Genomic DNA, 49,888 nt, shown 5'->3' on the forward strand with positions numbered 1-49,888 from the left:
GGCAGCACTTCTACCGCACCGCCCAGGTGCTCAAGAGGGCGCTCGCGGACGCGCGGGCCGAGGCCTACCGCGCCGCCGTCGACGAGCAGGGATTCACCATCACCGGGCTGACCACGTACGCGGGGAACTCCCGACAACATGTCAGCCGCATGGTCGCCAAGGGCCGGGAGGCACTGGAAGCGCTGGAGGCCCACACGGAATGACGTCGGCCCTCCTGCCCCGCCGGGCAGGAGGGCCGATCCGTGGGTGCGTCAGCCGGCCACCGCGGCGCCGGCGAAGGCGGCCTTGGCCGCGTCGGCGGGGAGACCGGTGAACAGCGGCGGGCGCATCGCGCCCGGGGTCAGCCGGTCGAGCACCCAGCCGCCGCGGTTCACGGTCGACGAGTCCAGGTTGTAGGCGCTCGCCAGACCGGCGTACAGCTCACCCTTGTCCTCGAAGGGCAGGAAGACGCGGACGCCGTGCTCCGAGCTGTCGCCGAACCCGTTCAGCGTCTCCGCGACGGCCGGCTGGTTCGGGTCGTCCATCCGCCACACGTCGCCGCCACCGAGCGTGGCCTTCAGGGAGGGGCCGACGACGTTCTGCAGCAGCTGCTCGGTCGTGCTCGTGAAGCCGATGTCGGTCTTGGTGAACGGAGCCGAGGGGCTGATCAGGCCCGTCTCGTCGAAGGTCGCCATGTAGAGCTTGTTCTGGAAGACGGTGAAGGTCCAGGCGTAGGCGTTGCCCGGGTTGCCGTTGAAGCCGGACGGGCCGAACTTGGGAGTCTGGCCCAGCAGGTTGGGCTTGTTGCCCCAGGTCTTGGTGGTCGGGTCGTAGACCGGCAGCGTCTTCTCGCCGTAGAGCAGGGTCGTCGTCTGCTGCGCGGTGCCCGGGGCGTGGATCCGGAAGATCGTGACGGCGCGGTTGGCACCGGTCATGTCGCGCATCTTGGCGACGTCACCGCTGGGCTGGCCGTAGGTCTTCCACAGCGTCTCGACGGCGCCCAGCGCGGCCGGGTTGTAGCTGCCGACGTAGAGGTCGCCGTTCCACTCCTGGATGCCGCCGAAGTCGATGCCCTTGGCAACGGCCGGGTCCGGGTCGTACTGGTCCCAGGAGAAGATCGAGTTCCAGGAGCCCGCGTCGGCCGTGGTGAGACCCGTGGACGGGATCGCCGGGCTCATCCAGATCTTGGACGGGCCGCCGACGACGGCGCCGTTCTGACCGGCCGGCTGGGTGCCCCAGCCGGAGACCACCAGGTGGTTGCCGAACGTGGCCAGGTAGCCGGCGTCGTTGGGCAGGGTGCCGACCGTGTCGAACTGGAACGGGTTGGTCTTGTTGCCGGTCCACTTGAGCACCTCGCCGCCGAGCCCGCCGGCCTGGCGCGCCGCGACGTAGAGGTTGCCGTCGGAGGCGACCACGCCGTTGCGGGCGCTCACGATGTTCGAGAAGGCGTGCGAGCCCAGGAACTTCCCGGTGCTGCCCTCGAAGGCGAACGCGGCCAGCCCGCTGTTGAGGTTCTGGCTGGTGTCACCGACCAGCTGGCCGAAGAAGAGCACCACGTCGTTGTTGGACGCGGCGGCGCGCAGGCCGAGGGTGCGCTGGAGGATCGGGTCGCCGGTCGGGGTGATGTCCTCGACCTTCTGCGTGTCCGCGTTGACCCGCAGGACGCGGGGAATCCGGGTGTCGCCGTACTCGGCGCCCAGGGTCGAGGCGGCCGGGCCCTTGCCGAACTCGCAGACCTGCGCGCCCGGGACCGTCTCCGGCGTCGTGTCGCCGTCCCAGAAGGAGGCGCCGCAGGTGAGGTTGGAGAGCGTGCCGTAGTAGCCGTAGTCACCGGAGCGGGCAGCGCTCCAGACGTAGTTTCCGTCGATCTTCGGCTGGTACCCGGTCGGGCAGGTGCCGTTGGCGGACGGCACGGGGTGAGCGCCGCCGATCGAGGCGAAGCAGTCGTCGACCGGAGCCTGGGCGACCTTCTGCACGTTCAGGATGGGCCCGGGGGCACTGGAGCCCGAGGCCGGAGTGGCGGCGACAGAGGCCGTGGCGGCAGGACCGATCAGGGCTGCGGCCGAGGCCACTCCTGCGGCGATCCACGCGTTGCGGCGGGCGCGGCTCTTCCTGGCGGTGGTTCGGACGTTCATGGGATCTGCACCCTTCAGGTCGGATCCCGCCCTTGCGGCGGGGTGAGCCAGATCCTGAAGGCGCACGGGGGAGGTGCGGCAAGTGCTGTTGCGGAAACTTTTGATGGTCGGCATCAGGCGCTTGACAGTGGGCCTAAAGCACTAGAAAGTGAAGCAGCGCTAACCTGCGCCGTGGCCCTTTTCAAGAAGGTGTGCTGAACCGTGCCCATCGACCCTGCCGTCATCGGCAGCCGCTCGCCGCAGCACAGCCAGGAGGTCGAGCGCGGACGCCTGCGCTTCTTCGCCCACGCGACCGGCCAAGCCGACCCCGTCCACACGGACCTGGAGGCCGCGAAGGCCGCCGGGCACCGGGACCTGCCGGTGCCGCCGACGTTCCTGTTCTGCCTCGACATGGACAACCCGCGCCGTGGCGACTTCCTGGCCGGCCTGGGCGTCGACGTCCGCACGGTGCTGCACGGCGGCCAGAAGTTCGAGTACCACGCCCAGGCGTACGCCGGGGACACCCTCACCTTCGCCACCGAGGTCGTCGACGTCTACGCCAAGAGGGGCGGCGCGCTGGAGTTCATCGTCCGCGCCACCGAGGTGACCCGCGACGGCGAGCTGATCGCCACCCTGACCGGCACCATCGTGGTGCGCGACCCGAAGGCGGCAGCGTGATGAAGACAGGCGACACGCTCACCCTCGACGCCCCCGAGATCACCCGCACCGTGCTCGCCCTCTACGCGGGCGCGTCCGGGGACCACAACCCGGTGCACATCGACAGCGACGCCTGCCGCGAGGTCGGCATCCCGGACGTCTTCGCGCACGGGATGCTCTCGATGGCCTACCTGGGCCGCCTGCTGACGGACTGGGTGCCCCAGCGACGCATCCGCTCCTACGAGGTGCGCTTCTCCGCCATCACGCCCGTGCACGCCAAGCCTCGCTGCACCGGAACCGTCAGCCGCGTCGAGGACGGATTGGCCCACCTCGACCTCACCATCTCCCTCCCCGACGGCACCGTGACCCTCGTCGGGTCCGCCGTCGTGCTCGCCAACTGACATATCAGACAAGGACACCACGCAATGGGCACTCTCGACGGCAAGGTCGCCATCGTCTCCGGCTCCGGTCGCGGCATCGGCCGTGAGGTCGCGCTCAAGCTCGCCTCCGAGGGCGCGGCGGTCGTCATCAACGACCTCGACAAGGACCCGGCCGAGGAGACCGTCGCCGACATCGTCGCCACCGGCGGCCGTGCGGTGGCCTGCGTCGGCTCCGTGGTCGACGAGGACTTCGCCGAGCGCTTCGTGAACACCGCGATCGAGTCCTTCGGCGGCCTGGACATCATCGTCAACAGCGCCGGCTACACCTGGGACACCGTCATCCAGAAGATGACCGACGAGCAGTGGGACGCCATCCTCGACGTCCACCTCAAGGCCCCCTTCCGGATCCTGCGCGCCGCGCAGCCGTACATCAAGGCCAACCCGACCGACTACCACCGCAAGGTCGTCAACGTCTCCTCGGTCTCCGGCCTCTTCGGCAACGCGGGCCAGGCCAACTACTCCTCCGCCAAGGCGGGCGTCATCGGCCTGACCAAGACCATGGCCAAGGAGTGGGGCCGATACAAGGTCAACGTCAACGCCGTCGCCTTCGGCTGGATCCTCACCCGGATGACCGAGGCCACCGCCGACGACGACTCCTTCATCGAGATCGAGGGCCGCAAGATCAAGGCCGGTCTCAACGCCGACCTGGCCAAGCACGCGGCCGCCCGCATCCCGCTGGGCCGCCCGGGCACCCCGGCCGAGGCCGCCGGCGCGATCTACCTGCTCTGCACCCAGGAGGCGAACTACGTGTCCGGCCAGTGCCTGACCGTGGACGCCGCAGGACGCTAACCCCCACAACACCGACCACAGGGACCAGAGATGAAGCGCACCCTCTACGACGAGGAGCACGAGGCCTTCCGGGCGATGATCCGGGACTTCATCGCCAAGGAGGTGAAGCCCCACTTCGAGCAGTGGGAGCAGGAGAACCTCGTCGACCGCGAGCTGTTCCGCAAGCTCGGCGAGCTCGGCGTGATGGGCTTCGGCATCCCCGAGGAGTTCGGCGGCGCCGGCGAGACCAGCTACAAGTACCAGACGGTGATAGCCGAGGAGGTGGCCAGGCAGGCCGTCTCCTTCGGCCACTACACCGTCTCCACCGGCATCGTCCTGCCCTATCTGCTCAATCTCGCCACCACCGAGCAGAAGCAGCGCTGGTTCCCGGGCATCGCCTCCGGCGACACCATGCTCTGCATCGCGATGACCGAGCCCGGCACCGGCTCCGACCTGGCCGGCATCCGCACCACCGCCATGCTCTCCGAGGACGGCACGCACTACGTCCTCAACGGCGCCAAGACCTTCATCACCGGTGCCCGCAACTCCGAGCTGTGCGTCGTCGTCGCCCGCACCTCCGCGCCGACGCCGGAGAACCGCCGTCACGGGCTCAGCCTGCTGGTCGTCCCGACCGACAGCGAGGGCTTCGCCTACGGCCGCAAGCTGGACAAGATCGGGCTCAAGTCCTCCGACACCTCCGAGCTGTCCTTCACCGACGTCCGCGTGCCGGTCGAGAATCTCCTCGGCACCCAGGACCAGGGCTTCTCCTACCTGGGCCAGAACCTCGCCCGCGAGCGCCTGTCGATCGGCGTCGGCGCCGTGGCGTCCGCCACTGCCGCGATCGGCTTCGCCCGCGACTACACCCTGGAGCGCCAGGTCTTCGGCAAGCCGGTGGCCGCGTTCCAGAACACCAAGTTCGTGCTGGCCGAGTGCGCCGCCGAGGTCGAGGCGCTGCAGGCCATGGTGGACAAGGGCATCGAGCTGGACGACGCGCACGAGCTGAGCCCGGCGGACGCGGCGAAGATCAAGCTCTTCGGCACCGAGGTCGCCGCCCGCGTCATCGACAAGTGCCTGCAACTGCACGGCGGCTACGGCTACATGCTCGAGTACCCGATCGCCCGCCTCTACGCCGACACTCGCGTCTCCCGCATCTACGGCGGGACCAGCGAGGTCATGAAGACCATCATCGCGAAGGATCTCGGCCTGTAGGCCGATGTTCCTCCGTCGGGGCCGGCTCAGTGGTGGGGACCGCAGCCGGCCCCGACGGCCATTCCGCACACCGAAGCAATCGCCAGGGAAGGCAGCACAGTTGTGAGCACGGACCGCACCACGTCCCGCACCGGGCCCTTGGCCGGGCTGCGGGTGGTCGAGCTCGGTGGCATCGGCCCCGGCCCCTTCGCCGGGATGCTGCTGGCCGACCAGGGCGCCGACGTCATCCGGATCGACCGACCTGCGGAGGCGGGTCGGGCCTCCGCCCACCCGATCCTGCACCGGGGCCGGCGCTCGGTCACCCTCGACCTCAAGGACCCGGCGAGCGTCGAGGCCGTACTGCGGATCATCGACACCGCCGACGCGCTGATCGAGGGTTTCCGGCCCGGCGTCACCGAGCGCCTGGGCCTCGGGCCCGAGGCCTGCCTCGCCCGCAACCCCAGGCTCGTCTACGGCCGGATGACCGGCTGGGGCCAGGACGGCCCGCTCGCGCAGGCCCCCGGCCACGACATCAACTACATCGCCGTCGCCGGCGCGCTGGGGGCGATGGGCGCGGGCGACGAGAACCCGCCCGTCCCGCTGAACCTGGTCGGTGACATGGGCGGTGGCGGCATGCTGCTCGCACTCGGCATCACCACCGCGTTGGTGCACGCTCAGCGCACCGGCGAGGGCCAGGTCGTGGACGCGGCGATGACCGACGGTACGGCCGTCCAACTCGCGCTGATCCATGGCCTGCTGGCGACCGGCCGGTGGACCGACGAGCGCGGCGTGAACCTCTTCGACGGTGGGGCGCCCTTCTACCGCACCTACCGCACCTCCGACGGCGGCTTCATGGCCGTGGGCAGCGTCGAGTCGCAGTTCTACGCCGTGCTGCTGGGGGTGCTGGGCCTGACCGACGAGGCGCTCTTCGCCAAGCAGCACGACCGCGACGCCTGGCCGGCGATGGCGCGGCGGCTGGCCGAGGTCTTCGCCTCCCGGACCCGCGCCGAGTGGACGGCGGCCTTCGACGGCACGGAGTCCTGCGTCACCCCGGTCCACGGACTGACCGAGGCCGCCACCGACCCGCACAACCTCGCCCGCGGCACGTACTACACCGAGGGCGACGTGCTCCAGCCCGCCCCGGCCCCGCGCTACCAGGGCACCCCGGCCGCCACCCCGCAGCCCGCCCCGCTCACGGGAGCCCACACGCGTGAGGTGCTGGTCGAGATCGGCCTCGACGCGGACGTGGTGGACGCCCTGGCGCCGCAGCTCTGAGACGCCGTCATGCCGAAGGCCCGATCCCTGTGGGATCGGGCCTTCGGCATATCGGGCCTGGCGTCAGGGCGTCGCCGCCCGCAACTGCCGCAGCACCGACTCCTGCACCACGCTGGCCACCAACTGGCCCTCACCGGACCAGACGTCGGCGAAGGCGAGGGAGCGGCCGTCGGCGGCGGTGGGGCTGCGCTGGGCGAAGAGCAGCCAGTCGTCGGCGCGGAAGGGTCGGTGGTACCAGACCGCGTGGTCCAGCGAGGTGACGTACACCGAGGAGGGCTCGGTCCGCAGCGCGCGGGGGCGCTCCACGTCCAGGGCGCCGGTGGGGGCGAGGAAGAGGTCCGAGGCGTAGGCCAGGGCGCAGGCGTGCAGCATGGGATCGTCGGGCAGCGTGCCGGCGGCCCGGATCCAGAGCTTCTGCTCGGTCAGGCCGGGGGTGCCCTGCCCCGGCGGCACCTCGATATGACGCAGCTCCAGGGCCTCGGCGTAGCAGACCTGTTGCAGGTCGCCCGGGGCCGAATCCGACCAGAGCCCGAAGAGGTCGGGCAGCTCCTCGGGGCCGGACGCGGTCGGCATCGCGATCTGACGGTCCCAGCCGTCCTCGGCCGCCTTGAAGGAGGCCGAGAGCGTGAAGACGATCTGCCCGTCCTGCGAGGCGGAGACCTGGCGGGCGAGGTAGGAGCCGCCGTCGCGCACCCGCTGCACGGCGTAGTCGAGCGGGCGGCGCGTGTCGCCCGCCCGGAGGAAGTAGCCGTGCAGGGAGTGCACGGTGCGTCCCTCCGGCACGGTGCGCCCGGCCGCCGTCAGCGCCTGGGCGGCGACCTGGCCGCCGAAGGCCCGCAACGGCAGGCCGGCGTGGCACCAGCCACGGAAGAGGTCGTCCCCGAGCTCCTCCAGGCTGAGGAACCCGAGCAGGCCGGAGGCACGACCGGGGACGGTGTCCAGCACGGCTTCCCCCGGGGTCACAGGAGTTCGAGAACGGTCGCGTTGGCCATGCCGCCGCCCTCGCACATGGACTGCAGGCCGTAGCGGATGCCGTTGTCGCGCATGTGGTGGACCAGCGTGGTCATCAGGCGGGCGCCGGAGCCGCCGATGGGGTGGCCGATGGCCATCGCGCCACCGAGCGGGTTCATCCGGGCGTAGTCGGCTCCGGTCTCGCGCAGCCAGGCCAGCGAGACCGACGCGAAGGCCTCGTTGATCTCGAAGGCGCCGATGTCGTCGACGGACAGGCCGGACTTCGCCAACGCCTTTGCCGTGGCCGGGATCGGGCCCTTGAGCATGGTGACCGGGTCGGTGCCCGTGACGACGGCGGTGTGGATCCGGGCCATCGGGGTCCAGCCCTGGGACCGGGCGAACTCGCTGGTGGTGACGAGCAGCGCGCCGGTGCCGTCGGAGACCTGGGAGGCGTTGCCCGCGGTGATCGAGCCGTCCTCGCGGAAGGCGGGCTTGAGTCCGCCCAGGGTCTCCAGGGTGGAGCCGCGGCGGATGCCCTCGTCGGTGTCGAAGACGCGCGTCGTGCCGTCCTCGTCGGTGACGGTGATCGGCGCAATCTGGCCCTTGAACCGGCCCTCGTCGACCGCGCGGGCGGCGCGGGCGTGGGAGTCCAGGCCGTGCTGGTCCATCTCGGTGCGGGTGATGCCGTACTGGTCGGCGATCAACTGCGCGCCCATGCCCTGGTGGAATCGGACCCCGCCGTAGCGGGCCCAGACGTCCGGGCCGAAGGGCTCGCCGAAGCGGCCGTCGCCGCGGGTGCTGCCCAGCGGCACGGTGCTCATGATCTCCACGCCACCGGCGACGGCGACGGCGTACTGGCCGGAGATGACGCCGGCCGCCGCCTGGTGCACGGCCTGCTGCGAGGAGCCGCACTGGCGGTCCACGGTGACGGCGGGCACGGACTCGGGCCAGCCCGCGGCGAGCACGGCGGCGCGGCCGACGCAGCCGGCCTGCATGCCGACGGCGCCGGCGCAGCCCCAGATCACGTCGTCGACCAGGGCCGGGTCCAGGCCGGTGCGCTCGACCAGCGCGTTGAGCACGTGGGCCGAGAGCGAGGCCGAGTGCAGCTTCGACAGCGAGCCGTTGCGCTTGCCGACGGCGGTGCGCACGGCGTCGACGATGACTGCGTCACGCATGGGGTGTCTCCTGAAGGCAGTGGGAGGAAAGGGAGCCGGCTCGTCAGAGACCGAGATCCTTGGCGATGATGGTCTTCATGACCTCGCTGGTGCCCGCGTAGATGCGGGAGACGCGGGTGTCCGCGTAGAGGCGGGCGATGGGGTACTCCAGCATGTAGCCGTAGCCGCCGTGCAGTTGCAGGCACGTGTCGATGACCCGGCCCGCGAGCTCGGTGCAGAAGAGCTTCGCCTTGGCGGCGTCGGCCGCCGTCAGTTCGCCCGCGGCGTGCAGGACGAGGGCCTTGTCGACCATGGCCTGCGCGGCCTCCACCTCGGCCGCGCACGCGGCGAGCGCGAACTTGGTGTTCTGGAAGGCGGCCACGGGCTTGCCGAACACCTGCCGCTCCCGCACGTAGTCCCTGGCGAAGCCGATCGCGGCGGCGGCGGTGGCGTAGCCGCTGATCGCCGCGCCGAGCCGCTCGACGACCAGGTTGTGGGTCAGGTAGGAGAAGGCCGCGCCCTCCTCCCCCAGCAGGTTCGCGACGGGGACGCGGACGTCGGTGAAGGAGAGCTCGGCGGTGTCCTGCGCACGCAGGCCGATCTTGTCCAGCTTGCGGCCCACCGCGAATCCCTCGGAGGTGGTGTCGACGCAGAGGATGGACAGCCCGGCGCGGCGGTTCTGCGGGTCGTAGGGGGCGGTGCGGCAGATGACCAGAATGAGGTCCGCCTCGGCGCCTCCCGTGATGAAGGTCTTGGCGCCGTTGAGGACGTAGTGCGTGCCGTCCTCGGACAGTCGGGCGCTGGTGCGGATGCCGGCCAGGTCGGAGCCGGTGCCCGGCTCGGTCATCGCGATCGCGGTCATCGTCTCGCCGGAGAGGAACGGCGGCTGCCAGCGGCGCTTCTGCTCCTCGCTGCCGAACTCCAGCAGGTACGGCAGCACCAGGCAGGTGTGCACGACATCGGCGCCGAAGGTCACCCCGGCGCGTGCGGTCTCCTCGCGGAGCACGGCCAGGTAGGTGAGGTCGGTGACGCCCGCGCCGCCGAACTCCTCCGGGACCTGGATGCCGAACACCCCGAGCTCGCCGAGCCGTCGGTACAGCGCGCGCGGCACCTGGCCGTCCCGCTCCCAGTCGGCGTAGGACGGCACGACCTCCTTGGCGATGAATTCACGGATGGTCGACCGGAAGGTCTCGTGGTCCTCGGTGAACACGCTGCGCCGCACGGTGGGCCTCTCTCGCAGGTCAGCAGACTCGTCGAACGGCCTAAAGTTAATCTCTGATAACCACTGTGTCCATAGCCTGCTCGCCACACCCCTTTCAAAACCAACGGAGATCCGCGAAAGTGAAGCGTCCGTAACTCACGATCGGTGCCTCTATGAATCTCACGCAGCAACTCCACCGCGCGCTGCAACTGGCTCCCGACCAGCCGTTGACCATCTGCGGGGACCGGGTCCGCAGCGCTCGGGAGTCCGCCGACCGGGTGGCCCGGCTGGCGGGCGCGCTGCGGTCGCTGGGCGTGGAGTCCGGCGACCGGGTCGCCCTGCTGGCGACGAACTCCGACCGCTACCACGAGGCCTTCTTCGCCACCTGGTGGATCGGCGCCGTCGTCGCCCCGCTGAACATCCGCTGGAGCCTGGCCGAGATCGGCCTCGCCCTGCGGGACGCGGGCCCCCGGGTCCTGCTCGTCGACGACGCCTTCGCGGCGCACGTCCCGCGCCTGCGCCAGGAGTGCCCGGCCGTGGCGGAGTTCGTCCACTGCGGGGACGGCACGGCACCCGACGGCACGACCGGGTACGAGGAGCTGATTGCCGGGTCCGAACCAGTCGAGGACCTCCGCGTCGGCGGCGACGAGCTGGCCGCGCTGCTCTACACCGGTGGGACGACCGGCGCGCCCAAGGGCGTGATGGTCAGCCACCAGGCGTTGACGTTCTCGACTCTGGGCACCCAGGTCGCCGGCCACTCCAGCATCCCCGGCGGGCTGCTGTTGACCTGCGCGCCGATGTTCCACATCGCCTCGATCGTCAGCTGGCTGGGTCAGCTCACGGTCGGCGGGACGATCGTCTTCCTGCCCGGCTTCGGGGCGGCGCAGGTGCTCGACGCCGTCGCCCGACACCGGATCACCACACTCAGCCTGGTGCCCACGATGATCCAGATGCTGCTGGACCACCCCGAGGCGAGCGCCCACGACCTGAGCAGCGTGCGCAGCCTGCGCTACGGCGCCTCGACCATGCCGGCGGCCCTGCTGGAGCGGGCCATGGCGGCCTTTCCGCAGGCGGGCTTCACCCAGGGCTACGGCATGACCGAGACGGCCATGGTCACCCAGCTCGGCGCCGAGGAGCACCGCGCCGGCGGCCACCTGCTGCGCTCGGCCGGGCGGGCCACGCCGCACTGCGAGATCCGGATCCTCGGCCCGGACGGGACGGAGCTGCCGCGCGGCGAGGTCGGGGAACTGGTCGTCCGGGGTGCGAGCCTGATGCTCGGCTACTGGAACCGCCCCGAGGAGACCGCCGCCGTCCTGCGCGACGGCTGGATGCACACCGGGGACGGCGCCTCGATGGACCAGGACGGCTACGTCTTCGTCGCCGACCGGATCAAGGACATGATCATCTCGGGCGGCGAGAACGTGTACTCGGCCGAGGTGGAGAACGCCCTCGCGCTTCATCCGGCGGTGGCCGCGTGCGCAGTGGTCGGCCTGCCGGACGCCCGGTGGGGCGAGCGGGTGCACGCCGTGGTCGTCCTGCGGCCGGGGGCGACGGCGGGCGAGGACGACCTGCGGGCGCACACCCGCGAGCTGATCGCGGGCTACAAGGTGCCGCGCAGCGTGGAGTTCACCGACGCGCTGCCCCTGTCCGGAGCGGGAAAGGTGCTCAAGCGGGAGCTCAGAGCAGCGCGCCTCGCGCAGCGGTGAGTCAGGACCGCGCGTACGGCATCAGCGCCGGCTCGCCGTCCACCGTGTAGTCGCCGTCGACGAGGGCGGTCGCCGCGTCCGCAGGGGCGCGGACGCCCTCGGCGTAGGCCGCCTCCGCCGCGGTGACGCCCGGGGCGTACAGGCCCAGGCACGCGCCGAACGGCAACCGGCTCGGGTTCGCCGGACCGCTGTGGGACAGGGCGTCGAGCACGAGTTGGTAGACCACGGAGTCGTAGAGGAATCCGAGGTGGGTGACCACCCGGCCGGGGCAGACGTCCTGGATGGCGATGTTCGTCGCCCCGTTCGTGATCGCGGTCGTGGCGGGCACGATGGCGGGGTCGGTGAGGCTGTAGACGGAGGTGTAGGCGACGGGACCCGGGGTCTCGTCCCCGGAGTTCAGCGCGGCGAGGAAGTGCGAGCCGCCACTGAACTGCGCGGCGGCCGGCGTGCACGGCAGGACACACACCAGATTGCCGCCCACGATGCCGTGCTCCGGGGCGGCGAGGTCGACGACGTCCGCGACCTCGCTCTGCAGGTGCGGCCACCACTTCAGCGCCCAGTGCGCCTCGAGGTTGCCCTCGCTGTGCGCGACGACGCCCACGCTCCGGCCGGTGGCCGCGTGGATGGCGTCGATGGCGTGGACGACGTACTCCGTGGAGAGCTGGATGTCGCCCAGCGCGTGTTCGGGCAGGTCGATCCCGCACACGTCGAAGCCGGCGCCGCGCAGGGCCGGGGCCATGCCCCAGGCCCAGGAGTCCTCGTAGGAGCTGGCGAACCCGTGCACGAGCAGCACCGGCTCGTGGTTCGGATGCGTGAACGCGGACGGGCAGCGCAGCGCGGCGTCGAGCGTGGCCGTGGGCGTGGTCAACGCCGGCTCGGTGGACGCGAACGCCCGGCCACCGAGGAACGTGGCACCGAGCAGGGCGGTGACCGTCGCCAGGACGGCGAGCACCGCCCGCAGGCGTCCGTCTCGGGCGTATGGCAGCAGTCGGCTCACTGGAGTTCCTTTCCCTGGCTGCGCACGACGGGTGGGGTGCGCGATCGGGAGCATGCGACCGACCGACCGTCATGGTCCATAGTCGGCGGCCCGCACTGGGCAATCGTGTGCGGCACGACAGCAGGACGCCCGCCGGGGTGTGCAGTCGGACATCCCGATGTACATGAAGGTTGCCCGCACTGATCCGTGTTTCCAAAGAGTTACCGCGTGAAGCATGGCAACGTTAGAACAAGACGTGAATAATCACTAACCATCTGATGCCCAGCGGAGGCACCCATGCAGAGTCTCAGTGCCCGGCTGGCGAGAGGCGACCGGGCTCCCCTTCGCGCACTGCCACCGGTGTGGTGGTACCCGCTCGTCACCGACCCGGCCGACGACGGCCTCGACGACCCGCGCGCACGCGAGCTCCTCGGGCACGCGGCCGGCCTGCTGACGGATCGGCTGGCGGAGATGACCGCCCGAGCCCTCTCCGTGGTCCGCACCAAAGTCCCCCACTACGCGGACCCGCTCCTGTGCCCGGCGGATCTCGACGCCACCGCGCACGCGCTGCTGGAGGCCGCGCTGGTGTCGCTGCGCTCGCCGGAGCGGCGCGGGGAACTGCACGCCTACGCCTGGCAGCTGGGGGCCCGTCGTGGCACCGAGGGCGTCCCCCTGCTCGCCGTGGTCCAGGCCCAGCGGGTCGGGGCGGCCGTCGCCTGGCGGGCGCTCGTGGACACCGTGCTGCGGGAACTGCCGGACCGGGCCGGGCTGATGGCCCACGCGGCCACCGACTTCTGGCGTCAGGTGAGCCGGGACGCCGCCCTGCTCATCGACGCGCACCGCCGCAGCTCCGGCGCGGCGGACTCCCACGCCGGCCGCAGCCTCGACCCGCTGCTCAAGGTGCTGCTCCGGGGCGGGCTCGACCCGGCGGCAGCCTCGGGGGTCGCGGTGGCAGTGGGACTCCCGATGCGGGCCCGGTACGCGGTCGTGCTGCTCTCGGGCCCGCAGGCCGCGACCGTCGTCGAGCGCGAGCCGCTCGGGGAGTTCCAGATCCACTGGTGCCTCCAACGCGACGGGGTGGCCGGCATCGTCCTCATGGGCGAGGGCACCCCCGCCGATCTCGCCGACCGGCTGGCCCCGTTGCCGGAGCTCGGCCTCCAGGTGCGCGGGGGCGTCAGCCCCGTGGTCGGCGGACTGGCGGAGCTCGGCCGGGCCAGGGAGCTGGCCGGGCTCGCCCTCGGCACCTGCCGTCACGACGGCGAACTCGCCCTCGCCGAACAGCGTCTGGGCACCGCGCTCGCGGTCTCCCGGCCCGATCTGGCCGCCGAGCTGCGCACCCGGGTACTCGGCCCGGTCCTGGCCCTGGAGCCGCAGGAACGCGCTCTGCTGCTGGAGACCCTCGGCGCCTGGCTCGACTGCCAGGGCTCGGCCACCAGGGCAGGCCACCGGCTGTACTGCCACCGGAACACCGTGCTGAACCGGCTGCGCCGGCTGGAACGCCTGACCGGGCGCTCGCTGAACCGACCGCGCGACATCACCGACCTCACCCTGGCCCTCGACGCCCAGCGGCTGGGCCTGGAGTGATGCCGGCCGCGGCGCACGCGCCGCGGCCGACACCACGGGAGCGTCAGTGCTTGCCGGCGAGGTAGTCGGCGACCAGCGGGGAGGTGGCGCCGTCCTGGACGGTGGTGAGACCGCCCGGGACTCCGGCCGCCGGCTGGAGGATGTAGGTGCGCTCGTCGGTGGCCCTGGCCGGGTCGGCGAAGTCGTCGGGGCCGATGATGCCGTCGTCGAAGGTGGTCAGCGTGCGCAGCCCGGCGGTGATCCCCTGGCGGCTGAGGTCCTTGGCCGTGCAGGCCGCCTTCAGTGCGTCGACCAGGATGTCCGCGCTGTAGGCGCCGAGCTCGACGGTGGCGCTCTGCTGCTCGGCCGGGTACTTCGCCTTGTAGGCCGCGACCAGCTTGGTCAGCGCGGGCGCGCTGCCGTTGAGGGCGGGGACGCCGGAGGCGACGTAGAGCATCTTCTCCAGCGCCGGGGCCGCCGGGGTCGCCAGCAGCTGCGGGACATAGGCGGGCTGGTCGGCGATGACCGGGACCCGCAGGCCGGTGGCGGCCGCCACGCCCACCAGGGACGCCGTCTGCGCCGGGGTCCCGGCGAAGGAGACCGCCTTGACCCCGGCCGCCTTCAGCGCGGTGACCTGGGCGGTCATGTCGGTGGCGGTCGGCGCGATCTGCTGCTCGACCAGCGTCCAGCCGTTCTTCTGCGCCACGAACCTGGCGGCGGCCAGCACGTCCGCGCCGTACTCACCCGGCTGGTACACCACGCCGACCTTGTCGCCGGAAGCGAGCTTCGCGGCCTTCGCCAGGAAGTCCAGCCCGTTGACCATGGTGATGTCGTAGGTGGCGCCCACGACCTGGACGTGCGGGTGGCCGAGCAGGGCGGAGGCGGGGCCCGGCGGCAGGGTGAGCAGCTGGTCCCGCTCGATCTGGTCGACCAGCGCGTCGGTCTCCGGCGAGCCGACGAGCTGGCCCATCGCGGCGATCTGCGGCTCCATCTCGGTGTAGAGGGAGACGGCCTTCTGTACGTCGTAACCGTGGTCGCGGACCAGCAGCTTGATCTGGCGTCCGCAGACGCCGCCAGCGGCGTTCACCTGGTCGACGTAGAGCTGCTCGGCCTGCAGCGCCGGCTTGCCGAGCGGGGCGACCGGGCCGCTGAGGTCGGTCAGGATGCCGACGGTGATGCTGGTCGCGGTCACGCCCGGACCGGTCTTGACGCCACCGCTGCTGGTGGCGGCAGCGGCGCCGCCGGTCGCCTTGGCGCTGCAACCGCTCGCGGCGAGGACGACGGCGACCGCGAGGGCCGTGGCGGCGGTGAGGTGGTGGTGCTTCACAGTGTCTGCTCCTTGAGGGTGTCTCCGACGGCGGGTTCTCCGACGGCGGATGTCTGCGGGGTGGCCGCCCGGAGCCGCGGACGCGGCAGGCGCAGGCGGCGGAGGAGTCCGGCGAGGCCGTCGGGCGCGAAGACCAGCGTCAGCACGAGGGCGGCGCCGTAGAGGAAGTCGGCCGCGTCGGAGGCGTCGAGGCCGGTTCCGGTCGAACCGGGGGCGACGACCAGCGGGATCCGGTCGGCGAAGTGGCCCAGCAGCTGGGGCAGCACGGTCACGAAGACCGCCCCCGCCGCCGCACCGCCCACCGAGCCGAGGCCGCCGATGACGACCATGGCCAGGAAGCTCATGGACAGGCCGAGGCTGAAGTAGTCGGGCACGATCCGCTGGAACACCAGGGCCAGCAGCGCTCCGGCGGCGCCCGCGTACATCGAGGAGACGGTGAACGCCGCCGCCCGGTAGCGGGCCGGGTGGACGCCCATGACCGCCGCGGCGGTCTCGCTGTCCCGCAGCGCGCCGAGCGCCCGGCCCGGACGGCCGCGGAGCAGGTTGCGGGCCAGCAGGCTCGCGACCGCCACCAACAACAGCCCCAGGTACCAGAGCCGTTCGAGCCCACCAAAGGGCACGTCGAACACCGTCAGCCCGTCGTCGGTGTCGCCGAAGACGAAGCCGAACACCGTCAGCGGCGGTACCGAGCGCCCGTTGAACCCGCCGGTGACCGAGGTGGCGTTGAGCAGGATGTGCTGGCCGACGAAGACCAGGGCGAGCGTCGCCACACCGAGGTACATCGCCCGCAGCCGTCCGGAGACCGGGCTGAACAGCGCGCCCGCCACCCCGGTCAGCAGCACCGCCGCCACGAAGGCAACCGCCGGCGGTAGCCGCAGGCCGGACAGCCCCTCGTCGGCGGCGGGCGAGCCGGCCAGCCAGGTGTAGCCGTAGGCGCCGACGGCCAGGAAGAACGCGTGGCCCAGGGAGAGCTGACCGGCGGTGCCCACCAGCAGGTTCAGCCCGATCGCGGCGATCACCGCCGCCATCGCGAACAGGCCGGTCTGGAGCCAGAAGGCGGACAGGTAGAAGGGGGGCAGCAGCAGGACCAGCCAGCCGACCGCGAGCAGGGCCGGGCCGAGACGCCGGCGGGCGGGGGGTTCAGACACGACTGGACTCCTTGGCTCCGAGCAGGCCCTGGGGCCGGGCGATCAGCACCAGCACCATGACCAGGTAGGGCGCGACGTCGGACAGGCCCGAGCCGAGCGGGCTGAGCTGGTCCTGGTAACCGGCCGAGAAGGCCTCGGCCAGGCCCACGAGCAGGCTGCCGACCAGGGCGCCGCCGACCGAGCCCAGCCCGCCGACCACGGCGGCCGGGAACGCCTTCAGCGCGACCTGTCCGGTGGTGCGGTCCAGGCCCGGCGTCGGAAAGGCCGTCAGGAAAACGGCCGCCACAGCGGCCAGCAGACCCGCCAGCGCCCAGGCGCTCGCGCGCAGCCGCTCGCCGCGCGCGCCCATCAGCGCCGCGGCCTCCCGGTCGGAGGCGTTGACGCGCATGGCCAGCCCCCAGCGGGTCCAGCGGAACGCGGCCAGGAAGGCCGCGACCAGCAGGACCGCCGCCACCAGTGAGGCGACGCGGGCCTGGGCCACGGTCACGCCGGCGAAGCTCGCGACGCGCGCGCCCCAGGGGTCGCCGAGGTTGAGCACGTCGGTGCCGATGCGCCGCGCGAGCTCGGTGAAGAGCAGGATGTCCACGCCGATGGTCAGGATCGTCGGCACGGCCGCGCCCTGCGCCCTGGCCGCGCGCAGCAGTTGGCCCACGGTGACGGCCGCCAGCGCGGTCGCCGCGGCAGCGACCACGAGTGCGCCGGGGAAGCCGAGCGAGGTGTGCAGCACCGCGACCAGGTAGCCGCCGAGCAGCAGCAGCGAGCCGTGGGCGAAGTTGACGGCGTCGGAGGCCTTGTGGACCAGGGTGAAGCCGAGCGAGATCAGCGCGTAGACGGAGCCCAGCGCGAGCCCGTTGAAGAGGGTCTGCACCAGCGTCGTCATCGGGTCTCCTCCCCCACCGGCGCGTCCGTGGCGCCGCCCAGATAGGCGGCGATCACGGCCGGATCGCGCTGGACCTGCTGCGGCGTCCCACCGCTGATGCGTCGGCCGAAGTCCAGGACGGTCACCTCGTCCGACATCCGCATGACCAGGCCCATGTCGTGCTCCACGATCAGGACCGAAAGGCCCAGCGCGTCCCGGACGGAGGCCACCGTCCGTGCCATCGCGGCCCGTTCGGCGGTGTTCAGGCCGGCCACCGGCTCGTCGAGCAGCAGGAGCTTCGGCTCCATGCACAGCGCCCGCGCGAGCTCGACGCGCTTGCGCTCGCCGTAGGAGAGCAGCGACACCGGAGTGTCGAACCGGGCGCCGAGCCCGGTGAAATCCGCGATCTCGCGCACGCGCTCACGGTGCGCCCGTTGTTCCCCGCGGACGTGCGGCAGGCGCAGCGCGCTGGTCAGGAAGCCGGCGCGGGTCAGGGTGTGGCGGCCGAGCATCAGGTTGTCGGCGACCGTGCCGCGCGTGAGCACGATGTTCTGGAAGGTGCGGGCGATGCCGAGCGCCGCGATGCGGTGCGGCGCCAGCGCGGTCAGCTCCGCGTCACCGAAGCGGACGCTGCCCGAGGCCACCCGGTAGACGCCGGAGAGCACGTTGAAGGTCGTCGACTTTCCGGCGCCGTTCGGCCCCACCAAGGCGTGGATGCTGCCGGGGGCGACAGTGAAGGAGACGCCGTCCAGGGCGGTGAGCCCCGCGAAGCGCACCGTGACGTCGTGGACGCGCAGTTCGGGCACGTCGATGCCCGCGCTCACCGCTGCCACCGCCCGAGGGCGGGGACCGACGCGGGCACGTCCTCTGTCCCCGGCTCGTCGCCCTGCTCGCCCAGGTACAGCCGCCGGACCTCGTCGGAGGCGGCCAGCTCGGCGGCCGGACCGGACAGGCGTACCGCGCCGACCTCCAGCACGTAGGCGTGGTCGGCCAACTCCAGTGCCAGCGCGGCGTTCTGCTCGACCAGCAGCACGCCGGTTCCCCGGCGGCGGATCTCCTGGACGGTCTCGCTGATCCGCTCCACCATCAGCGGCGCCAGCCCGAGCGTGGGCTCGTCCAGCAGCAGCAGCCGGGGGCGGGCCATCAGCGCCCGGCCCATCGCCAGCATCTGCTGCTCACCGCCGGACATCAGCCCCGCCGTCTGACGGCGGCGCTCGGCGAGGACCGGGAACAGCGCGTAGACCTCGTCCAGCGTGGCCCGCGCCTCGGCACGGCCGCGCCGGACCAGTCCGAGCCGCCCGGCGCGCAGGTTGTCCTCGACGGACAGCTCGGCGAAGACCCGCCGCCCCTCCGGCACCTGAACGACCCCGGCCGCGACGACCTGCGCGGCGGATCGGCCCGTCAGGTCGGCGCTGCCGAAGCCGACCGAGCCGGAGACGACCGCGCCCTGGTGCAGCGGGAGCGTTCCCGAGACCGCCCGGAGCAGCGTGGACTTTCCGGCTCCGTTGGCGCCGAGCAGCGCCACGATGCCGCCCGCCGGCACCCGGAGGGACACCTCGTGCAGGGCCCGGACCGAGCGTCCGTAGGCCACCGTCAGCTGATTGACGTCGAGCGCCTCCCGGGTCTCGGCCCGGGCGGGCGCAGGTGGGGGTTGGGGCATGGGGGTACTCCTCGCGACTGGGAGGTCCCCGTGACGACGCACGGGTCTGTTCTCGCACCTGGGTCGGGCGGATCGCGCCGACAGAGGCAGGCGAGGGGCTGCGGTGCGCCACCCTCGCGTGCAGGCACAGCCGACCACGCGGGGCCTTGCGGAGGCGAGGGAATCGGCGCAGGTCGGTGCAGCGATGGCCGATCCCGCGACCCCGGCTGTGCCGGCGCACAGTTCGTGCCCGTTCGCAGGGGTCACCGCCGCTGAGCGTGCCGGGCCGCGCGCCAAGACGCGGTGGCGCCGCCTGCTGGCGGACGAGGAGCTCAGCGGCTAGCGTCCGCAACAGCAAATAGGACAAGTCAGACATAAGCCCCGCCCGGACGGAGAACGCCTTGACTGATCCCAAGCAGGCGACCCCTTTCACCGCCGACATCAACCGGTCGGCCGCCTCCCGCTACGCGATGGAGGACGTCGCAGACTTCGCCGACGTGGACCGCGGCTTCGTCGCGGGCTTCCCCGACAAGCTGTACAGCGACGAGGGCGAGCTGCTGCGCGACGGCCAGATGCTCGACTACGTGAGCGACGACGCCCCCGCTCCGGACTCGGTGAACCCGAGCCTGTGGCGGCAGTCCCAGCTGATCAAGCGTGAGGGTCTGTACCGCGTCGTCGACGGCCTCTACCAGGTGCGGCTGAGCGCCAACATCACCATCGTCGACGCGCCCGAGGGCCTGGTCGTCATCGACTTCGGCACCGACGTCGGGCTGGCCAAGGCCGGCCTGGAGCTGTTCCGCCGCGAGCTGGGCAACGACAAGCCGGTGGTCGCCGCGATCTACACCCACACGCACTTCGACCACTACGGCGGCATCAAGGGAATCGTGGACGAGGCCGACGTCGCCTCCGGCAAGATCCCGATCATCGCTCCGGGGACCGTCGAGTCGTTCAACAAGTACGCCATCGGCGAGAACGTCATCACCGGCAACGCGATGTCGCGACGGATGGCCTACACCTTCGGCCTGCTGCTCCCCCACTGCGACTGCGGCGTCGTCACCGGCGGCATCGGCTCCGAGGACGACGGCTTCCGCACCAAGTTCAGCTACATCCCGCCCACCGACCCGATCACCCGTACGGGCGAACGGCGCACCCTCGGCGGCTGGGAGTTCGAGTTCCTCTACGCCCCGGACACCGAGGCGCCCGAGGAGATGCACATCTGGATCCCCGCGATCAAGGCACTCACCTGCGCGGAGAACGCCAACCACACCATGCACAACATCCAGACCATCCGCGGCGCGCGCACCCGCGACGCCCGCAACTTCGCGCGCTACCTGGACGAGACCCTGGTGCGCTGGGGCGCGGAGGCCGAGGTGCACTACGGCCCGCACACCTGGCCCGTGTGGGGCAACCAGAACGTGGTGACGCTGCTGGAGTCCCAGCGCGACCTCTACAAGTACATCCACGACCAGTCCCTGCGCCTGGCCAACCAGGGCCTGACCCCGCTGGAGGCGGCCGAGATCGTCGAACTGCCCGACGCGATCGGCAGGAAGTGGTTCAACCGCTACTACCACGGCGGCCTGCACCACAACGTCCGCGCGGTCTTCCACAAGGAGCTCGGCTTCTGGGACGGGGACCCGGCCACGATCCTGCCGTTGCTGCCCGCCGACCACGCCAGGCGCCACGTCGACCTGATCGGCCGCGACAAGATCCTCCAGGAGGGCCGGGACGCGATCGACGCGGGCGACTACCGCTGGGCCGTACAGGTCCTGCACCACCTGGTCTTCGCGGACGCCGACGACACCGAGGCCAAGGAGCTGCAGGCCGACGCCTACGAGCAGCTCGGCTACCAGCAGGAGGTGCCGCAGTACCGGGCGATCTTCCTGACCGCCGCCCAGGAGCTGCGCGGCGGCGTCCCGACCGAGAGCGTGGTCCACACGGACAACCTCGACACGGTCCTGGCCATGCCGATCGACCTGCTCTTCGACTTCGTGGGCGTCCACCTCGACGGCGGACGGGCGGCGGGCCTCGACCTCCGCATCAACCTCACCTTCGCCGACTCCGGCGGCCCGTGGACGATGTGGGTGCGCAACGGCGTGCTCAACGCCCGCCCCGGGCACGCCCCGGACGCCGGCCTGAGCGTCACCGGCCCCAAGGCGGCGCTCGCCGCGCTCCTGCTCAAGCCTGCCGCGGCGAAGGACCTCGTCGAGAAGTACCGGCTGACGACGGAGGGTGATCTCGGCGTGCTGGGCGCCCTCGCCTCCGCGATGGACGACTTCGACCCGCAGTTCCCCCTGGTCACCCCGTAACCGCTGCGGGAGACCGACACGACGACGGCGGGCCCGCGCATGCGCGGGCCCGCCGTCGTCGTGTCGGTCGGGTGGGGTCAGGCGATGTCGATCACGGTGCGCAGGGCCTCACCGGTGTGCATCTGCCGCACGGCCTCGTTGATCTCCGTCAGCGGCACGTGGTGCGTGATCATCGACTCCAGGTCGATCCGCCCGGCCCGCCACAGGGCGAAGATCGTGTCGTAGGTGCGCCGGATGTCGTCGCCGCCGTAGAAGGACGGCAGCACCGCCTTCTCGGTCATGACCAGCTCGCCCATGCTCAGGTCGGTCAGGTCGCTGCGGGAGCCCGCGCCGACGAGGCAGACGGTGCCGCCCAGCCGCACCGCGTCGTAGGCGGCGCGCAGCGTGCCGGGCTTGCCGACGGCCTCGAAGGCGTAGTCGACGCCGAAGCCGCCGGTGACGCGCTTGACGGTCTCGGCCAGTTCTTCCGGCGCGATCGCCTCGGTGGCGCCGAACTTGAGCGCCCACGCGCGGCGGTTCGGCGTCGGGTCCACGGCGATGATCTGCGCCGCGCCCGCAACCTTGGCACCTTGCAGGATGCTGATGCCCACCCCGCCCAGGCCGATGACCACGACCGAGGACCCCGGCTTCACCTTGGCGGTGTTGAGCGCCGCGCCGATCCCGGTGGTGACGCCGCAACCGACCAGAGCGGCGATGTCGTAGGGGACGTCGTCCGGGATCGGGATGGCCGCGTAGGCGGCGATGACGACCTCCTCGGCGAAGGTGCCCGCGCCGAGCATGCCGGGAACGATCGTCTCGCCGTCCTTGAAGTTGGGGTTGGCCAGGTTGCCGTAGCCGCTGCGGCACAGGTGGCCGTCGCCCGCCTTGCACGAGGGGCAGGCGTCGCACGGCGGCATCCAGCAGACGATGACGCGGTCGCCCGGCTTCACGTGGGTGACGCCCTCGCCGACCTCGACGACCTCGCCCGCACCCTCGTGGCCGGGGACGAACGGCGCGGGGTGCATGAGCACACCGCTCATTGCGGACAGGTCGGAGTGACACAGCCCGGCCTTGTGCATCCTGACCCGGACCCGGCCGGGGCCGAAGGACACGGTCTCGACCTCGCGGACGTCCAGCGCCTCGTCCCCGGTCTTGTGCAGCACTGCTGCGCGCATGCTCAGTTCTCCTTCGTTGACGGTGGGGTCAGGCCTGGGCCGGAGCGGGCAGGTTGACGGTCTGGTACTCGAAGTACGCGGCCAGGCCCTCGGGGCCGAACTCGCGGCCGATGCCGGAGTGCTTGTAGCCGCCGAAGGGCGCGGCCAGGTCCAGCCGGAAGCCGTTGACGGTGATGGTGCCGGTGCGCACGCGGCGGGCCACGGCCGCCGCGCGCTCGGCGTCGGCGGAGAAGACGGCGCCCGACAGGCCGAAGTCGGAGTCGTTGGCGATCGCGACCGCCTCGTCCTCCGTGCCGTAGCGGATCAGGCAGACGACCGGGCCGAAGATCTCCTCGCGGGCGATCCGCATGTCGTTGGTGACGTCGCCGAACAGAGTCGGCTCGACGTACCAGCCGGTGGTCAGCCCCTCCGGGACTCCGCCGCCGGTGAGGAGCTTGGCGCCCTCCTCCTGGCCGATGCGGATGTAGTCCAGATTGCGCTGCTGCTGACGCCTGGTCACCATCGGCCCGACCACCGTCGCCGGGTCGGCCGGGTTGCCGACCGAGAGCGCGCCGAAGGCGGCGGCCAGCGCGCCGGCGACCTCGTCGTAACGCGAGTCCGGCACCAGCACGCGGGTGAGCGCGACGCAGGCCTGACCGCTGTTGGCCGCGCAGGTGCCGCCGACGACGGCGGGCAGCGCGACGGACAGGTCGGCGTCCTCCAGCAGGATCGCGGCGGACTTGCCGCCCAGCTCCAGCGAGACCCGGGTGAGGTTCTGCGCGGCGCCCGCCATGATCGCCTTGCCCGCGCCCACCGAGCCGGTGAACGCGACCTTGTCGATGCCGGGGTGCGCCACCAGGTACGCGCCGGTCTCCCGGTCGGCGGGCAGCACGCTCAGCACGCCCTCCGGCAGCCCGGCCTCCGCGCACAGCTCCGCCAGCCAGAGCGCGTCGAGCGGGGTCTCCGGGGACGGCTTGAGGATGACGGTGCAGCCGGCCAGCAGCGCCGGGGCCAGCTTGCCCGCGATGGTCAGCTGCGGGACGTTCCACGGCGTGATCGCGGCCACCACCCCGACCGGCTCGCGCCGCACCAGCACCGGCCCGCCAGTGCCCTGACGCTCCGACTCCTGCGTGAACCGCTCGGCGGCGGCGAGCGCCACCGCGAAGACCCCGACGGCGGACAGCGCCTGGCCGCGCACGGAGAACAGCATCGGTGAGCCGTTCTGCAGCGTCACCAGTTCCGCCAGCTCCTGGTGCCGGGCGGCGAGGGCGTCCTTGATCCGGGTGACGACCGCGATCCGCTCGGCCATGGGCAGGCGCGGCCACGGGCCGTGGTCGAAGGCCTCGCGGGCGGCGGCCACGGCGCGGTCGACGTCGGCGGGCGCGGCGTGCGGGACGCGTCCGACGACCTGCTCGGTGACCGGCGAGACCACCTCGATGGTGTCGGTGCCGGCGGGCTCGACCCACCGGCCGCCGACGAACAACTGCGTGTACTCGACGATGTCGGTCATGTGCTGTCTCCTCACGGGAGCGCGATGGGGAAGTTGCGGGCCGGCTCGTCCAGCAGGCCGTAGAAGGTGGCGAGCACCGTGGCGTCGCCGTCCAGCACGATCGCGCCCGCGCCGATGCCGTCGGCGAAGGTCGTGCGCTTGGCCAGGATCCGGTCGAGCGTGGCGCGCTCCAGGCGAACCGTCAGCTGCGGCGCCTCGCCCCCGGGCGCGTCGCCGCGCATGGGGGTCAGCACGCCGTTGCCGACCAGCAGTGTCCACACCTCGTCGGTGTCACCGAACTCCCAGCGCAGCAGCAGCCGGTGGGCGGCGGCGCGGGGGCCGTTCAGCCGGACGGCCATGGACTGGAAGATCTGGCCGGTGCCCAGGGCCGCGATGAGGTCCAGGCTCTCGCTGTGGTTCTGGGTGTCGGCCGCGCGCTGCGAGGCGGAGAGCTCCTGGGCGCCGCTCAGGTAGAAGTTGCGCCAGGTGGCGTTCTCCTGGGCGAAGCCGAGGCGGGTGTAGGTCTCGATCTGGAGCGCGCGGGCGGCGGCGTGGTCGGGCTCGGCGAAGAGCACGTGGTTGACCACCTCGGCAACCCAGCGCAGGTCGCCCTCCTCGAAGGACGCGCGGGCCTTGGCGACCACCGCGTCCGCGCCGCCCATGAAGGCCACGTAGCGCTTGGCCTGCTCGACGGGCGGGTGCTGCCACAGGTGGGACGGATTGGCGTCGAACCAGCCCATGTAGCGCTGGTAGACGGCCTTGACGTTGTGGCTGATGGAGCCGTAGTAGCCGCGCACGTTCCAGGAACGGCCCAGCTCGCCCGGGAACTCCGCCAGTTCCTCGGCGATCTCGGCGCCGGTCAGGCCGCTGTTCATCAGCCGGACCGTCTGGTCGTGGAGGTAGGCGTAGGCGTCGCGCTGCTGGGTGAGCATGGTGACGACCTGCTCGCGTCCCCAGGTCGGCCAGGTGTGCGAGCCGATCAGGATGTCCGCGTCCTGGAAGAGCAGGATGCACTCGGTGATGTACTCCGCCCACGCCCGCGCGTCCCGGACCAGCGCGCCGCGCAGGGTGAGCACGTTGTGCAGGGTGTGGTTGACCATCTCGGCGATGAGCAGGACCTTGTGGTCCGGCAGGTAGAAGTTCATCTCCGAGGGCGCCTCGGTGTCCGGCGCCATCTGGAAGACGATCCGGACCCCGCCGAAGCTGAGTTCGGTGCCCGTCTCCTCGACCGTGACGGTGGGCGGGACCAGGCCGATGGTGCCGCTGGAGACCCATTGGGCGATGCCCATGCCCACCGATCCGTCGGCGGCGGCCGGGAGCAACTTGCCGTACTGGTACACCGCGCGGCGCCGCATGGCCGGGCCGGCGAAGATGTTCTCGCTGACCGCGTGCTCCATGAAGCCCGAGGGCGCCACGATCGCGACCTCGCCGGCGTCCACGGCCTCCTGCGTGGTCACGCCGAGGACGCCGCCGAAGTGGTCGCCGTGGCTGTGGCTGTACAGGACGGCCCTGACCGGGCGGTCGCCGCGGTTGCGGCGATACAGCTCCATACCGGCGGCGGCGCACTCCTTGGAGACCAGCGGGTCGATGACGACGATGCCGCTGTCGCCCTCGACGATCGTCATGTTGGAGACGTCCAGGCCGCGCAGCTGGTAGACGCCTTCGCAGACCTCGAACAGGCCCTGGGCGGTGTTGAGTCCGGCCTGCCGCCACAGGCTCGGGTGCACGGTCTCCGGGCACTCCTGCGCGGTGAGGAAGCTCCAGCGGTCGTTGTCCCAGACGACCCGGCCCTCGGCGTCACGGATGACGCAGGGGTCCAGCTTGTCGACCAGGCCGCGGAAGGCGTTCTCGCGGTCGGTCGGGTCCGCGAAGTCCAGTGCGGTTCCGGCGCTTCCGGGGGTTCCGGCGGTGACGGCGGCGAGCCGCTTGCGCAGTTCGGTCTTGAGGATCTTTCCGGTGGGCGTCAGCGGCAGGGCTGGCACCACGTGCAGCTCACGGACCTTCTGGTAGGGCGCGACCTGCGCGGCGACATGCGCCATCACCTCGTCCAGGAACGCCTGTCCGCGCTCCGCCTCGGCCGCGGCGTTCGGGCGCAGCACGACGAAGCCCACCGGGATCTCGCCGACCTCGGGCGCCTTCCGGCCGACCACCGACGCCTGGGCGACGGCGGGGTGGGAGCACAGCAGCTCCTCCAGCGGCTGGGGATAGACGTTGTAGCCCTTGTAGATCAGCATGTCCTTCGCTCTTCCCACCAGGAAGAGAAAGCCGTTCTCGTCGAAGTGGCCGAGGTCGCCGGTGCGCAGCCAGCCGTCGACGAACTGAGCGGCCGTCAACTCCGGCTCGTCCTGGTAGCCGTCGGTGATCTGCGGGCCGCGGGCCCAGATCTCGCCGGTGGCGCCCTGCGGCAGCACCGTCTCGCCGTCCTCGGCGCGCAGCTGGAGCTCGGTGCCGGGGATCACGGTGCCGACGCTGCCGAGCGGGGGCTCGATGGGGGCGCCGGGGAAGGTGGTGGTCAGGCCCATGGTGGCCTCGCTCAGGCCGTAGCCCTCGACGATGCTCGCGCCGGGCATGGCGGCGCGCAGCTGGGTCAGCGCGGTGGTGTCGATCGGCGCCGCGCCGGAGGTGACCAGGCGCACCGAGGACAGGTCGCGCTTGCCCAGCTCCGGGCTGCGCAGCATCGCGTAGAACATGGCGGGCGAACCGGCCATGTTGGTGACGCCGTAGCGCTCGATGTCGACGATGAACTGGTCGGCGTCGAAGCGGCCGCCGGTGATCACCGCCGTCCCGCCGAGCAGGGTGTTGATGTTGTGGCCCACCAGGCCCAGGCCGTGGAAGAGCGGTGCGATGGCGATGGTGACGCCCTCGCCGGGGAGCATCGCCTGCGGCGCCGCGTCCGCCGACCGGGTCACGCGGAGACCACCCTGCTCGTCGAGGCCCGCCACCGAGCCGGAGCGCCCGCAGCCCGACTGGACGACGTTCGCGACGAGGTTGCGGTGCAGCACGCGCACGGCCTTGGACCTGCCGGTCGTCCCGCCGGTCAGCTGCAGGTGGGCCACCAGGTCCGGATCGACCCGGTAGCCGTGCAGCGGGTCGGCGGCCAGCAGGTCCGTGAGCGGGACGGACCCGGCGAGCGGGACCGCGCCCTCGGGTGCGGGGCCGGCGGCGGTGCCCGGCACGTGCACGACCAGCTGCAGGTCCGGGCCGGCGGCCTCGACCAGTCCGGCCCAGTTGGCCGGGTGCGTGAAGACGGCCTTGGCGCCGCAGTCGCGCAGCTGCGCGCGGAGGGCGCCGACGGGCTGCGCCGGATTCAGCGGCGCGACGGGCAGGCCCGCGCAGAGCGCGCCGTAGTAGGCGACGAGGTACCAGTAGGTGTTGGGCATGTGCAGCGCGACGGGGTCGCCCGGACGCAGCCCGCGGGCTCGCAGGCCGCCGGCCACCCGCAGGGCCGCGTCGTGCAGCTCGGCGAAGGTCATCGACTCGTCGCCGTCGAGGAGGGCGACCCGGTCCGGATAGGCGCGAGCGGCACCGGCGAGGAGAGCGTCGGCACCGACTCTCGGGATGTCCGGCGACGGCGGCGAGGTCTGGGGCCGGGTGGACGCCACGAGCACTCCTGAAGTAGTTCGAAGTGAATGATTGCTGTCCCTCGCAACGATCACGACGCACGGTCGATCGTGGCTTCGACAGCCGCCTGCGCCGGTGCTTCTTCGAGGAAGAGCATGCTTCGGCAGTGAAGCGGGCAGCTGCAAAGTTAATTCAGACTAACGCCGATGTCCATACCTCAGCGGCGGCCCGGCCGACCCGACCCAGAGCGTGCGAAGACAAAGGAACGCCGGGACCGCAGCTGCGGTCCCGGCGTTCTGGGCGATCGGTGGGCGTCGGGCTATCGGGCCAGGAGCAGAGCCGTCCCGATCTCGAACAGGCGGTCGTCGAGGTCCGGGCGGCTGCGCAGCCGCCCGGTCCGGGCGGCGCTGTCCACCACGGAGAGCACGGCGAGGACGACGATCTTCGCTTCGGTCGCATCGAGACCAGGCGCAGCCTGGTCCAGGACCTTGACCCAGAGCTCGACGTACTCCCGCTGAACCTGAAGGCTGCGCTTGCGCTGCTCCTCGGGGAGCTGGTCCAGTTCACTGAGCAGCAGGCCGAGCAGGTGGCCGTTCTCCAACGCGAAGTCGATGTGGGCATGGAGCAGCAGGTCCAGCGTCTGTCGCGGATCGCCCCCACGCGCCAGAGCCTGGGCGGTCCCGGCGGCCCGCCGTTCACCGCCGCGGACGACCCCGGCGACCAGGAGGTCCGTCTTGCTGGGGAAGTGCTTGTAGACGTTCGGCCCGGACGTGCCGACGGCCTCGCCGATGTCGTCCGTGCTGACGGACTGGAAGCCACGCTCGTCGAAGAGCCGGATCGCCTCGGTGAGCATCTGCTCCCGACGGGACAGCGCGAAGGGCTGCGCGAGCTGAGCCGGGTCCGGTACCGCCTCGGTCGGCTCGGAGGGAGCGGCCGTGCCGAGCTCGCAGCGGACGACCGTCGAGGTGAGCCGGGTCAGCAAGGCCTCGAGTCGGCGACGCGGGAGGCTGTACCGATGGCCGGCCAGGCTGGCCAGGACCCCCAGCAGCGACCAGGCGAGCAGCGTGCTGTCCGCCTCCGGGAGATCCGGCCGCTCGGCGCGGATCAGCGCGGCGTAGCGGCCGGCGATCCCGCTCAGGTGGTGGCGCAGCTCCTCCCGCTCCGCCTCGGGCAGGTGGCGGGCCTCGCGGCGCCACAGGGTCGCCAGCCCCCGCTGGTCGGCGACGAGGGCGATCGCCGCGCGGAGCAGTTCGTCGAGGCTCTCGGCCTCGCGCCCGATCCTGTCCATGACCTCGAGGCCGTCGCTGACGACGTAGCCGAGCAGCGCCTGCTTGTTCTTGAAGTGCCGGTAGAGCGCGGGCGCGGTGATGCCGACGGCCTCGGCCACGTCGGCGACCGAGACGTTGCGGAAGCCACGCTCGCGGAAGAGGTCGGCCGCGGCCGCGGCGATGCGCTGCTTGCGGTCAGGAGGCCTGCGGACTGCCACGCGTGTGTTCTCCCTGCTCGCCGGTCGACTTCCGCCCAATCCTAGTCATCCGGGCCTCACCCGGGATGAACTCGGCCCATGGCCCGGCAGGGCAGTCACTCACCCCGGCAGGACAGGCGGCGGTAGTCGGATTTCACTTGGGGGCGATGGCGCGGCTCAGGCCACGAAACCCTCACAGATCCCGGCGCCGGCCCTCAGGTGAATCCGCAATAACCTACGCACGAGAAGCAGACAGCCCTTCGGCAGCAGCGCGGAGACGCGCCGCATCCCGCTCGGGGTGCACCAGGACGAGGGCCGGCACGCCACCGGCGAGCAGCGCGACGCCCAGCCCCAGGAACCCGCGCGTGTAGCCGTCCAGAGGCACGGCGCTGCCGTGCACCAGGCCGCCCATGACGGCCGGGCCGATGATCCCGCCGAGCGAGTAGACGGCCGTCACCACGCCGAAGGCCAGGCCGCGCTGTCGCGCGGGGACCACGTCCGAGAGACCGGCAAAGCTGATTCCGTAGCCCGCAGCGACCAGCGAGGCACCGAGGACGATCAGGCAGAGCGCCGGCCCACCCCTGCCGGCCAGGGGGAACAGCAGATTGCCCAACGCCCCTACCGCCACCAGGATGCCGGGCAGCCGGCCGCGGGTGGCCCGCAGCGACCAGCCCCTGCGGGTGAGCCGTCGGGAGAGCACACCGAAGCCGATCAGCGAGATCGCGGCCGCGAGGAACGGCAGGGCCGTCAGCCTGGACGCCGTGGCCGTGGAGTAGCCGAGGCCGTCGTGGAAGTAGAGCGGCAGCCAGCTCAGCTTGACGGCCGTGTCCGCGTACGAGGCCAGCGCGAGCACCGTCAGGCCGACCAGGGTGGGGGTGGTCAGCAGCCGGGCCACGGGCACCCGCTCGGGCAGCGGCAACGCCTGTGGGTGGGCCGCGTCCGCCACCGCGAGCGTCCCGTCACGGCCAACGAACGCCCAGGCCAGGGCCACGACCGTACCGACCACCGCCAGCACCGCGAAGGCCGCGTGCCAGGACTGCCGGGCGATGAGGGCGTTGAGCGCCGGCGCGGACACCAGCGGCCCCACCGCGGCACCCGCGACGATGAGTGCCGAGGGCAACGCCCGGCGCTCGGCCGGGAACCAGGCATGGGCGATCTGCAGGGCCAGGGCCACGGTCGGCCCCTCGGCGAAGCCGAGCACGACCCGGCAGGTGATCACGGTGCCCAGCCCCACGTGCCACGCCATGGGCACCAGGCTGACCACCCACAGACCCGCGCTGACCGCGAGCAGTCGGTGCGCCGACACCCGGGTGGCCAGCCAGCCGCCGAGGATCGCGCCGGCCGCGAACAGCCAGAAGAAGCTGCTCTGCACCACGCCGAAGGTCGATGTGCCGATACCGAGTTCGTGCATCAAGGGGTCCCCCGCCAGCGCGGGCACCACCTTGGTGGCGAAGTTGACCACCATCAGGCAGAAGAGCAGCCCGAGCACCACCCAGGCCCGCGGGCCGGGTCTCGCCACCCCGCCGCCCGTCGAATCGCCCCCGGGGGCGTCGACCTCTGCTCTCTCATTGATCGTCACGGGACCTCCAGCATCGCGCGCACCAGGCGGGGGAACGGCAGAAGTGAATCACTGCTCACCACCGGCGACAAGGCTCCGCGTGAGATTTCCGGTGCCGGGCCTTCGCGCGGCGGCGCACGGTGGACGACCTGCCCTCATGGTGGAAGGGTTGGTTCCGGCCGACAGTTCGAGCCCGACGAAAGGCGGCGAAGGACGATGGCTGAACATCCGCACGCGGCACTGGTCCGGAGGGGCTACGCGGCGTTCTCGGCGGGGGACGTGGACACCCTGCGGGGGATGATGACGTCCGACTGCACGCACCACGTCCCGGGAAGCCACCCGCTATCCGGCGACATGAAGGGGATCGACGCGGTGCTCGACTACTACGGTCAGCTCGCCGCGCAGACGAACGGCACCATGCGGGTCGAGCTCCGCGACGCGTTCGTCGACGGTCGCGGCCACGTGATGTCCGTTCACCAGGTCACCGCGGAACGCGGCGGCAAGAAGATCGACATGGCGGGCGGCATCGTCTTCCGCATCGTCGGGGACAAGATCACAGACCTGGACGAATGCGTTGCCGACATGGCGGCGTCGGACGACTTCTGGGCCTGACCGCCCCTCCCGCCACCTCCCCCTTGGACGGGCGCGGAACGCACAGCACGTGCAGGCGTCCACAACGCCTGCACGTGCGCGCATCCGAATGACGATCCGTCAGGCGATACGCCCCGCCAGGAGATCGTGACCCGACGAGAGCTCGGTTCCGGTGAACTTCGCGCGCAGGTAGCGGAGGTTGTGCGGGGTGGTGTGGACGCCGGTCGCGACGCGGTCGCGGATCGGGACGCCGAGGGTGCGGAGCTGGGCGGCCTTGTCCGGGTTGTTGGAGAGGAGGTCGACGCTGTCGACACCGAGGGCGGCGAGCATCTGGGCGGCGGCGGTGTAGTCACGGCCGTCCTCCGGAAGACCGAGAGCCGCGTTGGCCTGGTAGGTGTCGTAGCCCTGGTCCTGGAGGGCGTAGGCGTCGAGCTTGTTGTAGAGGCCGATGCCGCGCCCCTCCTGGCGGAGGTAGAGGAGGTAGCCGCCGCGGGCGGCGATGCGTTCGACGGCCTCGCGGAGCTGGGGGCCGCAGTCGCAGCGGGCCGAGCCGAAGACGTCACCGGTCAGGCACTCGGAGTGGAGGCGGACCAGCGGGGTCTCGGTCGCGTCCGGATCGCCGAGGACGACCGCGAGGTGCTCCTGACCGTCGGCCAGGCCGTGGAAGGTGACCAGCTCGGAGTCGACGCTGTACCCGTCGCCGAACCGCAGCGGGACGCGGACACGGGTGCGGATCGTCGCCTCGGGGCTGCGGCTCTCTGTAGGGGCAGTCATGGGAAGACTCCGCTCGTTCGGGCTTCGTTCCAATTTGAACCAAGCGACGGGACGACAGTACACCGTGTTTCAAATTTGAACAACAGAGTATTCTGGTGGCATGACTGAACCCCGCTGGCTCGACGAGCACGAGAAGGCCGCCTGGATCGCCTTCCTGTCCGCCACCAACCTGGTCAACCGCAGGCTGGAGCAGCAGCTCAAGGACGACGCGGGACTCTCCCACACCCAGTACGAGGTCCTGGTGCAGTTGAACGCCGCCGACGGCGGCGCGCTGCGGATGACCGAGCTCGCCGACCGCCTCGTCACGTCCAAGAGCGGACTCACGTACCAGATCACCCAACTCGAAAGGGCGGGCCTGGTATTCCGGCGCTCCTGTCCCAGCGACGTACGCGGCGTCTTCGCCGAGATCACCGACCAGGGACGCGAGATGCTGCGGCTCGCCGCACCCGGGCACGTCGAGGCGGTCCGCCACGCGCTCATCGACGTGCTCAGCCCCGACCAGCTGGCCCATATCGCCGAGGGCCTCGGCGAGGTGGCCCGGCGCCTTCGCAGCTGACCGGCGACCGAGCGATCCCCCGCGCCGTTCCACCGATCGGCCCCGCACGGGCGGGCAGTTGCGGCAGGCTTGCCCCATGGACCTGACCCGGCAGTTCGCACTGCCCAGCGGAGTGGGCGGCGCCTTCGTCGGCGCACTGATGGCGCGTCGCCACGACGCGCAGGTCCGCGCCTGCGTCACCGACCTCGCACCGCGCGCGGGCGAACGGCTGCTGGAGATCGGCTTCGGCCCCGGCACGGGCCTGCTCGCACTCGCCGCGAGCGCCCCGGACCTGACCCTGGCCGGGGTGGACCCGTCCGAACTGATGCTCACGTCCGCCCGACGGCGGACCCGCCGGGCCAAGGCGCCCGTCGAGCTGCGCCAGGGGACCGTCCAGGCGCTGCCGTGGGCGGACGGGACGTTCGACGGGGTGTGCGCGGTCAACAGCGTGCAGTTGTGGCAGCCACGGGACGCGTCGCTGGCCGAGGTGCGGCGCGTGCTGCGTCCGGCAGGGCGGCTGGCGCTGTCCGTGCTCGAGGAGGCCGTCCTGCCGGACGGCGGCAGCGCGGGGCCGCACTACGACGACGAGCTGCTCCCGGCGCTCGCGGCCGCCGGCTTCGCCGAGCTGCGCGCCGAGTGGCGGGCGACGCGGCGGTCCCGTGCGCTGCACGTCCGCGCCGTACGCTCGCCGACCGCCTGAGACCGGGCGCGCCGACTCAGCGCGCGACCGCGCCGACCAGCATGAATGCGGCGACCGCGAGCAGCACGAAGGCGAACGCGCGCTGCAGGGTGTCGCCGGAGAGCTTGTCGGCCAGCCGCTTTCCGTCCCACGCGCCCAGGATCGCGGCGGCGGTGAACGGGGCGATCACCGCCCAGTCGAGCCCGTGGGCCGCGCCCAGGCGCGGGACCAGGGCGGCTGCGGAGTTGGCCGTGATCACCAGCAGGCTGGTGCCGACCGCCTCCGCCATCGGGAAGGCCAGGACCGAGACCAGGGCCGGGACGACGAGGAACCCGCCGCCGACGCCGAGCAGACCCGTCGCGCCCCCGAGCGCCCCGCCGACCGCCGCGGCGCGGGGGGCGCCCGCCGGGCGCGCATCGACCTCGGCCGCCGCGGACACCCCCGTGGACGCCGTGGCCGGTCGCGCGGGACGCCCAGGACGCAGCATGCGCCACGCGGCCACCCCCGCGAGGAGCGCGAACGCCGCCGTCAGCGCCCCCGCCGGAAGGCGTGACGAGAGCAGACCGAGCAGCGCGGCGACGGGCAGGCCCGCAGCAGCGAAGAGCAGGCCGCTGCGCCAACGGACCCGGCGCGCGCGGGCGTGGGTGAGCAGGCCGGTGAGCGAGGTCGCCGCGACGATCAGCAGGCCGCCGGTCGTCGCCTCGGCCGGCGTGAAGCCCAGCAGGTAGATCAGGGCGGGGACGGTGAGCATGCTGCCGCCACCGCCGAGGCCGCCGAGGGCGAGACCGACCGCCGCGCCGGACAATAGGGCCAGGAGCAGCGCGCTCACCGGACGGCCGCCTGCGCGGCGGCGACCGGCACGGTGACGACCTGCACGGGATGCATGACCTGGGCCTTTCGACTGTTGCAGCGGAACTTTTGCCAATACCCCTGGAGGTATACGACACTCTCATCGTAATACCCCTATGGGTATCCCATCCACAGCCCGGCACCGGGAGGCCCCATGTACTTCGCTCAGCACTACCTCGACTGCCTCTCCCAGGCCTCCTACGTCATCGGCGACCCCACGACCGGCCGCGCCGTGGTCGTGGACCCGCGCCGGGACGTGGACGAATACGTCGCGGACGCGGAGGAGAACGGCTTCACCGTCGAGGCGGTGATCAACACCCACTTCCATGCGGACTTCCTGGCCGGACATCTCGAGCTCGCCGCCCGCACGGGCGCCTGGATCGGCTACGGCCGCCGCGCGGAGACGGACTACCCGATCCGCAAGCTCGCCGACCGCGAGCGGATCAGTCTGGGCCGGGTCACCCTGCAGATCATGGAGACACCCGGCCACACCCCGGAGTCGATCAGCATCCTGGTCTTCGAGCGTCCCGAGGACCTGATCCCCTACGGTGTGCTCACCGGCGACGCCCTCTTCGTCGGCGACGTCGGCCGCCCGGACCTGCTCGCCTCCGCCGGCGTCACCGCGCAGGAACTCGGCGCGATGCTGTACGACAGCGTCCACCGCAAGTTGCTCGCGCTGCCGGACGAGACCCGCGTCTTCCCCGCCCACGGAGCGGGCTCCGCCTGCGGGAAGAACCTCTCCACCGAGCGCTCCTCCACCATCGGCATGCAACGGCTGTCCAACTACGCGTGCCGTCCGATGGACGAGGCGACGTTCGTCGCCCTGGTCGGCGCCGACCAGCCCGCCGCTCCCGGCTACTTCTCCTACGACGCCGATCTGAACCGCCGCAACCGGGACCTGTTCGACCCCGAGCTGGCCGCCCACCCCCTCGACCCCGAACGCTTCTCGCTGCTGCGCGGCCGGGGCGCGGTGGTCCTGGACTCCCGCGACCCGCTGGCCTTCGCCGCCGGGCATCTGGCCGGATCGGTCAACGTGCCGATCGACGGCCGCTTCGCCGAGCACGTCGGCAGCGTGCTCGCCCCCGACGACGAGATCCTGGTCGTGGCGGCGGACGGCCGCGCCGAGGAGACCGTCACGCGCCTGGCCCGGATCGGCTTCGACAAGGTCCTCGGCCACGCGGCCGAGCCGGACCGGGTCTTCCGGGACCGGCCCGAGGAGATGCGGCAGGCAGCCCGTTTCACCGCCGACGCGCTGCGCGCCGAGCTCAACGGCGAGCACCCGCCGCTGGTGCTGGACGTACGCAACGCCGGCGAACGGGGGGACGGCCACCTCATCGCAGGCGCCCTGCACATCCCCCTCGCGGAGCTGGTCGCCCGCCGCGACGAGATCCCGGCCGACGGGCGCCTGGTCGTGCACTGCGCGGGCGGCAACCGCTCCTCGATCGCGGCGAGCGTGCTCCGGCGCGGCGGCCGCGCCGAGGTCTACGACCTCATCGGCGGCTACGGCGCATGGGAGGCCTGCGCCTGATCGCAGCCGCCGGGCCCGCCACGCCCGTCCCGGGCACCGGCGACGCGGCCCAGGACGGCACGCGCCGACAACGGGCCCACCTCCCGCGCAACGAATGACGGCGACGGCCGAAGGCCCGACCCCGGGACGGCAGGCGCCGACAACGGCCCCACCGCCCGCGCAACAAGTGACCGCGACGGCCGGCACAGCCCCGGAGCGCGGGGGCGGGGACGGCCCGCGCGGCCGGCGCGCGGCCATCAGCCACCGCCCACACGCTCGGGCCCACCTCCCGGAGGCGACCGTCCGCCGTCCCGTCCCGCCGCTGCGCGGCAGGCGCCCGGCCGGTACGGTCGGCCGACCGGTAGAGTTGATCGGGTTGCCCTTCGCCAGCCCCCGCCCGGCCGCCAGGCCCGATCCCAGAAGAGACCCAGCAGTCGATGAACGCAGGACCCGACGTGACCGTCACCGCCGAGGCCCATCCCGGGATCGACCCCGAGCGCATGCGCCTGGTGCTCGACGCCCTCGCCGAGCTGAGCGAACTGCCGCTGGACCACCCACAGGCGATCGAGCTGCGCAAGGCCACCTCGGGCGTGTACCGCGAGGTCAAGCAGCGCCGCCGCCAGGACCGTCGCGCCGCCAAGACCGCCAACGACAAGGCCGTCACCGAGCGCACCGCGACCGGCGCCGCGACCCGCATCGACGACGAGACGCAGGGCCTGCAGCTCACCAGCGGCACCACCGGCGCGTTCGCCGGGATACTCGAGCGCCCGCGCTCCTGCTACATCTGCAAGCAGCGCTACGTCGAGGTCGACGCCTTCTACCACCAGCTCTGCCCCACCTGCGCGACCGAGAACCGGGCCCGCCGCGACGCCCGCACCGACCTGACCGGTCGCCGCGCCCTGCTCACCGGCGGACGCGCCAAGATCGGGATGTACATCGCGCTGCGGCTGCTGCGCGACGGCGCGCACACCACCATCACCACCCGCTTCCCGAACGACGCGATCCGCCGCTTCAAGGCGATGCCGGACAGCCACGAGTGGCTGCACCGCCTGCACATCGTCGGGATCGACCTGCGCGACCCGTCCCAGGTCATCGCGCTGGCCGAGGAGGTCGCCGCGGCCGGGCCGCTGGACGTGCTGATCAACAACGCCGCCCAGACCGTGCGTCGCTCCGCGAACGCCTACAAGGAGCTGATCGACGCCGAGGACGCGCCGCTGCCCGCCGGCGAGCTGCCCTCCGCGACGACGCTGGGCCGCTTCGACATGAGCCGCCAGCCGATGCTGCCCGCGCAGGGCGGCCCGCGCCGCGAGAAGCTCAGCGCCGAGGCGCTGACCGCGCTCGCGCTGACCTCCGGCTCGGCCGCGCCCGCCCTGATCGAGGCGGGCACCGCGATCGACGCGGGCGGGCTCGTCCCGGACCTGGACGACTCCAACAGCTGGAGCCAGAAGGTGCAGGAGGTGGACCCGATCGAGCTGCTCGAGGTCCAGCTCTGCAACGTCACCGCGCCGTTCATCCTGGTCAGTCGCCTGCGCGCGGCGATGGCCGCCTCTCCGGCCCGTCGCAAGTACGTCGTCAACGTCTCCGCGATGGAGGGCCAGTTCGGCCGCGGCTACAAGGGCGCCGGCCACCCCCACACGAACATGGCCAAGGCCGCCCTCAACATGCTGACCCGCACCAGCGCCCAGGAGATGCTGGAGACGGACGGCATCCTGATGACGGCCGTGGACACCGGCTGGATCACCGACGAGCGCCCGCACCCGGACAAGATGCGCATGCACGACGTCGGCTTCCATGCCCCGCTGGACCTGGTCGACGGCGCCGCACGCGTCTACGACCCGGTGGTGCGTGGCGAGGCGGGCGAGGACCTGTTCGGCGTCTTCCTCAAGGACTACCGCCCGCACTCGTGGTGACGCACTTCTCGGTGACGCACCGTCAGGCGCTGGTCGGCACCGGTTCGTCGGCCCGTTCCTGGGCATCGGCCACGATCAGACGGCCCATCAGTTCGTAGCGTTCGGGGTGCCTGGCCCGCATGTAGAGGGCCAGGCCGATCCCGGCGAGGAACACCCCGCCGACGATCGGCGGGATGAAGCGGAAGAACAGCACCTTGGACGCGGCCCCCGCCGCCGTGTCCAGGTTGGCCACCAGCAGCCAGATCGCAGCCAGCATCCCGATCCCGCCGAGCAGCGGCGCGGTGAACGTGCGGAACCAGTGGCGGGATTCGGGGTGGTGGCGGCGGAAGTACGCGATCACCGAGAACGAGCAGAGCGTCTGCACGACCAGCAGCGCGAGCGTGCCCAGGATCGCCATCAGCGTGTAGAGGCTGACGTAGGGGTCCTGCTTGGCGGCCCAGAACGAGCCGATGATGACGAGCGCGATGCCCGTCTGGGTGAACGAGGCGACGTGCGGGGAGCCGTGGCGCGGGTGGGTGCGGCCGAGCGCGCGGTGCAGGAAGCCCTCGCGGCCGATCGCGTAGAGGTAGCGCGAGGCGCACTGGTGGAAGGCCATCCCGCAGGCGAAGGCACTCGTGCACATCAGCCAGGAGAACGCCGACACCGCCCAGTGGCCGAGGTAGGTCTGCGCGGGGACGAGGAAGAGGTCGAGCGGGCTGCTGCCGTTCGCGGTCCGCACCGCGTCGGCCGGGGTCGCGGCAACGAGCGTCATCCAGGTGACGAAGGTGTAGAGGACGCCGAGACCGACCACCGCCAGCAACGTCGCACGCGGGATGATCCGCTTGGGGTTGCGCGACTCCTCCCCGTACATGGCGGTCGACTCGAAGCCGATCCAGGACCAGAAGCAGAAGAAAAGCCCCACCCCGGCGTTGGCGCCCGCAAAGGCCTTGGCCGGGTTCAGCGTGCCGACGTGCAGGCCGGTGTGCCCGCCACCGTGCACGAGCACCGCGCCGCCCAGGAGCAGCAGCATCAGCACCTCGCCGACCAGGAACACCCCGAGAATGCGCGAGGCCATGTGCAGGTCGAAGTAGGCCAGCACGGCGGTGACGGCGAGCATCGAGAGCGCGAAGGCCTGCCAGGGCCAGTGCACCCCGAACTGCGAGGCGAACGCCTGCTGCGCGAAGTAGGCGAAGATTCCGACGATCGACGCCTCGAAGACGACGTAGGCGAGCACCGCCAGCAGTCCCGACGCCATTCCGACGACCCGGCCGAGGCCGTGCGAGACGTAACCGTAGAACGCGCCGGCGGTGGTGATGTGACGGGCCATCGCGACGTAGCCGACGGTGAACACCACCAGCACCACCGTCACGAACACGAACGCGGCGGGCGCGGCCGCACCGCTGCCCATGCCGATGATGACCGGCAGGTTGCCGGTCATCGCGGTGATCGGCGCGGCGGTGGCCAGGGCCATGAAGATGACCCCGACCAACCCCACGGAGTTCGCCCTGAGACGTTGCACGGGTGGTTCGGCTGACATGCCTGCTCCTCGCTCCTCGCGACCGGATGATCGGAAAGTGTCCGGGTCGGGAGAGCAGGGCGGCAGCGTCAGTCTGTTGCCAGGATCGTTGATCCCTTGACGCCGTGAGGGTTTGTCAGCCAGGCGGGGCGCTCAGCTCGCACGGTGGACGGACTCCTCGGAGGCGTCCTCGGCAGTGTCCTCGGGGGAATCCTCCGCGGTGTCGTCCCGGGCGTCGTCCGCCGGGTCCGTGGCGGAGACGTCGTCGGAAGCGAGGACCTCCACGGCGTCCTCCACGGCGTCCTCCACAACGTCGTCCACGATGTCCTCCGGCGCGGTGTCCTCCGGGGTGCGGGAGGGCGGGGGCGGGGTGTCGCCGCGGAGGCGGGAGAGGTGGCGTTCGACCGCGGAGAGGCGGCGGGTGTCCGGGAGGGCCTGGCGCAGGCGAACCAGGTCCGGGCCGAGGCGGCGGGCGTCCGCGTCGTCCTCGATCGCACGCCAGCAGGCCTCCGCGTTCGCGGCGGCCTGGCGGGTCTCGGGGTCGTCCGCGCCTCGGGTGTCCAGCAGGCTGAGGGCGACGTCGCGGTAGAGCAGGGTCGCCTCGCGCTGAAGTCCCGCCAGGCGGGTGACGTGGGCGCGGACCTGGCGCAGCTTCAGTACCGGCTCGCTGTCCGTGCCGTGCGACCTGACGGCGTTGCGCTCCAGCGTGATGGCCTCGTTGACGGCGCGCGCATGCTCGCCCGCGTCCGCGGCGGCGACGATGGCGCCGATGGCGCCCCGGTAGGGGGCGAGGTCGTCCTGCACGGGCACAGCGAACGTCACGGGCACCGCGGGCTCCTGCCGCACCGGCGGCAGACCGGACTGGGTGAGGTGGACCGTCGGCGGGTTCACGGGCAGCGGCGGCATGTCGAACGGCGGGACGTCGGCCGTGAGCGGCAGCTCGACCGTGACGGTCTCCGGGGAGCGCTGCGTCACGACCGGAACAGGCGCGGTCGCGGACGCCGTTGCGGGCGGGACGGGCGACGGCCCGGCCACGGACGGCAGTTCGGCCCCGACCAGGGTCGGGCCCAGGCGGCGGGAGGTGTTGCGGAAGACCTGCCAGCCCGGCGCGTGCGAGACCACGATCTGCGTCTCCGGTCGCAGCACGTGGTGCACCTGCTGTTGCAGCTGCTCCGGCGTCAACCGCTCCCCCGCGCCCGGGCGGCCGCCGTGCAACGCCTCGACCAGGGCACGGGTGAAGGTTCCCACCTGCGTCACGTCCGGGTTGACCGCCGCCCACAGCGGCAGCCCCGCACCGAGCGGGGAGGGTTGGACGCGCAGTTGCGGCAGGGCGTCCGCGTCGGCGCTCAGGTCGCCGATGACGAGGGTGCCGGACTGCATCGGGCGCAGCCGCAGCTCCTCCTCCAGGACCCGCCAGGGCAGCCGGTCGCGGTCGAGTTCGAGGGCGAGCGCGCCGGTGCCGCGGTCGCGAACCAGGTGACCGCCGACGTGGAGCAGCAGCGGGCCGGGGTGGCGGGCGGCCGCCCGCAGGTGGTCGCGGACGGTGTCCGCGTCGACGGCGGCGGGCAGCAGCACGCTGTCGACTCCGTCGGTCGCCAGCAACACCTGCGGGGCTATCGCGGACAGGATGCGGGTGAGCGCCGGCGCGGGCCGGCCCTCGCGCGGCGGAAACCTGCGCGCGGCGCGACCGCTGCCCCCGTCGATGACGAGAACACGCCCGCGCAGCCCGTCTCCTCCGCTCATGTGCACCCCGCTGTCTCCGCTCGCGCCGGACGGCCTCGGTGCCCGTCCGATCGTCCGCTCACCCTACCGGCGCGACAGCGGATCGACCGCCGGGGACCGCAGCTCGTCGATCAACGCGGCCGACTCGGGCTCCAGGGCGACCCCGGTCCGAGCCGCCTTGGTCTCCAACCGGGCGACGGTGCGCTGCAGTTGCGGGCCCTCGCCTGCATCCGCGTGGAGCAGCACCAGGTCGCGCAGCAGCAGCTCGGCGTCCGGCTCCGCGATCAGGCCGCGGTGGGCTGCGGCCTCGGCGCCCCGGTGGTCGCCCACCCGCAGACGACGCAGGGTCAGTTCGTGGGCGACGTCGACGACCGCGGCGGTCATCCGGGCGCGCAGCGCCTCCGCCCACGGGTAGGCGACCTCCGCGAACGGCGCTCCCCGCACCAGCGCGAGGGCGCGCGCGAGGGCGGTGTCGCCCGCCCGGCCGTCGTCGCCGACGCCCCGGGCGCGCAGTGCCTGGAAGTCGTCCCAGTCGCAGCCGAGGTTGACGGGCCGTCCGTCCGGCCCGTCTCCGAGCCAGGCGCGCAGCCTGCCGATCGCGTCGGCGGAGGTGTAGGCGCCCTGCGCCGGCCCCAGCGCGCGCCTGGCGGCGACCTCGACGAGCGCCCCCCGCCACTCCGCCTCGACCGGCCCGGCGGCGCCGCTCAGCTCCACCGGCCCGAGCACGCACAGCTTCGCCTCCCCGGCGACGACCCCGGTCGGCGGCGCGGCGAGCAACGCGAGGATCCACGCCTCGGGGTCGGCCGGGGAGACCGGCGGTGCCACGGGAGCTCCGTACGCGGGACCGACCCCCCGCACGGGTGGCTGATCCGCGTAGGCCGCGCGCGGTGCGGCCGGGGCCGGCTGGCTCACTCCCGGTGAGGTGGGGCCGGTCCCGACGGGAACGGGCAGGAATCCGCCCTGACCCGGCAGCGCGGGCACGGGTCCCCCACCGATCGGCGCCCCCGGGACCGGGAAGCGGCCGACGAGCGGGGCGGGAGCACCCGGCGCCGTGATGCCGGGCGCGCCGGAAAGGGGGTAGTCGTCCGCGTGGCCCGCTCCCCGGGTTCCGAGCGCCGACGGGACGTCACCGGCACCGCCCGAGGCCGGGTGCGGCCCGCCTGCCGCCGGGAAGCGGCCACCGGTCAGGGCCGTGGGGTCGGGCGCGAGCGAGAGGTGTGCTGCGGAGCTCGGGGCGGGGGCGGCAGCGCGCGGGTCGTTCTGCAGCGCGCCGGGGGCCTGGCTCAGCGGCGCCCCCGGCGCCGGGAAGCGCCCGGAGACGACCGTGTTCGGGCTCGGCGTCGACCCGGCGTGGGTCTCACGGGCCAGGCCTGCGGCGCGCAGGCCCTGTTGGGTGGCGGCGGGGCCGGTCGGGGCCGGGAGGCGGCCGAACAGCGGGTCGTCGGCCGACGGCGCCGGCTGGAGGACGGGCGTGCCCGGCGCGGGGAAGCGGCCGCCGGGGGACGTCTCACGCGGGGACGGGACGACCGGCGGAGCGCCGGCGCCGTAGCCCGTTCCCACCGGGAACCGGGAGGAGAGGTCCAGCGGGTCGCCGACCGGGCCGGTGACGGGCCAGGACGGCGGTGGCGCGGTCTCGGTGACGGCGGGTGACACCAGGTCCGCGCCGAGGAGGCGGAGCCACTGGTGGTAGGTGTCGTCGTCCAGCCGCTGGAGCTGGATGTCCATCTCCAACCCGGGAACGACGCCGTGGCCCGCCGCGGGGAGGGTCCACCGGGCGACGGGGCCGGTGCCCTGCGGGGGCGCGGCCGTGATGACGGCGACGCTGCCGCGCGGGCGGGCGTCCAGCAGGCGGCCGAGGGCCTCGGGGACGTCACCCGTCGGGTAGCTCGCGCACAGGACGACCTCGGGGGCCCACTCGTCGCCGCCCAGCCCCCGGCTGCGCGCCTCGCGCGGCGTCGCCGCGCCCGCCTGGACCAGGGCGGAGCGGACCGCCGCGTCCCGTCGCTGCAGGGCCGCGACGGCGTGCTCCAGGTCCGGGTGGACGACGAGCCGGTCGTCGGCCACCGCGGCGAGCTCCTGGGCGACGCCGACGACGTGCACGCCGACGCGGTCGGCCAGCGGCGTGAAGGTGAGCTCCAGCGCGAGGGTCCGCATCACGCGGGCGATGTCGTGGGGCTCACCGGAGATGTGGAGCAGGCGGATCGCCTCGAGGTCGACCAGGACGGTCGCGCCGTCGACGGTCTCACCGAGGCTGACCAGGGCCGGGTAGGGCGAGGGGACGACCGCTGCCGCCTCCGGTCCGAGCAGGCCGGGCGCATCGGGGGTGCACCACCAGACCGTGGAGGCGTGCGCGGCCCGGAACGGGGCGACCGGCGGCGCGGGCGCGACCAGGTGCAGCTCCACGGTGTGGGCGGAGGTCACCCGCACGACGTTGATCGGCGGCAGGCGGCGTCCCTCGCGGGCCACGTTGCGGGCCATGCTGCGCAGGGCGCGACCGAGCAGGTCGAGGTCGCGGGCGGACTGCTGCTCGGTGGGCCCGAGGGGGCGCCCGAGCGGCGGCGTGGTCGTCACGGACGGCGGAACGGACGCCTGCCCGGACGCCGGGCCCTGCAGCGTCGGCACGTACGGGCCGGGCGCCGGCGGTGCGGGCGGGGTGGGGACCGGGGGCAGCGGGACGGCCGCCGGTTCGAGCGTCGGCCTCCCCGGCACGGGCGGCACCGGCGGCTTCGGCGGCCGGCCGGAGGCCCGGTGCTGCGGTGTCGGACGGGGTGGCACGGTCCGTCGCCGGGAGCGGCGCAGCGCGACGGCGCCGACCAGCACCGCGCCCAGCACGCTGGTCCCGGCCGCGACGGCGAACTGCCCGGCCGACTGGTGCCCGCCGTGGGCCGCCGCGGCCCCCGCCGAGTCGGGCACGGGCGTCGGGGTGGCGGTCGGGGTCGGTGTGGGCGTGGAGTGCGAGCCGCCGTGGGTGAAAGCGCCGCCGTTCGGCGTCGGAACGGGGCTCGGCGAGCTGCCCGCGCCGGACGTTCCCGAGCCGCCGGACGCGCCGGAGCCGGTCCCGCCCGGGGCGGAGACGGGTTGGGACGAGCCGCCGTCGGTGTCGGGGGCCGCGGTGGGGATGGTCAGCCGCATGCCGGGCTCGATGAGGTTCGGGTCGGTGAGCCGGGTTCCGTCGGGGGCGGTGGCGCCGCGGTTCGCGGCGAAGAGCTGCGGCCAGGCCTCGGCGCTGCCCAACTCCCGCTGGGCGATCGCGGACAGCGTGTCGCCGGGACGGACCGTCACCTGCCGGTCGTGGTGGGGTGCTGAGGCCGTCGGTGCGGTGGCGGGCGTCGACGTGGGCTCCCCGTGCGCGGCAGGGGCCGCGTGCGCCGCATGCGCCGTGTGAGGGGCATGCGCCGTGTGAGGGACGCCTGGAGTGTGAGGGACATGCGCCGCGCGCGCGTCGTGCGCGACCTGGGCGTCGCGCGGCAGCAGCAGGTGCCAACCGGGCTGCAGCGGGCGTTCCGCGTCGAAGACGCGGTGCTGGGCGTCCATCACGCGGCCCACGTTGAGCGCGGCGATCTCGCGCCACCGCTCCCCCGAGCCGAGCGTCCGCTCGGCGATGCTCCACAGGCTCTCGGCGGGCCGCGTGGCCCGGACGACGTACTGCGGATACTGCTGCGCGTGCGGCGCGGCGTGGCTCGGCGCCGTCACCTCGGGCGCGGTCTCGACTCCGCCGCCGAGCGTGAGGTCCGGCGCGAGCGGCGCGCTGACGGCCAGTCGGGGCGCGGGGGCGCCGGTCGCAGCGAGGGCGCCGCCTGCCATGGGCAGCAGCGTGAGGATCGCACCGACCAGTCCCCCCGCGAGCCGCTGGCTCCAGCCGAACGCCGGCAGCCGCCGCGCCACGCGTCCCCGCAGCTGCGCGGGGATCTCGACGAGCACGGAGACCGCGAACATCAGCCAGGCGATCCAGCCGACGGCGACCAGCGCCCACAGGAACAGGTTGCCGTTGTCCGGTCTGGTCAGCAGCTGCGTCAACGAGCCCTGCGCGGGCCGCGCATGGAGCACGATCGCCCAGGTTCCGTAGCCGAGCACGGCCGGAAGGCCGACGAGCAGGGCGAGCAGCGTGACGAACGCGCCGAAAGCCCGCAGGAAGGTGCGCACCATCTTCTCCTCACCCCTCTGGGCCGTTGACACCGTAGACGAATCTGGCCTGGCCCGAGCCGGACACCGGCAGGTCCGAAACCCCGATCAAGCCGAGCAGTTGGGTCTTGTAGTCCGCCGAGACTCTCACCTTGCAGACATCTGGCGCGACCACGGTCACTTGCAAGGTCGTCATCTGCGCGCTGCTCACGTAGTCGTGTGCCGCCTGCTTCGCATACCCCGGGTCCAGCCGGTAGACACCGTGCAGCACGGCGGCCTGGTCGATCTGCTCGCAGGCAGCGCGGGCGGCTTCCCGGGCCACGGCGTCGGCCTGCTCCTCCTCGTGGACCTTGCCGCCGCCGTCGAAGGCGAGCCCCGCCAGCGCGAAGAAGATGACGACGCAGCCCACGACGAAGAACGACACCGCGCCCGAGTCGTCCGCGTCCCCGTTGCTCCCAGGCATGGTCAGGGCCCCCGGTAGGTGTCGACGACGGACGTGAAGGTACTGCTGACGGTCCTGGTCAGCGAAAAGATCCCGAAACTGATCCGAACCCGGCACCGGCCGACCGCGGTCACCGAGTCGTAGCCGGGCGGCTTCACCAGCCCCCTGCCGGGTCGTCCCACCTTCACGGACCCTGTGCACTGCGACAGCCCCTCCTCGTTGAAGACCACGTCCGCCGCCGTCTCCCCTTTGCTCTGCGGCGCGTCGGAGGGCCGAGTGATCGATGCCGTCCGGGCGGCCGCCTGGGTCGCGGCGTCCATGGTGCCGTGGGCGTTCTGCAGGGTTCCGACCGCGATGACGAACGTGAAGAAGAGCAGGACGACCGGAGCCACGGCCGCCGTCTCCAAGGACAGCGACCCCGTCTCCTCCCCTCTCCAGCGCTCGAGGCCCATCAACCCGCCCCCACGAATCGTTCCACCGGCACCGTGACGGTCGCCGACGCGGTGCCGTGGAACATGGAGCCGAGCACGGAATTGACCGGCACCCCGACGGTCACGGTGACGAACGTGCCGTCGTCCGTCACCGAGACCACCGGATTCCCCGCCAGCAGGCCGTTACGCGCGGCGAAGGCGTGCGCGACCCGCTCCGGAGTCCGGCCGGGGAACTGCGTGTCGGCGGCGACTGCGGCTCCCTCCCGTGCGGCGCCGAGTGCGACTTGACGGTCGAACCAGAAACTCGCCGCCTGCACCACGAGCATCACCAGCAGCAGCAGGACGCCGAAGAGGCCGACCAGCTCCAGGGAGAAGGAACCGCGGTCCCGGGCGATCAGTGGACCTTGTTCGCCTTGGCCGTGATCGCCTTGGTCAGAATCCCGACCAGGACGAGCACCAGCCCCAGCAGCAGCAGGGCGATCGCCACCAGTTCGAAGCTGAGCGCGCCCAGATCCCGCGTGCTGTGCACCTGGCGTGCCCGGGCCTTGGCCCGGTCCACGTGTACCTCCACCCACGTTCGCAGCATGAGCACCGGCAGCAGTTCGTCCGGCACACGACGTCCACGGAACATCTGTCTCTTCTCCTTCGCTCATCACATCATCCGGGAAACTGCCGGGAACCCGACCAGGATGGTGAAGACCATCACCAGCCCGGTTCCGGGCAGCACCATGCGCTCGCTCACCGCGTTGGCCTTGGCCAACTCGTCGGAGAGCAACTCCGCGCGCAGGTTCGCAGCTCTCGCGCGGAGGGTCTTGTAGACGGCGGCGCCGTCGGTGCCGGCCAGTCGCATCGTGTCGGCAAGGTCCTGCAGTGGCGTCAGCCCCAGTTCTGTGGCGAGGTCGGCCAACCCATCCCAGGGGGGACGACGTTCGAGCAGGGCCCGGTCGAGGGCCGCGGCGATGCGGAGCAGCACCGGACCGTTCCCGACCCGCGCGGCGCTGATCAGGGCCTCCGCCGGCCCTCGGTCACCGGCCCGCTCCAGCGCGACCAACTCCAGGTAGGAGGCGATGGCGTGCAGGTGGTCGACACGGGCCTCCGCGGCCTGGGCTCGCAACAGCAGATCGGGCAGGAACCACATCAGCGCGCCAAGGGCCAGCGAGCAGACCGCGGGGACCAGGACCGGCAGGGATACACCCGCCAGCGAGGCCACGAAGCCGACATAAGGAAAGGCGACCAGCCCGATCAGGGCACTGAGCAGCTTCTGCGCCAGGTGGCGCTCGGGCGTGCGGCCGACGAGAGCCAGCTCGCGCTGAGGGATCGTCACCCCGGGCAGTCGGCGCAGCCGTGCCCCGAGCGCCTCGTAGAAGCCCGTGGGCGCCACACCGGCCGCCGCCTCGCCCGGCAGCACCGGATCCGGGTGCAACCGGTCCAGCGCCGAACCCAACTGCGGAGGTGCAGGCCGCAGTTCGGCGACGAACAGAGCGAGGCCGAGACCGGCCAGGCCGCCGGTCAGCACCAGCCAGGTGATCAAGACTCCTCCTCCTGCACCGACACCGGACCGGCCACGCGCGATCGCCCGTCGGCCTCCAGAAAGCGTGGTACGGGCCGATGGGTGGCCATCGACGCCATCCACGCGATGATCACGACAAGCAGCAGCGCGTCCACGGCCAGCACGATCTGGCCCGCCGTCGTCGCATAGGGGGCCGCATAGGACGGGTCGAGGGCGATGACGCCGGAGACGGCGACGAGCACCAGCACCAACCACCGGATGGTCGAACGGTGCTTGGCGCGGTCCGCCTCGATGACCCGCCGCTGGCGGACCTCCTCGCGAACGGAGTCGGCCATGTCCGTCAGGGCGCGGGCCAGTCCGGGACCGCGGTCGTTGATCCGCAAGAGCAGGGTGGCCAGCACCTTGTCGGCGGTGGCGTCACCGAGGCGGTCGCCGAACTGCCGCAACGCCTCCTCGGGGTTCATCCGCGACTGGATCCGCCCGACGAGGTCGGCGACGTCGGCCTCGATCGCGGCCGGTGCCGTGCGCAGGCTCCCCGCCAGGGCCTGTTCGACGCCCATGCCGAGCAGCAGCACGTCGGACAGGCGCTGGGTCCACTCGGCCAGGGCCTCCAGCCGGTCGATGCCCTGGTGCTGCTGCATGGTGGCCCGCAGGAACCAGGGGAGCCCGAAGACGAGCAGCGGCACGATCAGCAGCGCCACCACGTATCCACTGATCAGCCAGCCGAGCGCCGCGCCGACGAGCGCCACCACGATCTGCGTCCGACGCCGTTCGCGCTCACCGGACGCGAGCCTCAGAACCCGCCGCGGCGAGGCCACCTGGTCCGAGCCGCGCCCGTAGGCGATCAGGGCGACGACGCCGCCGAGCAGGACGGCGCCGCAGCCGACCCAGAGAAGCAGACCGACGCTCACGCGACCCCTCCCACGCCCTGTTCTTCCGCCCCGCCGTTGACCCGCAGGCTGAGCGGGGCCGCCCAGGTGCCGTAGGGGTTGCGCAGCAGCGCCGCGTCGAAGCCCGCGCGGAGCAGGTCGTCCAGGCAGGCGGGCGGGGTCTGCGGCACCGCGCGCGGCTCCGCCCACACCGGGCGGCCCTGGGCGTCGGTGCCGCCCTTGCGCGGCCCGAAGACGGTGTTCAGCGCGGGTCGTCCCTGCTCGCCGAGGCCGGCGACCTCCAGGATGTGCGAGACGAAGCGGTGGCGGCGTCCGCCGATGCCGGTCTCGTCGATCATGGTGACGTGCACGACGAAGTCGAGCGCGTTGGCGGTGAGCCGGTAGGCGAGCTGGTCGGTCATCTGCGCGCCGTACTCCAGGCAGAGTTCGGCGATGCGGTCGACGACCATGTGCGGGGTGCGGGCGTGGAGCGTGCACATCGAGCCGCCCTCGCCGTTGGTCATGACCCGCAGCATCGGCACCACCTCGCCGGAGCGGACCTCGCCGACGATGATCCGGCTCAGCGTCATCCGCAGCGCCGCCGGAATCAGTTCGCCGATGGTGAGCTCCCCGGCCGCACGCCCGTCGACGCGCTCGCCGTTGCCCTCGCGCGCCTCCATCGGCACGACCTGGCGCAGGTGCCCGAGCGTGTGCAGCCACAGCTCGAACTCCGACTCCAGTGTGCCGACCCGCTCGTCCGGCGGGATCTCCCCCGCCATCGCGCGCAGCAGACTGGTCTTGCCGACGCCCTGGGTACCGGTGATCATCACGTTCTTGCGGGCCCGGATGGCCGCGGCCAGGAACGAGGCCATGGTCGAGTCGACGGTGCCGAGTTGGACGAGGTCGCCGAGGGTGGCGTTCTGCACCCGGTGGCGCCGGATCGCCACATACGGGCGCGGCGTGACGCTGGTCATCGCCTGCAGGCGCATGCCGCCCTCCAGGCGCAGCGCCAGCATCGGGCTGGCGGTGGAGAGGCTGCGCTCGCCGCCGCCGTGACGCCGGGCCAGGTCCTGCAGCAGCTCCACCAACTCCTCGTCGCTGTCGGCGACCGGCGGCACCTGGCGCAGCGGCTGGTTGGCCTTCGAGATCCAGACGTCGTCGCAGCCGTTGACCAGGATGTTCTCGATGTCCGGGTCGTCCAGGTAGGGCTGCAGCCGTCCGGCCCGGAAGAGCAGGTCGAAGACGACCTCCGCCAGCGCCCGGTCCTGCTCCCGGGTCGGGGCGACGCCGTGCGCGACGGCGTGCGTGTCCGACCAGCGGGCGACGGCGTCCTCGATCAGCGCCCGGCCGCGCTGCCGCTGCCCCGCCGCGTCGGCCGTGCTCACCCCCGGCGTGCTGCTCATCTGCTCGTAGAGCTCGGCGGCGACCTGACGCTTCAGCTCGCGCGCCACCTTCACGTCGACGACGAGGGCGGCGGCCATCCGGTCCATGGGTTCAACGGACACGCGCCACCTCCCCCGTGCCACCGTCGCCGCGGTCACGTTCCTGTTCCGCCGGCCGGAACTCCTCCGGCGCGGGCGGGCGCGGCGCGTGGTCGGCGAGGGGTGGCATGGCCACCATGTGCGGGGGGTTGAACGGGTTCGGCGCCTCGTCGACCGCGTCGGCGCGTGCCTCCAGGTGCACGGCCTGCAGCCGTGCCGCCTGGCCCGGCGTCACCGGCCCGATCGGCGACGCGACCGGCCCGGCCTGCGCCACGGCCTCCGCCCCGAGCTCGGCGGCGGCGGCCAGGTCCAGCACCTCGCGCACCGACCGGGGATAGGCCCCGGGCCCGCCGTGGGCAGCGGGCCCGGGCCGTACTCCCCCATGCCCCAGCCCGTCCGCAGCCGCCGCGGGCTGCGCGGGCGCGACACGCAACGGCTGCGCCGAGGCAGCCGGGTGCGGCGCTGTGACCGGGTCGTGGTGAGGCCACGCGGGGCCCACGCCAGGCTGCCCGAC

At 72.5% G+C, this 49,888-nt stretch carries 42 protein-coding genes (1 of these 42 running past the window's edge); 14 read left to right on the forward strand and 28 right to left on the reverse strand.

Annotated elements, in window-relative coordinates; translation table 11 throughout:
* Window positions 1-203 carry the 3' portion of a hypothetical protein gene (locus BMY61_RS23980; protein WP_042444104.1) on the forward strand. It extends 199 nt beyond the left edge of the window, so only the last 203 of its 402 coding nucleotides appear in the window; the start codon falls outside the window, past its left edge; it ends in the stop codon at window positions 201-203.
* Window positions 204-251: 48 nt separating this feature from the next.
* Here the strand turns inward: BMY61_RS23980 and BMY61_RS23985 are convergent, their stop codons facing one another.
* Window positions 252-2,114: a hypothetical protein gene (locus BMY61_RS23985; protein ID WP_042444106.1), complete on the reverse strand. Its 1,863-nt coding sequence runs from the start codon at window positions 2,112-2,114 to the stop codon at window positions 252-254.
* Window positions 2,115-2,315: 201 nt separating this feature from the next.
* On the opposite strand from BMY61_RS23985, the gene BMY61_RS23990 reads away from it, so the two are divergent.
* From BMY61_RS23990 to BMY61_RS24010, 5 genes are all read left to right on the forward strand, one after another.
* Window positions 2,316-2,771, forward strand: coding sequence for a MaoC family dehydratase N-terminal domain-containing protein (locus BMY61_RS23990; protein ID WP_042444108.1), 456 nt, complete (start codon window positions 2,316-2,318; stop codon window positions 2,769-2,771).
* The gene (locus BMY61_RS23995; protein WP_042444109.1) at window positions 2,771-3,151 is read left to right on the forward strand and encodes a MaoC/PaaZ C-terminal domain-containing protein; all 381 of its coding nucleotides are present in this window, start codon (window positions 2,771-2,773) and stop codon (window positions 3,149-3,151) included. Before BMY61_RS23990 ends, BMY61_RS23995 begins: the two co-directional genes overlap by 1 nt.
* A 24-nt stretch (window positions 3,152-3,175) precedes the next feature.
* Window positions 3,176-3,979 carry an SDR family NAD(P)-dependent oxidoreductase gene (locus BMY61_RS24000; protein WP_042444111.1) on the forward strand — a complete coding sequence of 268 codons (804 nt, stop codon included), beginning with the start codon at window positions 3,176-3,178 and terminating at the stop codon, window positions 3,977-3,979.
* A 30-nt stretch (window positions 3,980-4,009) separates the two neighbouring features.
* Entirely contained in the window at window positions 4,010-5,167 is a 1,158-nt protein-coding gene (locus tag BMY61_RS24005; RefSeq protein WP_042444113.1) for an acyl-CoA dehydrogenase family protein, read from the forward strand.
* A gap of 102 nt (window positions 5,168-5,269) precedes the next feature.
* Entirely contained in the window at window positions 5,270-6,421 is a 1,152-nt protein-coding gene (locus BMY61_RS24010) for a CaiB/BaiF CoA transferase family protein (protein ID WP_042444115.1), read from the forward strand.
* Window positions 6,422-6,484: 63 nt separating this feature from the next.
* Here the strand turns inward: BMY61_RS24010 and BMY61_RS24015 are convergent, their stop codons facing one another.
* The 3 genes from BMY61_RS24015 to BMY61_RS24025 are packed head-to-tail and all read right to left on the reverse strand — an operon-like array spanning window position 6,485 to window position 9,748.
* Complete coding sequence (locus BMY61_RS24015) at window positions 6,485-7,366, reverse strand: acyl-CoA thioesterase (protein ID WP_052438470.1); 882 nt, start codon at window positions 7,364-7,366, stop codon at window positions 6,485-6,487.
* 14 nt (window positions 7,367-7,380) lie between these two features.
* Window positions 7,381-8,547 (reverse strand): thiolase family protein, encoded by a 1,167-nt coding sequence (locus BMY61_RS24020; RefSeq protein ID WP_042444117.1) that lies wholly within the window; start codon window positions 8,545-8,547, stop codon window positions 7,381-7,383.
* A 43-nt stretch (window positions 8,548-8,590) separates the two neighbouring features.
* Window positions 8,591-9,748 carry an acyl-CoA dehydrogenase family protein gene (locus BMY61_RS24025; protein WP_042444118.1) on the reverse strand — a complete coding sequence of 386 codons (1,158 nt, stop codon included), beginning with the start codon at window positions 9,746-9,748 and terminating at the stop codon, window positions 8,591-8,593.
* A gap of 152 nt (window positions 9,749-9,900) precedes the next feature.
* Here BMY61_RS24025 and BMY61_RS24030 point away from each other — a divergent pair, with 152 nt between their 5' ends.
* Window positions 9,901-11,433, forward strand: a complete 1,533-nt coding sequence (locus BMY61_RS24030) for an acyl-CoA synthetase (RefSeq protein WP_042444120.1) — start codon at window positions 9,901-9,903, stop codon at window positions 11,431-11,433.
* Window position 11,434: 1 nt separating this feature from the next.
* On the opposite strand, the gene BMY61_RS24035 is transcribed toward BMY61_RS24030, so the two are convergent.
* A complete protein-coding gene (locus tag BMY61_RS24035; protein ID WP_052438447.1) occupies window positions 11,435-12,430 on the reverse strand; it encodes an esterase/lipase family protein in 996 nt (331 codons plus the stop codon).
* Between the two features lie 276 nt (window positions 12,431-12,706).
* Between BMY61_RS24035 and BMY61_RS24040 the strand changes: the two genes are divergently transcribed.
* Window positions 12,707-13,993 carry a helix-turn-helix domain-containing protein gene (locus BMY61_RS24040; RefSeq protein WP_042444122.1) on the forward strand — a complete coding sequence of 429 codons (1,287 nt, stop codon included), beginning with the start codon at window positions 12,707-12,709 and terminating at the stop codon, window positions 13,991-13,993.
* A gap of 43 nt (window positions 13,994-14,036) precedes the next feature.
* Here the strand turns inward: BMY61_RS24040 and BMY61_RS24045 are convergent, their stop codons facing one another.
* The 5 genes from BMY61_RS24045 to BMY61_RS24065 are packed head-to-tail and all read right to left on the reverse strand — an operon-like array spanning window position 14,037 to window position 18,966.
* On the reverse strand, window positions 14,037-15,299 hold the full coding sequence (locus BMY61_RS24045) for an ABC transporter substrate-binding protein (protein ID WP_042444124.1): 1,263 nt from the start codon (window positions 15,297-15,299) through the stop codon (window positions 14,037-14,039).
* Complete coding sequence (locus tag BMY61_RS24050) at window positions 15,296-16,447, reverse strand: branched-chain amino acid ABC transporter permease (protein ID WP_042444126.1); 1,152 nt, start codon at window positions 16,445-16,447, stop codon at window positions 15,296-15,298. The genes BMY61_RS24045 and BMY61_RS24050 overlap by 4 nt, the downstream gene beginning before the upstream one ends.
* The gene (locus tag BMY61_RS24055; protein WP_042444127.1) at window positions 16,440-17,327 is read right to left on the reverse strand and encodes a branched-chain amino acid ABC transporter permease; all 888 of its coding nucleotides are present in this window, start codon (window positions 17,325-17,327) and stop codon (window positions 16,440-16,442) included. Before BMY61_RS24055 ends, BMY61_RS24050 begins: the two co-directional genes overlap by 8 nt.
* Window positions 17,324-18,130 carry an ABC transporter ATP-binding protein gene (locus BMY61_RS24060; RefSeq protein WP_042444385.1) on the reverse strand — a complete coding sequence of 269 codons (807 nt, stop codon included), beginning with the start codon at window positions 18,128-18,130 and terminating at the stop codon, window positions 17,324-17,326. Before BMY61_RS24060 ends, BMY61_RS24055 begins: the two co-directional genes overlap by 4 nt.
* On the reverse strand, window positions 18,127-18,966 hold the full coding sequence (locus tag BMY61_RS24065; protein ID WP_042444129.1) for an ABC transporter ATP-binding protein: 840 nt from the start codon (window positions 18,964-18,966) through the stop codon (window positions 18,127-18,129). The genes BMY61_RS24060 and BMY61_RS24065 overlap by 4 nt, the downstream gene beginning before the upstream one ends.
* Window positions 18,967-19,346: 380 nt before the next feature.
* On the opposite strand from BMY61_RS24065, the gene BMY61_RS24070 reads away from it, so the two are divergent.
* Window positions 19,347-21,251 (forward strand): alkyl/aryl-sulfatase, encoded by a 1,905-nt coding sequence (locus BMY61_RS24070; protein WP_042444131.1) that lies wholly within the window; start codon window positions 19,347-19,349, stop codon window positions 21,249-21,251.
* Between the two features lie 77 nt (window positions 21,252-21,328).
* Here the strand turns inward: BMY61_RS24070 and BMY61_RS24075 are convergent, their stop codons facing one another.
* From BMY61_RS24075 to BMY61_RS24095, 5 genes are all read right to left on the reverse strand, one after another.
* Window positions 21,329-22,405: a zinc-binding dehydrogenase gene (locus BMY61_RS24075; RefSeq protein WP_042444132.1), complete on the reverse strand. Its 1,077-nt coding sequence runs from the start codon at window positions 22,403-22,405 to the stop codon at window positions 21,329-21,331.
* A 28-nt stretch (window positions 22,406-22,433) separates the two neighbouring features.
* Window positions 22,434-23,894 carry an aldehyde dehydrogenase gene (locus BMY61_RS24080; protein WP_042444135.1) on the reverse strand — a complete coding sequence of 487 codons (1,461 nt, stop codon included), beginning with the start codon at window positions 23,892-23,894 and terminating at the stop codon, window positions 22,434-22,436.
* A gap of 11 nt (window positions 23,895-23,905) precedes the next feature.
* Entirely contained in the window at window positions 23,906-27,475 is a 3,570-nt protein-coding gene (locus BMY61_RS47855) for an AMP-binding protein (RefSeq protein ID WP_082014824.1), read from the reverse strand.
* Window positions 27,476-27,753: 278 nt separating this feature from the next.
* Window positions 27,754-28,920 carry a TetR/AcrR family transcriptional regulator gene (locus BMY61_RS24090; protein ID WP_082014825.1) on the reverse strand — a complete coding sequence of 389 codons (1,167 nt, stop codon included), beginning with the start codon at window positions 28,918-28,920 and terminating at the stop codon, window positions 27,754-27,756.
* 214 nt (window positions 28,921-29,134) lie between these two features.
* A complete protein-coding gene (locus BMY61_RS24095; RefSeq protein WP_236655908.1) occupies window positions 29,135-30,478 on the reverse strand; it encodes an MFS transporter in 1,344 nt (447 codons plus the stop codon).
* Between the two features lie 195 nt (window positions 30,479-30,673).
* Here BMY61_RS24095 and BMY61_RS24100 point away from each other — a divergent pair, with 195 nt between their 5' ends.
* Entirely contained in the window at window positions 30,674-31,069 is a 396-nt protein-coding gene (locus tag BMY61_RS24100; protein ID WP_042444139.1) for a nuclear transport factor 2 family protein, read from the forward strand.
* 99 nt (window positions 31,070-31,168) lie between these two features.
* Here the strand turns inward: BMY61_RS24100 and BMY61_RS24105 are convergent, their stop codons facing one another.
* Complete coding sequence (locus BMY61_RS24105) at window positions 31,169-31,822, reverse strand: GTP cyclohydrolase II (RefSeq protein WP_042444141.1); 654 nt, start codon at window positions 31,820-31,822, stop codon at window positions 31,169-31,171.
* 100 nt (window positions 31,823-31,922) lie between these two features.
* On the opposite strand from BMY61_RS24105, the gene BMY61_RS24110 reads away from it, so the two are divergent.
* Both BMY61_RS24110 and BMY61_RS24115 read left to right on the forward strand, forming a co-directional pair.
* Window positions 31,923-32,378, forward strand: a complete 456-nt coding sequence (locus BMY61_RS24110; RefSeq protein ID WP_042444143.1) for a MarR family winged helix-turn-helix transcriptional regulator — start codon at window positions 31,923-31,925, stop codon at window positions 32,376-32,378.
* Window positions 32,379-32,454: 76 nt separating this feature from the next.
* Window positions 32,455-33,057 carry a class I SAM-dependent methyltransferase gene (locus BMY61_RS24115; protein ID WP_052438450.1) on the forward strand — a complete coding sequence of 201 codons (603 nt, stop codon included), beginning with the start codon at window positions 32,455-32,457 and terminating at the stop codon, window positions 33,055-33,057.
* Between the two features lie 16 nt (window positions 33,058-33,073).
* Here the strand turns inward: BMY61_RS24115 and BMY61_RS24120 are convergent, their stop codons facing one another.
* A complete protein-coding gene (locus BMY61_RS24120; protein ID WP_042444144.1) occupies window positions 33,074-33,865 on the reverse strand; it encodes a sulfite exporter TauE/SafE family protein in 792 nt (263 codons plus the stop codon).
* 174 nt (window positions 33,866-34,039) lie between these two features.
* On the opposite strand from BMY61_RS24120, the gene BMY61_RS24125 reads away from it, so the two are divergent.
* On the forward strand, window positions 34,040-35,413 hold the full coding sequence (locus tag BMY61_RS24125) for an MBL fold metallo-hydrolase (protein WP_042444146.1): 1,374 nt from the start codon (window positions 34,040-34,042) through the stop codon (window positions 35,411-35,413).
* Window positions 35,414-35,829: 416 nt separating this feature from the next.
* Complete coding sequence (locus tag BMY61_RS24130; protein WP_169791837.1) at window positions 35,830-37,302, forward strand: SDR family oxidoreductase; 1,473 nt, start codon at window positions 35,830-35,832, stop codon at window positions 37,300-37,302.
* A gap of 22 nt (window positions 37,303-37,324) precedes the next feature.
* Here the strand turns inward: BMY61_RS24130 and BMY61_RS24135 are convergent, their stop codons facing one another.
* The 11 genes from BMY61_RS24135 to BMY61_RS24185 form a co-directional block, all read right to left on the reverse strand.
* Window positions 37,325-38,818, reverse strand: a complete 1,494-nt coding sequence (locus BMY61_RS24135) for an APC family permease (protein WP_042444149.1) — start codon at window positions 38,816-38,818, stop codon at window positions 37,325-37,327.
* A gap of 132 nt (window positions 38,819-38,950) precedes the next feature.
* Window positions 38,951-40,540, reverse strand: a complete 1,590-nt coding sequence (locus BMY61_RS48450) for a hypothetical protein (protein ID WP_042444151.1) — start codon at window positions 40,538-40,540, stop codon at window positions 38,951-38,953.
* Window positions 40,541-40,603: 63 nt separating this feature from the next.
* Window positions 40,604-44,665: a LysM peptidoglycan-binding domain-containing protein gene (locus BMY61_RS24145; RefSeq protein WP_042444153.1), complete on the reverse strand. Its 4,062-nt coding sequence runs from the start codon at window positions 44,663-44,665 to the stop codon at window positions 40,604-40,606.
* 7 nt (window positions 44,666-44,672) lie between these two features.
* Window positions 44,673-45,065 carry a pilus assembly protein TadG-related protein gene (locus BMY61_RS24150; RefSeq protein ID WP_143094492.1) on the reverse strand — a complete coding sequence of 131 codons (393 nt, stop codon included), beginning with the start codon at window positions 45,063-45,065 and terminating at the stop codon, window positions 44,673-44,675.
* 41 nt (window positions 45,066-45,106) lie between these two features.
* The gene (locus BMY61_RS24155; RefSeq protein ID WP_052438451.1) at window positions 45,107-45,535 is read right to left on the reverse strand and encodes a TadE/TadG family type IV pilus assembly protein; all 429 of its coding nucleotides are present in this window, start codon (window positions 45,533-45,535) and stop codon (window positions 45,107-45,109) included.
* Window positions 45,535-45,912, reverse strand: coding sequence for a TadE/TadG family type IV pilus assembly protein (locus BMY61_RS47865; RefSeq protein ID WP_269083956.1), 378 nt, complete (start codon window positions 45,910-45,912; stop codon window positions 45,535-45,537). Before BMY61_RS47865 ends, BMY61_RS24155 begins: the two co-directional genes overlap by 1 nt.
* Complete coding sequence (locus BMY61_RS47870) at window positions 45,909-46,145, reverse strand: hypothetical protein (protein ID WP_075004038.1); 237 nt, start codon at window positions 46,143-46,145, stop codon at window positions 45,909-45,911. The genes BMY61_RS47865 and BMY61_RS47870 overlap by 4 nt, the downstream gene beginning before the upstream one ends.
* A gap of 21 nt (window positions 46,146-46,166) precedes the next feature.
* A complete protein-coding gene (locus BMY61_RS24170) occupies window positions 46,167-47,045 on the reverse strand; it encodes a type II secretion system F family protein (RefSeq protein WP_042444164.1) in 879 nt (292 codons plus the stop codon).
* The gene (locus BMY61_RS24175; protein ID WP_042444165.1) at window positions 47,042-47,935 is read right to left on the reverse strand and encodes a type II secretion system F family protein; all 894 of its coding nucleotides are present in this window, start codon (window positions 47,933-47,935) and stop codon (window positions 47,042-47,044) included. The genes BMY61_RS24170 and BMY61_RS24175 overlap by 4 nt, the downstream gene beginning before the upstream one ends.
* Window positions 47,932-49,398 carry a TadA family conjugal transfer-associated ATPase gene (locus tag BMY61_RS24180; RefSeq protein ID WP_236655910.1) on the reverse strand — a complete coding sequence of 489 codons (1,467 nt, stop codon included), beginning with the start codon at window positions 49,396-49,398 and terminating at the stop codon, window positions 47,932-47,934. Before BMY61_RS24180 ends, BMY61_RS24175 begins: the two co-directional genes overlap by 4 nt.
* A complete protein-coding gene (locus BMY61_RS24185; protein ID WP_083555205.1) occupies window positions 49,388-49,699 on the reverse strand; it encodes a hypothetical protein in 312 nt (103 codons plus the stop codon). The genes BMY61_RS24180 and BMY61_RS24185 overlap by 11 nt, the downstream gene beginning before the upstream one ends.
* Between the last annotated feature and the right edge of the window lie 189 nt (window positions 49,700-49,888).

Origin of the sequence: Streptacidiphilus jiangxiensis (assembly GCF_900109465.1) — a bacterium.
GTDB lineage: Bacteria > Actinomycetota > Actinomycetes > Streptomycetales > Streptomycetaceae > Streptacidiphilus > Streptacidiphilus jiangxiensis.

Bases quoted from the DNA above. Each gene is read 5' to 3' on its own strand.
- BMY61_RS47870 (WP_075004038.1), bottom strand. From the start codon at position 46,145: ATGTTCCGTGGACGTCGTGTGCCGGACGAACTGCTGCCGGTGCTCATG.
- BMY61_RS24040 (WP_042444122.1), top strand. From the start codon at position 12,707: ATGCAGAGTCTCAGTGCCCGGCTGGCGAGAGGCGACCGGGCTCCCCTT.
- BMY61_RS48450 (WP_042444151.1), bottom strand. From the start codon at position 40,540: ATGAGCGGAGGAGACGGGCTGCGCGGGCGTGTTCTCGTCATCGACGGG.
- BMY61_RS24030 (WP_042444120.1), top strand. From the start codon at position 9,901: ATGAATCTCACGCAGCAACTCCACCGCGCGCTGCAACTGGCTCCCGAC.
- BMY61_RS24155 (WP_052438451.1), bottom strand. From the start codon at position 45,535: ATGGGCCTCGAGCGCTGGAGAGGGGAGGAGACGGGGTCGCTGTCCTTG.
- BMY61_RS24135 (WP_042444149.1), bottom strand. From the start codon at position 38,818: ATGTCAGCCGAACCACCCGTGCAACGTCTCAGGGCGAACTCCGTGGGG.
- BMY61_RS24115 (WP_052438450.1), top strand. From the start codon at position 32,455: ATGGACCTGACCCGGCAGTTCGCACTGCCCAGCGGAGTGGGCGGCGCC.
- BMY61_RS24145 (WP_042444153.1), bottom strand. From the start codon at position 44,665: ATGGTGCGCACCTTCCTGCGGGCTTTCGGCGCGTTCGTCACGCTGCTC.
- BMY61_RS24105 (WP_042444141.1), bottom strand. From the start codon at position 31,822: ATGACTGCCCCTACAGAGAGCCGCAGCCCCGAGGCGACGATCCGCACC.
- BMY61_RS23995 (WP_042444109.1), top strand. From the start codon at position 2,771: ATGAAGACAGGCGACACGCTCACCCTCGACGCCCCCGAGATCACCCGC.
- BMY61_RS24100 (WP_042444139.1), top strand. From the start codon at position 30,674: ATGGCTGAACATCCGCACGCGGCACTGGTCCGGAGGGGCTACGCGGCG.
- BMY61_RS23985 (WP_042444106.1), bottom strand. From the start codon at position 2,114: ATGAACGTCCGAACCACCGCCAGGAAGAGCCGCGCCCGCCGCAACGCG.
- BMY61_RS24055 (WP_042444127.1), bottom strand. From the start codon at position 17,327: ATGACGACGCTGGTGCAGACCCTCTTCAACGGGCTCGCGCTGGGCTCC.
- BMY61_RS24125 (WP_042444146.1), top strand. From the start codon at position 34,040: ATGTACTTCGCTCAGCACTACCTCGACTGCCTCTCCCAGGCCTCCTAC.
- BMY61_RS24110 (WP_042444143.1), top strand. From the start codon at position 31,923: ATGACTGAACCCCGCTGGCTCGACGAGCACGAGAAGGCCGCCTGGATC.
- BMY61_RS24080 (WP_042444135.1), bottom strand. From the start codon at position 23,894: ATGACCGACATCGTCGAGTACACGCAGTTGTTCGTCGGCGGCCGGTGG.
- BMY61_RS24130 (WP_169791837.1), top strand. From the start codon at position 35,830: ATGAACGCAGGACCCGACGTGACCGTCACCGCCGAGGCCCATCCCGGG.
- BMY61_RS24005 (WP_042444113.1), top strand. From the start codon at position 4,010: ATGAAGCGCACCCTCTACGACGAGGAGCACGAGGCCTTCCGGGCGATG.
- BMY61_RS24075 (WP_042444132.1), bottom strand. From the start codon at position 22,405: ATGCGCGCAGCAGTGCTGCACAAGACCGGGGACGAGGCGCTGGACGTC.
- BMY61_RS24000 (WP_042444111.1), top strand. From the start codon at position 3,176: ATGGGCACTCTCGACGGCAAGGTCGCCATCGTCTCCGGCTCCGGTCGC.
- BMY61_RS24065 (WP_042444129.1), bottom strand. From the start codon at position 18,966: ATGCCCCAACCCCCACCTGCGCCCGCCCGGGCCGAGACCCGGGAGGCG.
- BMY61_RS24020 (WP_042444117.1), bottom strand. From the start codon at position 8,547: ATGCGTGACGCAGTCATCGTCGACGCCGTGCGCACCGCCGTCGGCAAG.